At 71.7% G+C, this 56949-nt stretch carries 50 protein-coding genes and 1 pseudogene (1 of these 51 only partly in view); 27 read left to right on the top strand and 24 right to left on the bottom strand.

Going from position 1 to position 56949, the window contains the following annotated elements:
- Together ACWCPY_RS31960 and ACWCPY_RS31955 are read right to left on the bottom strand one after the other, a co-directional pair.
- On the bottom strand, window positions 1-385 hold the 5' portion of the coding sequence (locus tag ACWCPY_RS31960; RefSeq protein WP_451270854.1) for an acyl-CoA synthetase. Its footprint begins 1166 nt before the window's first position; only the first 385 of its 1551 coding nucleotides appear in the window; it begins with the start codon at window positions 383-385; its stop codon lies beyond the left edge, outside the window.
- Window positions 382-1491: an NAD(P)H-dependent flavin oxidoreductase gene (locus ACWCPY_RS31955; RefSeq protein ID WP_451270852.1), complete on the bottom strand. Its 1110-nt coding sequence runs from the start codon at window positions 1489-1491 to the stop codon at window positions 382-384. The genes ACWCPY_RS31960 and ACWCPY_RS31955 overlap by 4 nt, the downstream gene beginning before the upstream one ends.
- Window positions 1492-1673: 182 nt before the next feature.
- Here ACWCPY_RS31955 and ACWCPY_RS31950 point away from each other — a divergent pair, with 182 nt between their 5' ends.
- Genes ACWCPY_RS31950 through ACWCPY_RS31935 form a run of 4 tightly spaced genes read left to right on the top strand, consistent with a single transcriptional unit; the run spans window position 1674 to window position 6201 of the window.
- On the top strand, window positions 1674-3524 hold the full coding sequence (locus ACWCPY_RS31950; protein WP_451270850.1) for a serine hydrolase: 1851 nt from the start codon (window positions 1674-1676) through the stop codon (window positions 3522-3524).
- A gap of 26 nt (window positions 3525-3550) precedes the next feature.
- Window positions 3551-4426, top strand: a complete 876-nt coding sequence (locus ACWCPY_RS31945; protein WP_451270848.1) for a phosphotransferase — start codon at window positions 3551-3553, stop codon at window positions 4424-4426.
- Window positions 4427-4459: 33 nt separating this feature from the next.
- Window positions 4460-4984: a diadenosine tetraphosphate hydrolase gene (locus ACWCPY_RS31940; protein WP_451270846.1), complete on the top strand. Its 525-nt coding sequence runs from the start codon at window positions 4460-4462 to the stop codon at window positions 4982-4984.
- Entirely contained in the window at window positions 4981-6201 is a 1221-nt protein-coding gene (locus tag ACWCPY_RS31935) for an MFS transporter (RefSeq protein WP_451270844.1), read from the top strand. The genes ACWCPY_RS31940 and ACWCPY_RS31935 overlap by 4 nt, the downstream gene beginning before the upstream one ends.
- A 41-nt stretch (window positions 6202-6242) precedes the next feature.
- On the opposite strand, the gene ACWCPY_RS31930 is transcribed toward ACWCPY_RS31935, so the two are convergent.
- From ACWCPY_RS31930 to ACWCPY_RS31905, 6 genes are all read right to left on the bottom strand, one after another.
- Window positions 6243-7142, bottom strand: coding sequence for a MurR/RpiR family transcriptional regulator (locus ACWCPY_RS31930; protein WP_451270842.1), 900 nt, complete (start codon window positions 7140-7142; stop codon window positions 6243-6245).
- Window positions 7143-7170: 28 nt separating this feature from the next.
- The gene (locus ACWCPY_RS31925; RefSeq protein WP_451270840.1) at window positions 7171-8421 is read right to left on the bottom strand and encodes a M20/M25/M40 family metallo-hydrolase; all 1251 of its coding nucleotides are present in this window, start codon (window positions 8419-8421) and stop codon (window positions 7171-7173) included.
- Window positions 8421-9191, bottom strand: a complete 771-nt coding sequence (locus ACWCPY_RS31920; protein WP_451270838.1) for an amino acid ABC transporter ATP-binding protein — start codon at window positions 9189-9191, stop codon at window positions 8421-8423. Before ACWCPY_RS31920 ends, ACWCPY_RS31925 begins: the two co-directional genes overlap by 1 nt.
- Window positions 9188-10174 carry an amino acid ABC transporter permease gene (locus ACWCPY_RS31915; protein WP_451270836.1) on the bottom strand — a complete coding sequence of 329 codons (987 nt, stop codon included), beginning with the start codon at window positions 10172-10174 and terminating at the stop codon, window positions 9188-9190. The genes ACWCPY_RS31920 and ACWCPY_RS31915 overlap by 4 nt, the downstream gene beginning before the upstream one ends.
- 1 nt (window position 10175) lies before the next feature.
- Window positions 10176-11072 carry an ABC transporter substrate-binding protein gene (locus tag ACWCPY_RS31910; protein ID WP_451270834.1) on the bottom strand — a complete coding sequence of 299 codons (897 nt, stop codon included), beginning with the start codon at window positions 11070-11072 and terminating at the stop codon, window positions 10176-10178.
- A 735-nt stretch (window positions 11073-11807) separates the two neighbouring features.
- Window positions 11808-12899 (bottom strand): LacI family DNA-binding transcriptional regulator, encoded by a 1092-nt coding sequence (locus ACWCPY_RS31905; RefSeq protein ID WP_451270832.1) that lies wholly within the window; start codon window positions 12897-12899, stop codon window positions 11808-11810.
- Between the two features lie 225 nt (window positions 12900-13124).
- Between ACWCPY_RS31905 and ACWCPY_RS31900 the strand changes: the two genes are divergently transcribed.
- The 11 genes from ACWCPY_RS31900 to ACWCPY_RS31850 are packed head-to-tail and all read left to right on the top strand — an operon-like array spanning window position 13125 to window position 27114.
- Window positions 13125-14393: an ABC transporter substrate-binding protein gene (locus ACWCPY_RS31900; RefSeq protein WP_451270830.1), complete on the top strand. Its 1269-nt coding sequence runs from the start codon at window positions 13125-13127 to the stop codon at window positions 14391-14393.
- A gap of 12 nt (window positions 14394-14405) precedes the next feature.
- Window positions 14406-15374, top strand: coding sequence for a carbohydrate ABC transporter permease (locus ACWCPY_RS31895; protein ID WP_451270828.1), 969 nt, complete (start codon window positions 14406-14408; stop codon window positions 15372-15374).
- The gene (locus tag ACWCPY_RS31890) at window positions 15361-16284 is read left to right on the top strand and encodes a carbohydrate ABC transporter permease (RefSeq protein WP_451270826.1); all 924 of its coding nucleotides are present in this window, start codon (window positions 15361-15363) and stop codon (window positions 16282-16284) included. Before ACWCPY_RS31895 ends, ACWCPY_RS31890 begins: the two co-directional genes overlap by 14 nt.
- Window positions 16285-16328: 44 nt before the next feature.
- Window positions 16329-17093: an SDR family NAD(P)-dependent oxidoreductase gene (locus ACWCPY_RS31885; RefSeq protein ID WP_451270824.1), complete on the top strand. Its 765-nt coding sequence runs from the start codon at window positions 16329-16331 to the stop codon at window positions 17091-17093.
- The gene (locus ACWCPY_RS31880; protein ID WP_451270822.1) at window positions 17081-18871 is read left to right on the top strand and encodes a heparinase II/III domain-containing protein; all 1791 of its coding nucleotides are present in this window, start codon (window positions 17081-17083) and stop codon (window positions 18869-18871) included. The genes ACWCPY_RS31885 and ACWCPY_RS31880 overlap by 13 nt, the downstream gene beginning before the upstream one ends.
- A 3-nt stretch (window positions 18872-18874) precedes the next feature.
- Window positions 18875-20860, top strand: coding sequence for a hypothetical protein (locus ACWCPY_RS31875; protein WP_451270820.1), 1986 nt, complete (start codon window positions 18875-18877; stop codon window positions 20858-20860).
- A gap of 5 nt (window positions 20861-20865) precedes the next feature.
- Window positions 20866-21468 (top strand): DUF624 domain-containing protein, encoded by a 603-nt coding sequence (locus ACWCPY_RS31870; RefSeq protein WP_451270818.1) that lies wholly within the window; start codon window positions 20866-20868, stop codon window positions 21466-21468.
- Complete coding sequence (locus ACWCPY_RS31865; RefSeq protein ID WP_451270816.1) at window positions 21465-22544, top strand: DUF1565 domain-containing protein; 1080 nt, start codon at window positions 21465-21467, stop codon at window positions 22542-22544. The genes ACWCPY_RS31870 and ACWCPY_RS31865 overlap by 4 nt, the downstream gene beginning before the upstream one ends.
- Complete coding sequence (locus tag ACWCPY_RS31860; RefSeq protein WP_451270814.1) at window positions 22541-23692, top strand: SGNH/GDSL hydrolase family protein; 1152 nt, start codon at window positions 22541-22543, stop codon at window positions 23690-23692. Before ACWCPY_RS31865 ends, ACWCPY_RS31860 begins: the two co-directional genes overlap by 4 nt.
- Before the next feature lie 7 nt (window positions 23693-23699).
- On the top strand, window positions 23700-26135 hold the full coding sequence (locus ACWCPY_RS31855) for a polysaccharide lyase 8 family protein (RefSeq protein ID WP_451270812.1): 2436 nt from the start codon (window positions 23700-23702) through the stop codon (window positions 26133-26135).
- A gap of 4 nt (window positions 26136-26139) precedes the next feature.
- Window positions 26140-27114, top strand: a complete 975-nt coding sequence (locus ACWCPY_RS31850; RefSeq protein WP_451270810.1) for an acetylxylan esterase — start codon at window positions 26140-26142, stop codon at window positions 27112-27114.
- Window positions 27115-27124: 10 nt separating this feature from the next.
- On the opposite strand, the gene ACWCPY_RS31845 is transcribed toward ACWCPY_RS31850, so the two are convergent.
- The 4 genes and pseudogenes from ACWCPY_RS31845 to ACWCPY_RS31830 form a co-directional block, all read right to left on the bottom strand.
- The gene (locus ACWCPY_RS31845; RefSeq protein WP_451270808.1) at window positions 27125-28669 is read right to left on the bottom strand and encodes a phytoene desaturase family protein; all 1545 of its coding nucleotides are present in this window, start codon (window positions 28667-28669) and stop codon (window positions 27125-27127) included.
- A 52-nt stretch (window positions 28670-28721) separates the two neighbouring features.
- Entirely contained in the window at window positions 28722-30968 is a 2247-nt protein-coding gene (locus ACWCPY_RS31840) for a tetratricopeptide repeat protein (protein ID WP_451270806.1), read from the bottom strand.
- Window positions 30969-31373: 405 nt separating this feature from the next.
- Window positions 31374-32249, bottom strand: coding sequence for a universal stress protein (locus tag ACWCPY_RS31835; protein WP_451270804.1), 876 nt, complete (start codon window positions 32247-32249; stop codon window positions 31374-31376).
- A 161-nt stretch (window positions 32250-32410) separates the two neighbouring features.
- Window positions 32411-32638, bottom strand: a pseudogene (locus ACWCPY_RS31830) (CBS domain-containing protein); the annotation flags it as partial.
- A 255-nt stretch (window positions 32639-32893) separates the two neighbouring features.
- On the opposite strand from ACWCPY_RS31830, the gene ppk2 reads away from it, so the two are divergent.
- Window positions 32894-33715: a polyphosphate kinase 2 gene (ppk2, locus tag ACWCPY_RS31825; protein WP_451270802.1), complete on the top strand. Its 822-nt coding sequence runs from the start codon at window positions 32894-32896 to the stop codon at window positions 33713-33715.
- A gap of 17 nt (window positions 33716-33732) precedes the next feature.
- On the opposite strand, the gene ACWCPY_RS31820 is transcribed toward ppk2, so the two are convergent.
- Window positions 33733-34596: a universal stress protein gene (locus ACWCPY_RS31820; protein WP_451270800.1), complete on the bottom strand. Its 864-nt coding sequence runs from the start codon at window positions 34594-34596 to the stop codon at window positions 33733-33735.
- A gap of 102 nt (window positions 34597-34698) precedes the next feature.
- Between ACWCPY_RS31820 and ACWCPY_RS31815 the strand changes: the two genes are divergently transcribed.
- The 3 genes from ACWCPY_RS31815 to ACWCPY_RS31805 all read left to right on the top strand — a co-directional run bounded on the left by ACWCPY_RS31815 (window position 34699) and on the right by ACWCPY_RS31805 (window position 36603).
- Window positions 34699-35160, top strand: a complete 462-nt coding sequence (locus ACWCPY_RS31815; RefSeq protein ID WP_451270798.1) for a cyclic nucleotide-binding domain-containing protein — start codon at window positions 34699-34701, stop codon at window positions 35158-35160.
- 47 nt (window positions 35161-35207) lie between these two features.
- Window positions 35208-35831: a CBS domain-containing protein gene (locus ACWCPY_RS31810; RefSeq protein WP_451270796.1), complete on the top strand. Its 624-nt coding sequence runs from the start codon at window positions 35208-35210 to the stop codon at window positions 35829-35831.
- 169 nt (window positions 35832-36000) lie between these two features.
- The gene (locus ACWCPY_RS31805) at window positions 36001-36603 is read left to right on the top strand and encodes a CBS domain-containing protein (RefSeq protein WP_451270794.1); all 603 of its coding nucleotides are present in this window, start codon (window positions 36001-36003) and stop codon (window positions 36601-36603) included.
- Window positions 36604-36795: 192 nt separating this feature from the next.
- Here ACWCPY_RS31805 and ACWCPY_RS31800 read toward each other — a convergent pair whose 3' ends face one another.
- The 3 genes from ACWCPY_RS31800 to ACWCPY_RS31790 all read right to left on the bottom strand — a co-directional run bounded on the left by ACWCPY_RS31800 (window position 36796) and on the right by ACWCPY_RS31790 (window position 40795).
- Entirely contained in the window at window positions 36796-37824 is a 1029-nt protein-coding gene (locus ACWCPY_RS31800) for a zinc-binding alcohol dehydrogenase family protein (protein ID WP_451270792.1), read from the bottom strand.
- Window positions 37825-38255: 431 nt separating this feature from the next.
- Window positions 38256-40658: a glycoside hydrolase family 65 protein gene (locus ACWCPY_RS31795; protein ID WP_451270790.1), complete on the bottom strand. Its 2403-nt coding sequence runs from the start codon at window positions 40656-40658 to the stop codon at window positions 38256-38258.
- Window positions 40655-40795 (bottom strand): hypothetical protein, encoded by a 141-nt coding sequence (locus tag ACWCPY_RS31790; RefSeq protein WP_451270788.1) that lies wholly within the window; start codon window positions 40793-40795, stop codon window positions 40655-40657. Before ACWCPY_RS31790 ends, ACWCPY_RS31795 begins: the two co-directional genes overlap by 4 nt.
- A gap of 508 nt (window positions 40796-41303) precedes the next feature.
- On the opposite strand from ACWCPY_RS31790, the gene ACWCPY_RS31785 reads away from it, so the two are divergent.
- From ACWCPY_RS31785 to ACWCPY_RS31775, 3 genes are all read left to right on the top strand, one after another.
- Window positions 41304-41957: a CBS domain-containing protein gene (locus ACWCPY_RS31785; protein WP_451270786.1), complete on the top strand. Its 654-nt coding sequence runs from the start codon at window positions 41304-41306 to the stop codon at window positions 41955-41957.
- Window positions 41958-42123: 166 nt separating this feature from the next.
- On the top strand, window positions 42124-43101 hold the full coding sequence (locus tag ACWCPY_RS31780) for an Acg family FMN-binding oxidoreductase (protein ID WP_451270784.1): 978 nt from the start codon (window positions 42124-42126) through the stop codon (window positions 43099-43101).
- Window positions 43077-43436 (top strand): universal stress protein, encoded by a 360-nt coding sequence (locus ACWCPY_RS31775; RefSeq protein WP_451270782.1) that lies wholly within the window; start codon window positions 43077-43079, stop codon window positions 43434-43436. The genes ACWCPY_RS31780 and ACWCPY_RS31775 overlap by 25 nt, the downstream gene beginning before the upstream one ends.
- A gap of 15 nt (window positions 43437-43451) precedes the next feature.
- Here the strand turns inward: ACWCPY_RS31775 and ACWCPY_RS31770 are convergent, their stop codons facing one another.
- The gene (locus ACWCPY_RS31770; RefSeq protein WP_451270780.1) at window positions 43452-44333 is read right to left on the bottom strand and encodes a universal stress protein; all 882 of its coding nucleotides are present in this window, start codon (window positions 44331-44333) and stop codon (window positions 43452-43454) included.
- 252 nt (window positions 44334-44585) lie between these two features.
- Here ACWCPY_RS31770 and ACWCPY_RS31765 point away from each other — a divergent pair, with 252 nt between their 5' ends.
- Both ACWCPY_RS31765 and ACWCPY_RS31760 read left to right on the top strand, forming a co-directional pair.
- Window positions 44586-45047, top strand: a complete 462-nt coding sequence (locus ACWCPY_RS31765) for a Crp/Fnr family transcriptional regulator (RefSeq protein WP_451270778.1) — start codon at window positions 44586-44588, stop codon at window positions 45045-45047.
- Between the two features lie 56 nt (window positions 45048-45103).
- A complete protein-coding gene (locus ACWCPY_RS31760; protein ID WP_451270776.1) occupies window positions 45104-45814 on the top strand; it encodes a response regulator in 711 nt (236 codons plus the stop codon).
- Window positions 45815-45846: 32 nt separating this feature from the next.
- On the opposite strand, the gene ACWCPY_RS31755 is transcribed toward ACWCPY_RS31760, so the two are convergent.
- Both ACWCPY_RS31755 and ACWCPY_RS31750 read right to left on the bottom strand, forming a co-directional pair.
- Window positions 45847-47472: a GAF domain-containing protein gene (locus ACWCPY_RS31755; RefSeq protein WP_451270881.1), complete on the bottom strand. Its 1626-nt coding sequence runs from the start codon at window positions 47470-47472 to the stop codon at window positions 45847-45849.
- Window positions 47473-48002: 530 nt separating this feature from the next.
- Window positions 48003-48425: an Hsp20/alpha crystallin family protein gene (locus ACWCPY_RS31750; RefSeq protein WP_451270774.1), complete on the bottom strand. Its 423-nt coding sequence runs from the start codon at window positions 48423-48425 to the stop codon at window positions 48003-48005.
- A 264-nt stretch (window positions 48426-48689) separates the two neighbouring features.
- On the opposite strand from ACWCPY_RS31750, the gene ACWCPY_RS31745 reads away from it, so the two are divergent.
- On the top strand, window positions 48690-49610 hold the full coding sequence (locus ACWCPY_RS31745; protein WP_451270772.1) for a pyridoxamine 5'-phosphate oxidase family protein: 921 nt from the start codon (window positions 48690-48692) through the stop codon (window positions 49608-49610).
- 54 nt (window positions 49611-49664) lie between these two features.
- Here ACWCPY_RS31745 and ACWCPY_RS31740 read toward each other — a convergent pair whose 3' ends face one another.
- From ACWCPY_RS31740 to ACWCPY_RS31730, 3 genes are all read right to left on the bottom strand, one after another.
- A complete protein-coding gene (locus tag ACWCPY_RS31740) occupies window positions 49665-50855 on the bottom strand; it encodes an acyl-CoA dehydrogenase family protein (protein WP_451270770.1) in 1191 nt (396 codons plus the stop codon).
- A 163-nt stretch (window positions 50856-51018) separates the two neighbouring features.
- Window positions 51019-52176 (bottom strand): methyltransferase, encoded by a 1158-nt coding sequence (locus ACWCPY_RS31735; protein WP_451270768.1) that lies wholly within the window; start codon window positions 52174-52176, stop codon window positions 51019-51021.
- Between the two features lie 139 nt (window positions 52177-52315).
- Window positions 52316-52516, bottom strand: coding sequence for a hypothetical protein (locus tag ACWCPY_RS31730; RefSeq protein ID WP_329815526.1), 201 nt, complete (start codon window positions 52514-52516; stop codon window positions 52316-52318).
- A 250-nt stretch (window positions 52517-52766) separates the two neighbouring features.
- Here ACWCPY_RS31730 and ACWCPY_RS31725 point away from each other — a divergent pair, with 250 nt between their 5' ends.
- Window positions 52767-53591 carry an endonuclease I family protein gene (locus ACWCPY_RS31725; protein ID WP_451270766.1) on the top strand — a complete coding sequence of 275 codons (825 nt, stop codon included), beginning with the start codon at window positions 52767-52769 and terminating at the stop codon, window positions 53589-53591.
- A 35-nt stretch (window positions 53592-53626) separates the two neighbouring features.
- Here ACWCPY_RS31725 and glsA read toward each other — a convergent pair whose 3' ends face one another.
- Both glsA and ACWCPY_RS31715 read right to left on the bottom strand, forming a co-directional pair.
- Window positions 53627-54976, bottom strand: coding sequence for a glutaminase A (gene glsA, locus ACWCPY_RS31720; protein ID WP_451270764.1), 1350 nt, complete (start codon window positions 54974-54976; stop codon window positions 53627-53629).
- Between the two features lie 13 nt (window positions 54977-54989).
- A complete protein-coding gene (locus ACWCPY_RS31715; RefSeq protein WP_451270762.1) occupies window positions 54990-55556 on the bottom strand; it encodes a hypothetical protein in 567 nt (188 codons plus the stop codon).
- Between the two features lie 217 nt (window positions 55557-55773).
- Between ACWCPY_RS31715 and ACWCPY_RS31710 the strand changes: the two genes are divergently transcribed.
- The gene (locus ACWCPY_RS31710; protein WP_451270760.1) at window positions 55774-56889 is read left to right on the top strand and encodes a baeRF3 domain-containing protein; all 1116 of its coding nucleotides are present in this window, start codon (window positions 55774-55776) and stop codon (window positions 56887-56889) included.
- Window positions 56890-56949: the final 60 nt, after the last annotated feature.

The following is a 56949-nucleotide window of genomic DNA, read 5'->3' as shown; positions in this document are numbered from 1 at the left end:
AGCGCCGGACGGCCGGCAGCTCCGCTTCGTCGGCGGCCTCGGTCGCGGCCTGCGCGAACCGCTCGTGGGCGATGAGCACCTTGGCGCCGGAGTCGGAGACGATCCAGGCGATCTCGGGGCCGACGAAGTGGTGGTTGACGGGTACGAGGTACAGGCCGGCCTGGACGGCGGCGAGATAGGCGGTGAAGAACTCGGCGCCGTTGGGCAGCACGACGGCGAACGCGTCTCCCCTTCGCAGCCCGGCCGCGCGCAGTCCGTGGACGAGGCGGTTGGCCGCGGCGTGCAGCCGGCCCGCCGTCCAGCTCTCGCCGTCGGGTGCGGTCAGGACCGTGCGGTCGGGGTCGGCGGTGGCCTGGGCCCAGAAGCCGTTGGGCGGCCGGTTCATGAGGCGCTCCGTCCGGCGATGCGGTTGATCCGGTCCACGGCACGCTCGAAACCGCGGGTCAGGTCGTCGAAGACGGCCTGCACGCCGCGTTCGCTGTTCATCCGGCCGACGATCTGACCGACGGGGGTGCCGAGCAGCGCGCCGGTCTCGTACTTCTGGATACGGGAGACGGCCTCGGCCACCAGCAGTCCCTGGAGCGGCATGGGCAGTGTGCCGGGCCCGGCCGGGTCGTCCCAGGCGTCGGTCCATTCGGTACGGAGCTGGCGTGCGGGTTTACCGGTGAGGGCGCGGGAGCGGACGGTGTCGCCGGAGCCGGCGGCGAGGAGTTTGCGGGTCAGCGCGCGCGAGTGGAGGTCGGCCTCCTCGGTGGTCAGCCAGAGGGAGCCGAGCCAGACCCCCTGGGCGCCGAGGGCGAGTCCGGCGGCGATCTGCTCGCCGCTGCCGATCCCGCCGGCGGCGAGGACGGGCAGCGGCCCGACGGCGTCGACGACGTCCGGGACCAGGACCATGGATGCGATCTCGCCGGTGTGTCCGCCCGCCTCGTACCCCTGGGCGACGACGATGTCGATGCCCGCCTCGGCGTGGTGGCGGGCGTGCTTGGCGCTCCCGGCGAGTGCGGCGACGAGCACGCCGCGGTCGTGGGCGCGCCGGACGACGTCGGGGGGCGGTGACCCGAGGGCGTTGGCGAGAAGCCGGATGGGGTAGTCGAAGGCGACGTCGAGCTGGTTGCGGGCGACCTCCTCCATCCAGCCGGTGATGCGCCAGCCGGACGCCTCGCCCTCGGGGAGTTCGGGGACGCCGTGCTTGGCGAGGGTGTCCTGGACGAACTGGCGGTGTCCGGCCGGGATCATCGCCTCGACATCGGCCTCGGTCACCCCCTCCACCTTTCTCGCGGGCATGACGACGTCGAGGCCGTACGGCTTGCCGTCGGTGTGCTCCTGCATCCAGTCGAGGTCGCGCGCGAGGTCGTCGGGGGCGGTGTAGCGGACCGCGCCGAGTACGCCGAATCCGCCGGCCCGGGTGATGGCCGCGGCCACCGCGGGGAACGGCGTGAAGCCGAAGATGGCGTGCTCGACTCCCAGTTTCTTGCTCAGCTCCGTCTCCATGGGCCGCAGGATGCCGCAGCCGGTCCGCCGAGGGAAGAGATTTTCTGATGCAGTGTCAGATTCTTTGTGACGCAGGGGACCTCCGTGGCGGCGGGGGTGACAGTAATCTCTGCGGCGGCAGGAAGTTTCATTGTCGGACGAAATTTCGAAAGTTACTTTCGCGCAGCAGGAAGGGGTTCCGGATGACCGAGGACGCGGCGGGCAGAGGCATCAGCCGGCGGAGGCTGGGCGGTGGGATGCTGGCCCTGGGCGGGGCACTCGCCCTGGCGCCGATTCCGTTCGCGGAGCGGGCGTCGGCCATGGAGTCGGGGACGGGATCGTCGCAGATGCGTACAGGGGCGGCCGGGAGTACCGCGTCGGGGCCGGACCGGCCGACGCTGCGGCGTGGACCGGCCGCCCGTGCCGGGCTGCTCCAGGAGCCGCTGGACCAACTGGTCGCCGACGCGGAGAGGTTCCTCTCCGCCTCCCCCAAGCACCCCTGGTACGCGGGGGCGGTGCTGCTCGCCGGGCGCGGCGGCACGGTGGCCCTGCACCGGCCGATCGGCAAGGCCGTGCGCTATGCGGCGTACGACGAGAAGACCGACACCGGGGTGGAGTTCCCGGCCGACCAACAGATCGCCATGGCCGAGGACACCGTCTTCGACCTGGCCTCGGTCTCGAAGCTGTTCACCTCGATCCTGGCCGTGCAGCAGATCGAGCGCGGGACGCTGGAGCTGGAGGCGAAGGTCGCCTCGTACCTGCCCGATTTCGCCGGCGGCGGCAAGCAGGACATCACGATCCGTCAACTGCTCACGCACACCTCCGGCTTCCGCGCCTGGATCCCGCTGTACAAGGCGCCGACGCGGGAGGGGAAGCTGCAACTGCTGTGGAACGAGGTGCCGGCCAGCCCGCCCGGCACGGTGTACCTCTACTCCGACCTCAATCTGATCTCGCTCCAGCTGGTCCTGGAGAAGATCACCGGCCGCGCGCAGGACGTCCTGCTCCGTGAGGAGATCACCGCTCCGCTCGGGATGCACCGCACCCGGTACAACCCCCCGGCCTCCTGGAAGCCGAAGATCGCCGCGACCGAGGACGCCCGGCTGCCCTGGTCCGGGCTGGACCGCGGACTGGTCTGGGGCGAGGTGCACGACGAGAACGCGTACAGCCTGGACGGGGTGGCGGGCCATGCCGGCGTCTTCTCCTGCGCCTGGGACCTGGCGATCCTCGCCCGTACGCTGCTCAACGGCGGGGTGTACGGCCGCGCACGGATCCTCTCCGCGGAATCGGTCGATCTGCTGTTCACCGACTTCAACACCGCGTTCCCCGGCGATGCGCACGGCCTCGGCTTCGAGCTCTACCAGCACTGGTACATGGGCGCGATGGCCACACCGCGCACCGCCGGCCACACCGGTTTCACCGGCACCAGTCTCGTACTGGACCCGACGACCGACTCGTTCCTGATCGTGCTCGGCAACTCGGTCCACCCGGTCCGCAATTGGCGTTCCGGCAGCACGCCGCGCGTCGCCGCGGCCAACCGGATGGCGCGCGCCGTCGCGGTCCGCCCCGCACACGGCCGTACCGCGTGGTTCTCGGGCATGGCGAGCGCCGCATCGGCCACGCTCACCCTGCCCGCGCTGCGCCTGGCCTCCTCGCACGCCCGGCTGAGCTCGGCCCTGTGGTGGGACACCGAGCCCGGCTCCGACTTCCTCTTCCTGGAGGCGTCGGCGGACGCGGGGGCGACCTGGCAATCCGTACCGTTCACCACCGTACCGACGGCGCAGAAGCCCCGGACCGGGCCCGAGCCGCATCCCACCGGTGCGGTCTCCGGCTGGTCCGGCCGGGTGTGGCACCGCCTCGACGCGGACCTCGGCGCCTGGCGCGGCAAGGAGGTCCGGCTGCGGTGGCGGTACACGACGGACCAGCTGTACGTCGGCCGCGGGGTGTACGTGGACGCCGTCCGGGTCGAGGACGGCAACCGCACGGTCTTCGACGAGGGCCGGCCCGGAGACGCCGCGCGCATCGAGGCACTGGGCTGGACCGCCTCGACCGACTGAGCCGTGCCGTCCCGGAGAATGTCCCGATGACCACATCACCGCGGAACTGGATGCGCGTCGAGCGCCTGGACGCCGACCGGACGGCGGCCGCCGTGCACGCCCGGACCGGCGTACGGCTGGTGGTCGAGGGGCCCTGTCCGGGCGGTGAGGTCGGTGCCGCGTACGTGCGGTGGCCCGACGGCCGGCGGTCGGTCCTCAAATGGCGGCCGGACACCCGGATCGAGGAGCTGCGAGCGGGTCCGCTGGCGGTGTGCGAGGTGCTGGGCGCCCGTGGGTATCCCTGCCCCTCGACGGAGCTGGCGCTCCAGGTGGACGGTGCGGTGGTACTGGTCCAGGAACTTCTGCCGGGCACACCGGTGGAGTTCCTGGACCACCACGGGCTGGACCGGGCACTCGCCCTCAACGCGTCACAGGCGGAGCTGCTGACCGAGCACCCCCGGGTCCCGTCGATGCCCCTGTATCTGCTCGACGACGGCCCCGGCTACTGCCTCCACGAGCCGCTGCGTCGGCACAGCCGGCGCGGCGCCGCCCTGGAGCAGCGGATCAGGTCCGTGGGCGCCGGCCGTCCCGGCCGGCTCGCCGGACACGACGTCGTGCACCACGACTTCCACCACGGCAACCTGCTCGCCGTGGACGGCACGGTCACGGGGGTCATCGACTGGGACGGCGCCGGACGGGGAGACCGCCGGTTCGACCTGGTCACCCTGCGCTTCGGGCTGCACGCGACGGAGCAGGCGCCGGGTGTCGTGCGTCGTCTCGACGACATCCTGGACGCCCTGCCCGAGGAGATCCTGCGTCCCTGCTGGGCCCATATGAGTCTACGCATGACCGACTGGGCGATCCGGCACTTCGCCCCGGGCGAGGTCGAGCACTGGCTGGATCTGGCCGAACAGCGCCTGTGACGGATCCGGACGGGCGGGACGCGGTAGGTTCCGGTGGTGATCTCCGACTGGAAGAACGACCGAATAGGCAGTGCCCTGCGGGGCGGGAACCCGACCGTCATGCGCCGCCTGGACGCGGGGTTCGCCGTGATCGGGGATGTGCAGTTCCTGCCGGGGTACTCGGTGCTCCTGGTCGACGAGCCAGGGGTGGAGCGCCTGTCGGAACTCCCGAGGGCGAAACGGCTGGCCTTCCTGTCCGACATGGACCGGCTCGGCGAAGCGGTCGAACGGGCCTGCCGCCGCGCCGACTCGGCGTTCCGCCGGGTGAATCTGGAGATCCTCGGCAACACCGACGGGTTCCTGCACGCACATGTGTGGCCCCGCTACGAGTGGGAACCGGGCGAGCTGGTGGGCATGCCCGTCTGGCTGTACCCCCGTGACCGTTGGAGCGACGCACGCTTCGCACTCGGCCCGCGACACGACGCGCTGCGGGCGGCGATCACCGCGGAGCTGGACCGGTCCCCGGCGCAGGACCGGCAGCCCCTCGGCCCCGGCGCACCGGTCGTGGGAGAGGCGTGAAGACCACCGTCGAACCGTCCGCGCCGCGCCTGGCTCCCTTGCGGGTTCCCGCCTTCCGGCGGTTCGTGCTCGCCAACCTGGTCTCGGCGACCGGGTCCGCGATGGCCCCGGTCGCACTGGCCTACGCGGTGATCGGACAGGGCGGCGGCGCGGGCTCGCTCGGGGTCGTGCTGGCGACGAACTCGGTCCCGACGATCGTCTTCACCCTCGTGGGCGGCGTGCTCGCGGACCGGCTCTCGCGCAGCCGGATCCTGTTCCTGGGCAATCTCCTGGCCGCGACCGCCCAAGGTGTGCTCGCGGCGCTGGTGGCCACCCACCACGCGACGACCGCCTCGATCGCCGCGTGCGGTTTCGTGTCGGGGATCGCCGTGGCCTTCACCGCACCGGCTGCGGCGGGCGTCGTGGCCCAGGTCGTCGCGGCGGAGCACCGGCAGCAGGCCAACGCGCTGCTCCGGCTGCCGAGCAACGCCGTCAAGGTGCTCGGTCCCGTCGTCTCAGGAGTGATCGTCGCGATCGGCGGACCGGCGTGGGCGCTGTCGTGGGACGCGCTCAGCTTCCTGGCCGCGGCGCTCCTGCTGCTCGGCCTGCGGCTGAGCGCACCGGCCACGACGAGCAGCGCCCTGGCCGATCTGCGCGCCGGCTGGTCCGGCTTCAGGTCCCGCACCTGGCTGTGGACGTACACCGCCGCGGGCACGGTGGTGGTCGCCGGGTGGCTGGCCGGATTCCAGCTCCTCGGCCCCGTGGTCGCGGCCGAGCACTACTCGGGGGCCCGTTCCTGGGGGCTCGTCCAGGGCGCGTTCGCGTTCGGGCTGCTGGCGGGGACGGCGGTGTGCCTGCGCTGGAAGCCGTACCGGCTGCTGGCCGTCGCCGTGCTCACCGGCGCCGGGCTCTGTCTGCCCCTGGCGGCACTGGGCCTGGGTCTGGCCCTGCCCTGGGTACTGCTCGCCGCCGTGCTCGCGGGCATCGGGCTGGATGTCGCCATCGTGGCGTGGAACACCGCGCTCCAACTCCATGTGCCCCAGGAGGAACTGGGCCGGATGAGTTCGTTCAACGGTGTCGGGGAGCGGATGGCCATCCCGCTCGGCTACCTCGTCACCGCGCTCGCCGCACATGCCTGGGCCGACCGGACGGTGCTCCTGGTCTGTGCCGGTGCCGTCGTGGCCACCACGGTGCTCAACCTCTGTGTACGGGACGTGTACCGCGTCACTCGTGTCTGAGCGTGCGGGCGGGTACCCCACGACGCACCGGGTCCGCCGGCTCAGACCGGGCCGGAGTCGTCCGGCTGGATTCCGGCACGGCGGGACACGTCCTCGCTGTGTGCCAGGTGGCTGCGCCCCTGCTCGCCGAGGTGCCCGAGCACCCCGGCGAGCACCGTTTCGACGGTGGCCAGCGTCGGGACCATGCTGTCGTACGGCGAGGGCGCGGCGACATGGCTGGGCAGGACGACATCGGCGAGGCCGGTGACCGGCGAGAGCCAGGCGTCGGTGAACAGGACGACCTTGCTGCCGCACCGCGCCGCCATCTCGGCGATGACGATCTTGTCCGGTTCGTAGCGCCGGTAGTCGAAGACCACGAGGACGTCCTGTCGTCCGAGCCCCGCCAGGACGGCGGTCCGCTCCACGTCGCGGTCCGGCAGGATGACCACGTCGTCGCGCAGTTGCATCAGGTGCAGTCCGAGGTACTGCGCCAGCAGATGCGTGAACCGGCCGCCGGTCAGAATGATGCGACGCTTGGGGTGGCAGAGCAGGGCGATCGCCGCCTGCACGTCGTGGGGCGGCAGTTCCCGCAGCGTACGTGCGACCTCGGAGCTGAACACGTCCTGCCCGCCCCCGGTGTGCGCGGTGCCCTGCCCCTCCTCGTCCGGCACACCGGGCGCCGCGGCACCGTATCCCCGTGTGCTGTAGAGCTGCAGGGGTGAGGCGCTGCGCTCCTCCAGCTCGCCCCGCAGCGCGGCCTGGAAGTCGGGGAACCCCTTGTAGCCGAGCCGGTTGACGAAGCGGATCACCGTGGGGGCGCTCACCGCGGCGCGTTCGGCGAGCGTGGCCACCGTCTCGAAACCGGCCGACGGATAGCCGGCGAGCAGCACCCGGGCCACCTTGCGTTCGGCGGGGCTGAGGTCACCGAACCGTTGCCGGATCTCTTCGGCGAGTGAGGACATGGGCCGGGCGCCACCTTTCTGAAGGGGTTCAGATTACGCGGGCCGGCCTGCTCCGGGCATCCGGGCCGGCTGCCGCCCGGGTGCCGAGATCCGTGATCAGCGCGGCGAGCAGGGCGACCCGGTGCGGGACCGTCGTCACGTCCAGCCACTCCTGCGGGCCGTGGTCGCCGCCGCCGACCGGTCCCAGGCCGTCGAGCGTCGGCACCCCGGCTCCGGCAATGGTGTTGGCGTCGCCGACGCCGCCGGTGGCGGCGGCTCCCACGTCGAGGCCGAGCTGCGCCCCGGCCTCCCGGGCACGGGCGAAGACGGCGCGGGCCGCCGGGGTGTCCTCCATGGCCGGGCATGCTTCCGTCTGCCGCACGGTGGCCGTGGTGCCCGGTACGGACAGCTGGGCGGCGGCCACGGCGATGGCCTGCCTGGCGGACCGGATGCCCGATCCGGTCGAGGAACGCACCTCCACGTGCAAGTCGGCCTCGGGGCAGACGATGTTGATACGGCTGCCGGCCCGGACCATCCCCACATTGACCGTGACGTCGCCCCACCGTCCGTTCATCTCCTGGCAGGCGATGAGCAGATGGGCAGCGGCCAGAGCGGCGTTCGCCCCGCGCTCCGGTTCGATGCCGGCGTGGGCGGCCCGTCCCGTGACGGTGATCAGGAAGTCCGCCACCCCCTTGCGGGCGATGACGAGGTCACCGTTCTCCCGGGCGCACTCCAGGCCCAGCCCGTAGTCGACGGACGCGGCGAGTTCGGCGGTCACCCGGCGGCTGGCCGGGGAACCGATCTCCTCGTCGGGGGTGGCCAGGAAGACGATCTCCGCGAAGTCCGTCAGCCCGCGGCGCAGCAGGACCTCCACGGCGGTGAGACCGGCCAGCAGCCCGCCCTTGTCGTCGCTGACTCCGGGGCCGTGGGCGAACCTGCCACTGCGGGTGAAGGGACGCCGCGCCGCCGTCCCGTCGTCGAAGACGGTGTCCAGGTGACCGGCGAGCAGGATGCGCCGTCCGCCCCGGTCGGCGGGGATCCGGCCGCGCAGCCGCCCCACCACCACGTCGCCGAAACGCGTGTCCCGGCCCGGGACCGTGACGGGCATCCGTTCCACCTCGAAGCCCAGTCCGGTCAGGCGCCGCGCGGTCCACGCCCCGACGCGGTCGACTCCTTCGGGGCTGTACGAGCCGGAGTCGACGGACACCAGATGTTCGAGGTCCGCCAGGTAGCGGGGCTGGAGGGCGAGGGCGTCGGAGAGCAGCAGGGCCGCCGTGCCCCGCTGCCGTACCTCGGGCATCACAGGACCTTCGACAGGAAGGTGCGGGTGCGCTCCTGCCGGGGGTCGCCGAGCACCTGCCGCGGGTCGCCGGCCTCGACCACGACACCGCCGTCCATGAAGACGGCCGTGTCCGCGACCTCCCGGGCGAATCCGATCTCGTGTGTGACGACGACCATCGTCATCCCTTCCGCGGCCAGCTGCCGCATCACGTCGAGCACTTCTCCGACCAGCTCCGGGTCCAGGGCCGATGTCGGCTCGTCGAAGAGCATCAGCTCGGGTTTCATCGCGAGGGCTCTGGCGATCGCGACGCGTTGCTGCTGGCCGCCGGAGAGCTGGGCCGGATAGCGCGCGGCACGGTCGGCGAGGCCGACCCGTTCCAGCAGCCGCAGTGCGTCGGCACGCGCCTCGGCCCTGCCGACGCCCGCGACCTTCACGGGCGCCTCCATGACGTTCTCCAGCGCCGTCATGTGCGGGAACAGATTGAAGCGCTGGAACACCATCCCGATGTCGCGGCGGGCGCGGGCGATCTCGCGTTCCTTCAGCTCGTACAGCCGGTCGCCCTGCCGCCGGTAGCCCACCGGGGCGCCGTCGACGGAAAGGCTGCCTCCGTCGATCTTCTCCAGATGGTTGATGCAGCGCAGGAACGTGGACTTGCCCGAGCCGGAGGGGCCCAGCAGACAGCAGACGCGACCGCGTTCGACGGTCAGGTCGATCCCCCGGAGCACGGAGACCTTCCCGAAGTGTTTGCGCACGCCCTCGGCGTGCACCATCGGCGTTTCCACTCTCATTCCTTCGTGTCGGTCGGTACGGCGCGCCCGGTCCGGGGAATCCGGAGGGCGGCGCCCGTGACGAGGCGTCGCAGCGGCCCGGCGGCGGGAGTGGCGGGTGCCGCGCCGCGGCCGTAGCGGCGCTCCAGCCAGGACTGCGGCGGACCGAGAGCCGTGACGAGGATCAGGTACCAGATCCCGGCGACCACGAGCATGGGGATGACCTGGTAGTTCTGGGCGTACACGTCCTGGATGTTGGACATCAGGTCGTGGGCGGAGATCACCGAGACCAGTGCGGTCATCTTGAGCATGTTGATCGTCTCGTTGCCCAGCGGAGGGATGACGACCCGCATGGCCTGGGGCAGCACGATGCGCCGGGTGGTCAGGGCCGGTCGCATGCCGAGCGACTGCGCGGCCTCGGTCTGTCCCGCGTCGACGGACTGGATGCCCGCGCGCACGATCTCGCTCGTGTAGGCCGCCTCGTTCAGTCCCAGTGCCAGGAGCGCGGCGACCGCGGGGGTGAGCACCGTGTTGGTGTCCATGTCCAGGAAGGTGATGTGGGTGAACGGGATCCCGATGAGGATGTGTTTGTAGAGGGCGCCCGCGTATCCCCAGAAGATGATCTGGATCAGCAGCGGGGTGCCGCGGAAGACCTGGACGAACGCGCCGGCCAGGGTGCGGAGCACGGGGTTGGACGACAGGCGCATCACGGCCATGAGCACGCCCAGCCCGAGGCCGAGGGCCATGGCCGCGGCGGTGAGCCACAGGGTGGTGGCCAGGCCGTCGAGGACGAGGTCGGCGAAGACGTAGTGGCCGACGATGTCCCAGTGCAGGTTCTTGTTCCCGGCGAGGGAGCCGGTCAGGCCGACGAGGGCGGCGAGGGCGGCCGCGGCGGCCAGCCACCGGCCCCAGTGGCGGACCGGTACGACGGTGAGGCTCCCCTCGGCGGATACCACGGGGGCCTGGGTGCCGCGTACGGACCCGGCGGGGGTGAGAGCGGCCATGTCAGGACACCGCCGCGTTCTTGGTGGCGTTCTGCACGGCGATGGAGGAGGCGCCGTACCTGTCGCAGATCTTGTGGAGCGTGCCGTCGTCGATGAGTGCCTGCAGGGCCTTCTGGATCGCTTCGGTCAAGGCGGGAAGCTGTTTGCTGACGCCGATCCCGTTGGGGGTCGCCTCGTAGCCGCCGCCCGCGGCGGGGTCCTCGACGACCTCGAAGGCACGGCCTCCGTCGGCGGTCTTCGCCGTCCAGCCCGCGCCGGGCTTCGTCACCAGTTCGGCGGCCACCTTGCCCGAGCGCAGGGCGAGTTGGGCGTCCGAGTCCTTCGGGAACGTCTGGATGGAGACGGCGGCCCTGCCCGCCTCGGCACACGTGGACTGCTGCGCCTTCAGCACTTCCAGCTGGTGGGTGGCCGCCTGGGTGGCGACCTTCCTGCCGCAGAGATCGTCGAGCCGGGCGATCCGGTCCGGGTTCCCCTTGACCACGAGGATTCCGGAGCCCGATACGGAGTAGTCCACGAAGTCCAGGACACGCCTGCGTTCCTCGGTGTCGGTCATGGCCGACATGACCGCGTCGAACCTGCCTGCCTGGACGGCGGGCACGATGCCGTCGAACTTCTGTGCCGTGAAGGCGAATCGCACCCCCAGCTTGGCACCGAGCGCCTGGCCGAGGTCGTAGTCGAGCCCGGTGAGCTCGGGCCGCCCTTCGGTCCTGAACATGACGAACGGCGCATACGGTACGTCGGTGGCCACCCGGACCCTGCCGCTGGACCTGACCGCCGCGGGCAGGGAGGCGTGGAGTTCCGCGTCACGGGTGATGTGCACACCGGCGACGGCACCATCGCCCGCGGGAGCTGCGGCGCCGTCGCCGGCGCCGTCCTCTCCGCATGCGGAGAGTGTCATGGACGATGCGATCAACAGCGCGGTGGCCGCTACTGCGCGGCGGACTGGGCGGGTGTGCAACACGAACCCCTCTCGCGGAACTGCCGTGCGGTTGGTTCACCGCCGACCGGATGCCCGCACGTTACACGTCAGCGTCGTTTCGGCCATACTGTAACGCCTGTAACGTATCGATAACGACAGGCCGCAAGGGCAATCGAGGCTTTCACCTGCGGATCCACCTGCCACTACCAGAGGCATCGCGTCAGCACTCGCGGCGAGATGTCATTTCAGAACATCGCCCGATGCGGCGATGTGTAACGTGCTCGACGCGAAAGAGCGGCCTCGGCTCGTCACGTCGGGCGGCCATCGGAGACCGGCCGAAGTCGCCGTCGCCGGATACGGGGCCTTCCACGGGCGGGCGTCCACCGCGGCCCGGACCGGCCTGCGGCATCGGCACATCGGGCGGCATCATCTTCACGCCCGGCCAACGGCTTCGCCGTCCGGGCACCTGCCGAGTCCCGTCCGCGGGCACACACCCACGGCCACCGGACGGCCGTCGCCGCCCGCGCGGAACCGGCGTCGTCATCGCGGCGGCGATCGCCGCGCCCCTCTCCCGTGGGCGCGCTTCAGCCGTCCGCGGCTCCACGCCGGCGAGGCGACCCTCGCCGGACATCCCTCATCCCCCACCGACGCCGCCGCGCCCCGGCGAGCCGCGGGCGCGGGCGTCGTCCCGGCCGGGACCCCGGCGGCGCCGCCCTACGCCGGGCTCTGCGTCGCCGGTCCCGGGATCGCGACGCCCGCACCGGACGGCGCCGGGGCAGTCGACTCCCGGACGACCAGCCTCGGCCGGATGAGCAGTGACCGTCCGGCCGCGGGGGCCGAGTCGATCCGGGCCCGCAGCTGCTGGAAGGTCTCCGCGGCCATCTCCGGCAGTGGCTGGCGGACCGTGGTGAGCGGCGGTTCGAAGAGGTCGGCGAGGAGGATGTCGTCGAAGCCGACCACGGAGACGTCCTGGCCCGCGCTGCGCCCGGCGTCCTTTGCACCCCGGCAGATCCCGATCGCGCACATGTCGTTGATGGCGACGAACGCGGTGGGCGGGCGCGGGCCGCCGAGGAGCTCCCTGGCGGCGTTGCGCCCCAGCTCGGCCGCGTCCTTGTCACCGAACTCGGTGGCGTCCGCGCCGGGCCAGACGATCGCATCGGCCGGGTCGAGACCCGCCGACTCCAGGGCGGCCCGGAAGCCGCGCAGCCGCTCGCGGCGGTTGACGCTGTTGACCGAACCGGAGACGAAGGCCAGCCGACGGTGGCCGAGTTCGATCAGGTGGCGGGTGGCGAGTTCGGCACCCATCGCGTTGTCGACACTGATGGAGGCCAGCGAAGGCGGGTCGCCCGCCTGGGCGGTGCGGTCGAAGGCGACCATTTTCAGCCCACGGCTCAGCAGCGGTGTCACATGGTCGAGCGAGGGCAGCGAGGAGCACAGCACCACTCCGCTCACCCCGTCCGCGAGGAGCTCCTCGCCGTACTTGAGCTCGCGGGCGGCGTCGCGCTCGCTGTTGCAGAGCAGTACGTGGTACCCCTCGGCGAGCGCGATGGCCTCCAGCTCGCGGGCGAGCGCCCCCCAGAAGGGGTTGGCGACCGACGGCACGATGAGGCCGATGACCTTGATGCGGCCGGTGCGCAACATCCGGGCGGCTCGGTTGGGCCGGTAGCTGAGCTGCTCGATCACCTGCTCCACGCGGGCCAGCGTGGCCGCCTGCATACGGTCCGTCCGTCCGTTGAGGACGTTGGAGACCGTGCTCGCGGAGACCCCCGCGGCCTCCGCGACCTGATGGATCGTTACCCCGCTCATGCCACCTCCGGTTCGGAACTCGTCTGACCCTACCAGTGTATCGATTTACTGAACTTCGTTTACCGGTACACCCGTTAACACCCCCGAAAATTCATGTGCATCAGCTGTTGACGTCGCTCTCAAGGCGTTCCTAGCATCAGTGCATCGATTTACCAGCACTTCCCAGCCATGGCCGGGACCCCTCGCTGGATCGATCCACAGCCTCCACCTCAAAAGGGGTGTCCCATGCAACTCAACCGACGGTCGCTGCTTGCCGCCATCGGCGCCGGAACCGCTGTCGCCGCGCTGGGCGGGTGCGGCACCGGCACTTCGACGGCCGGCTCCGCCGAAGGCCCCGCCGAGGGTGAGATCACTCTGCTCACCCCGATCTATGAAGGGGCCGACGGCAAGACGCTGTTGGAGAAGGAGATACTCGGCGGCTTCCGGAAGAAGTACCCGGACGTCAAGGTGAACGTGGACTACACCACGTACGCCCAGCTCAACGAGAAGATCACCACCGGTCTCGCGGGTGGTCTGCTCCCCGACGTACTGATGATGGGCGTCGGCTGGATCCCGCCGTTCGCGGCCAAGAACGCGATCGCCGAGCTGCCGGAGAAGTTCGCCTCCGCGCACGACTACGAGAAGCGGGTACTGGAGCCCTCCCGGTACGACGGCAAGCTGTACGCGCTGCCGGTCGTCCTCGACACCCGCATCGTCGTCTACCGCAAGGACCACTTCGCCGAGGCGGGGATCAAGAAGACGCCGGCGAACTGGGCCGAGCTGCGCGCCGTGGCCAAGCAGCTCACCAAGGACGGCCGGATCGGGTTCGACCCGTTCTCCATCGACCTGCGCCAGTGCTGGGAGACCTTCCTCTTCGCCAACGGCGGCCAGCTGTTCAGCGCCGACGGCAAGAAGGTGCTGTTCACCGACGCCCGCGGGGTCGAGGCACTGCAGTTCTTCAAGGACCTCATCAAGGACGGCTCCGCCGACTACGCCAAGAAGACGGACGCCGGTGCCCCGTCGAACGTACAGACCGGCAAGGCGTCGATGATGATGACGACCAGCGCGCTGTGGCGGCAGGCGAGCGAGCAGACGCCGGACCTGATCAAGGACGACAAGCTCGGGGCGTTCATCCTCGCCAACCGCAAGCCCGCGATGCTTCAGGGCGGCACGCTCGTCACCCAGTCCGCCGGTTCCAAGCACCCCGCCGCGGCCCGCGCACTCGTCGAGTACCTCGCCACGCCCGAGTCGATCCTCGGCGCTGCCAAGCAGCGTGGTTCGGTGCCCGGTCTGAAGGACCTCAGCGACACCTCGTACGTGAAGGAGAACAAGTTCGTCGATCTCTCCCTGCAGAGCATGGGGGCCGCGTGCTCCGAGGGTGGCACCGCCGCCTGGATGGAGATCCGCGAGAAGATCAAGCCGACGCTGGAGCCCGCGATCGTGGGCAACCAGTCGGCGAAGGACGCCATCGCGGAACTCGGCCGGCTCGCCGAGGCCGCCATCGGCCGGATGTAAGGACCCGTCACTGTGGGAGCGACATCCGTATTGAAGGCGCGCCCCGCGCCGCCCTCCGCCCCGGCCGGACGCACGGTCGCGAAGAAGCGCACCGGCCGGGTCCCGACGGGACCGGGGCGCCGCAGGCAGCGCGCCGGCATGCTGATGGTGGCGCCCGCGCTGCTGCATGCCTCGCTCTGGATCGGCCTGCCGGTCGTCGCCTCGGTGGTCCTGGCCTTCACGAAGTACGACGTGCTGACGGCGCCGCAGTTCGTGGGACTGGACAACTTCAGCGAGATGATGGGCGACGCGGTCTTCCGCAAGTCCATCGTCAACACCGTCGTCTACACCTTCTTCACCGTGCCGTTCGGCATGGTGCTGGGGCTGCTCGTCGCCCTGGCGCTGCACACGGGTCTGAAGGCCCGGGGCATCTTCCGCACCGCGGTCTTCCTGCCGCAGGTGACGGCGACGGTCGCGATCGCGCTGGTCTGGCTGTGGATCTACAACCCGGGCAACGGGCTGCTGAACACACTCCTGTCCTTCCTCGGGATCGACGGACCGGCCTGGCTCTCGTCGACCTCGTGGGCGATGCCCTCGGTGATCCTGGTCGGCATCTGGCAGGGCATCGGCATGAAGATGCTCATCTACCTGGCCGCGCTGCAGTCCCTGCCGAAGGAGCTGTACGAGGCGGCCTCGGTGGACGGCGCCTCCAAGGTGCGGCAGTTCTTCTCGATCACGCTGCCGCTGCTGAAGCCCGCGACGTTCTTCGTGCTCATCACATCGATGATCAGCGCCTTCCAGTCCTTCGACCAGATCTACATCCTGACCGACGGCGGTCCCGCCAACAGCACCACGATGATGACGTACGAGATCTACAAGTCCGCCTTCCGGGAGTTCCGCGTCGGCTACGCCTGCGCGCAGTCACTGGTGCTGTTCGTGCTGCTGATGGGCTTCACCCTGGTCAACCGGCGGATCATGGGAGGCACCCGTGGCCACAACTGAGCTGCACGCGCCGGGGGCCGTGAAGAAGTCCCGGCCGGGGAAGAACGGCAGACCGCTCCCCGCCGGCCGGATCGCGCTCTACGCGACCCTCATCGTCGTCTCGCTGCTGATGGTGGTGCCGTTCGTCTGGATGGTGCTCACCTCGCTCAAGACGCCGGTCGAAATCGCCTCCCAGGACGCCGGACTGCTGCCGGAACACTGGGAGTTCGGGAACTACATCGACGCGCTGAAAGCTGCGCCGTTCGCGACGTACGCGCGCAACAGCTTCATCATCGCCTTCAGTCACACCCTCATCAACGTGGTCGTGGCGTCGATGGCCGGGTACTCGCTGGCCCGGATCAAGTTCCGGGGCAGCGAGGTCATCTTCTACCTCTTCATCGCCGCGCTGATGATCCCCACGTACACCAAGGTGCTGCCGGAGTTCCTGATCGTCCGCTTCATGCCGCTGGCCGGCGGGAACGACATCTTCGGCCAGGGCGGCAGCGGCTGGCTGGACTCCTGGTGGGCGCTGATCGTTCCCGGTGCCGTCACCCCGTTCGCGGTCTTCCTCTTCCGTCAGTTCTATCTGGACCTTCCGGTGGAGCTGGAGGAGGCGGCCAGGCTCGACGGCCTCGGCGAGTTCCGGATCTACGCCCGGATCATGACGCCGCAGGTCAAGCCCGCGCTCACCACTGTGGCGCTGCTGACCTTCGAGTCGTCGTGGAACAACTTCCTCTGGCCGCTGCTGGTGACCCGCTCGGACAGTCTTCGGGTGATCCAGGTGGGGCTCTCCGTCTTCAAGACGGAGAACGGCCCCCAGTGGCACTTCCTGATGGCCGGCACCACGCTGGCCACCCTTCCCATGGTCGTTCTCTTCCTCATCGGCCAGCGCTACTTCGTGCAGGGCTTCGCGACCGCCGGCCTCAAATAACCGATTCCGGCACGAACCACCGTTCCTCGAAAGGTACTCATTCCATGTCTGCTGATCTCAACGGCTCCCGCGCACTGGTGACAGGGGCGGGCCACGGCATCGGCCGCGCCATCGCCGTCGCGCTCGCCGAGGCCGGATCCGATGTCGCGGTCCACTACCACTCCTCCGCCGACGAGGCCGCGAAGACGGTCTCCGCGATCGAGGCGCTGGGCCGCCGGGCGAAGGCGTTCAAGGCCGATGTCACGGTGACCGGTGATGTGGACCGGCTCGTCGACGAGGCGACCGGCTTCCTCGGCGGGCTGGACGTCCTGGTCTGCAACGCGGGTCATCTGATCGGCCGGGCCACCATCGCCGAGATGTCCGACGAGCACTTCGATCAGGTCCTCTCCACCAATCTGACGTCCACGTTCCGCACCGTGCGCGCCGCGCTGCCGCATCTCAAGGAGTCCTCGGCCGGCCGCATCATCACGATGTCCTCGCTGGCCGCGCACAACGGTGGCGGCCCCGGCTCGGTCGCCTACGCGGCGGCGAAGGCCGGTGTGCGCGGCTTCACCAAGGGCCTGGCCAAGGAGCTCGGGGGGACGGGCATCACCGTCAACACCGTCGCGCCCGGCTTCATCAAGGGCACCGCCTTCCACGACACCTTCACCGCGCCCGAGGCACAGCAGGCGATGGAGGCCGGCATCCCGGTGGGCCGGGCCGGCACCCCCGAGGACGTCGCCGCCGCGGTGGTCCACCTGGCGTCGCCGTCGTCCGGCTTCCTCACCGCCACCACGGTGGACATCGACGGTGGCGTGTGGCCGCGTTGAGGCGGATCGCCCGGGAGCGGGGCGGCTGGTGGCACGCGTACGTCTGCCCGGCGCACGGCGTGGAGCTCGACCACGGCGACCTGCTCGCCGGGGTGTTCCCGGAGGGCGGTGCGCGTTGTGCGTACGGCTGCCGGGTGGACGACGAGGCGGTGCGCGGCGCCTGGCTGGTGCTCTCGCACCAGGCGTGGGCGCGGCACCTGCGGGTGCTCGCGCACCGCGAGGAGCGCGCGGAGTCGGTGGCGCGGCTCGTGGAGTACGCGGGGCTGTACGCGGAGCTGGCCACCGAGCGGCACGGCGAGGCACAGGGCTGGATGCTGCGCGGCCGGCTCTTCCACCAGGCGCTGACCGATGCCATCTGGGCGGTGAACGTCGGGCACGCCGTGATCACGCTCGCCGAGCACTCCGCGGAACACCTGGCGGCGCTGCTGCCGCTCCTGGACGACCTGGAGCGGGCGGCGCTCGATGCCCGGGACGTACTGACCGGTCAGGGCCATCTCGCCTCCAACTACACCGCGTGGCTCAACGCCGCCGGCGTGGCGACGAGTCGGGCCGCCGCCGCGGTCCGTGGCCGGGAGTGGGACGGCGGCAGGCGGTGGCTGGAGGGCGAGCACGGGCTGTACGCGCATCTGCGGGTCGCGGTCGCCGATGACGGCTGGGAGTGGGAGGGCAGCACCTACTACCACGGGTTCGTGCTGCGGGCCGCGCTGCTGGCGCTGCGGGGCACCGATCCCGCGTCCGTACCGTCCGACGTGGTGGACGTGCTGGCCGGGATGACGGATGTACTGGCGGCGATCGCCACGCCGGGCGGCATCCTTCCGGCGCTGCACGACGGCCCGTATCTGCGCGGTCCGCTCGCCCTGGAGTGGCTCGAACTCGTCTCGCTCGCACAGCAGTTGGTTCCGTCACCGGCACTGGACGCGGTGGCCGGGCGGGCCCGGTCCGAGCTGGGCGCGCGGGACGACGGGCTCGACCGGGAGCTGGGCGGCTGGTTCGCGGGGCCGCCGCTGCCCGCGCGCCCGGCGTCCGGCCCGGTGACCGTGTTCCCGACCGCCGGGTACGCGGTGCTGCACCACGCGGGCGTCCACGCGCTGCTGGACTTCGGTCCGCACGGCGGCTCGCACGGCCATCGCGACAAGTTGTCGCTGTATCTGTACGGCGACACCACGCCGTGGCAGCCCGATCCCGGTCAAGTGCCCTACGCACACGCCGAGTTCCGGGAACTGTACGCGTCGACGGAGGCCCATCCGGCCTTCCGCGTGAACGGCGGCGAACAGGCGGAGTGCACCGGGCGACTGCTCGGCTCGGACGGTTCGTCCGTGACCGCCGAGGTGACGACGGCGTACGAGGGAGTGCGTGCGGTGCGGCGGGTGGTGCTCGGTGACGGCTATCTGGTGGATCTGCTGACCGTCCGTGCCGAGGACGAGCGGTGCCTCACCGCGCAACTGCGCCCCGGTGTCGCGCTGGATGTCCAGCTCCAGGCCTCGGGCGAGGTCCGCACCACCTGGTACGGCGACGAGACCCTGCACGGCTGGCACACCCACACCCCCGGCGTGACCGTGCGTCCGGTCTCCCGGCCCGGCCCGGGTCCGGCCGACGATCCGCAGCGCGTGCGCACCCGGGTCGACTTCACCGCGCAGTCCGACCGGATCACCTTCGCCTCGGTGTACCAGGCGGCGTCGGCCGGGCCCGCCGTGGCCGATGTACGGCTGGACGGTGACGGGGTGCTGACGGTCTCACTGACGGACGGCGGCACCGCACGGTTCCGGACGGAGGACTGACTCTTGTTGCTCTCGGCGACCCCGCCGCCCGGCCCGCGCCCCGCGCAGCAGGTGCGGCTGTACGAGGAGGCCGCCCGCCACCGCGGGCTGACCCCGCCGCGTACGCACCCCCTGGCCAGCATCACCTGGCTCGGCCCCGCCGCCTCCAACCCGGCGCTGGCCTACCGGGTGAGCGGCGACCCGGCCCATCTGGCGGAGAGCCGGCGCTGGATCGAGGCCGCGGTGCGGCTGCCGCACTGGGGCAGGGCCCATATGCCGGACCACGATCTGGACGCCGGCTGGCTGCTGCACCATCTCTCGCTCGCCCACCGGTGGATCGGCGACGAACTCCCGGACGAGGTGCGGGCGCTGCTGCGGTACAAGCTGCTGCTCCAGGGGCGGCGGATGTACGAGTTCGCGGTGGCCGGCGAGGGCCGCTGGTGGTCGTCGTCGTACTGGCAGAACCACAACTGGATCTGTTACGCGGGTCTGGCGACGGCCGGTTATGTGCTGGGCAAGGAGGAGTGGACCGAGCGCGCCAGGGAGAACCTCGGTACGGTCCTCGACCTGATGCCGGACGACGGTTCGCACGCCGAGGGCGTCGTCTACTGGCGCTACGGCGTGCCCTTCCTCGCCGTCCACCTGGACCTCCTCCAGGAGGCGGAGGGCATCGACTGGTGGGATCGGGGCGGCTTCCTCACGAACACCTTCCGCTACCGGATGCACCAGCTGGCCCCGGGCTTCGCGTTCAACGTCGACCACGGCGACTGCCACGACCGGCGCAGCGGACACAGCGCCGGCCTGTACTACCGGCTCGCGGCGCAGTACGGGATTCCTCAGGCGCAGTGGCTGGGCGATCTCGCCTCGGGTGAACTGCTGTGGCAGGAGGCGGCGGAGAGCGGGGTGCGGCCGGGAATCCTGCCGGAGGCCTATCTCGAATACCTCTGGTGCGACCCGTCCGTGGCCGCCGCCCCGCCCACGGAGACACGGGCGTTCTTCCCGGACCTCGGGCTGCTCGCGGCCCGCACCGGGTGGGACGACGACGCCACGCTCGTCTCGTTCAAGGCGAGCCCCGGCGGTGGCCACAAGGCGTGGGAGACCTCCGCGAAGCACCGGGCGGAGCTGGGCTGGGAGACCCTCAACCAGGGGCACCACCACCCCGATTCGGGCTCGTTCGTGCTGGTCTCGCAGGGTGCGTTCCTCGCGGTCGACGAGGGGTACAGCAACCGCAAGCGGGCCGCGCACCACAATCTGCTGCTGGTGGACGGTCAGGGATACGCGGACGAGGACCGTTATCACGTCTACGAGGACATCCCGTACGAGCGGCAGGCCCGGCAGCGCGATGTGCTGGCCGGTCCCGACTGCGGGTGGGCGCACGCCACGGCGGAGATCGCCGCGATGTACGACCCCGCGCTCGGGGTGCGGCGGCTGGACCGGACGCTGGTGTTCACCCCGTCGGGACGGCTCGTACTGCTGGATCTCGCCGAGGCGGACGCGGAGCGGGAGTGGTCGTTCCTGCTCCAGACCGACCGGCCCACCGAACCCGGGCCGGACGGCGGCCGGCTGATCCGGTCCGGGGCCGCCTCCGCCCTGGTGCGGCGGTTCGCGCCGCTCGACGCCGACGTCGTCTCCGAAGTCACCGAGGTCGAGGCGAACCCGACGTCGAGCACGCCGGAGCTGCGTCTCACCCGCACACTGCACACGCTGCGCGCGACGTCCGCGCGCTCCACGGAGGCGCTCTTCCTCACCGCGATCGTCCCGGGCCCGGCGCCGGCCCCGGCCGAGCGGGTGGAGTGCGCGCAGGGCCAGGGCGTCACGTTCGGCGAGGAAAGCGTGCTCCTCTCCCCCGTCGCGCGCCGGATCCGTACCGCGACGGTGTCGGCCGACGCGGCCGCGGTCCTGCTCGGCGCCGAGGGATCTGCCCCCTACGTGGTGGCGGCCACCCGGCTGGTGCTGGACGGCCGCGTGCTGCTCGATGTCCCGGAGCCGTACACAGGAAAGGTCGGCTGATCATCATGCAGGCAACCCTCTCGTCCGGCTGGCCGACGCTGCTGCGGCGGCTGGAGTTCGTGGCCTACCCGGCGGCCGCCGGGGCCGCCTTCACCGTGCTGTCGCTCGGTGTCGTGACCTGGCTCCCCGCGCTCGCCGCGATGGGGCACGCCCTGCAGCGGTGGCGGGCGGAGGGTGACAGCCGCTGCTTCACCCACACCTTCGCCGCCTTCCCGCAGTACTGGCGGTCCCTGTGGCGCCACTGTCTGGCGTCCACCGCGGCGGGGATCGTCCTGGCCGCCAACATCGTCCATCTGCTGGGCCGTCCGGAGCCGTGGACGTTCGTGCTGCTCGCAGCGCAGGTGGGCATCGCTGCCGCGCTCGCCATCCACCACGTGGCGCTCGCGGCCGAGGCGGCCCGGTCCCCGCACGGGACGGTCCGCACCTGGTCGCGCGGTGCGCTGGCCCTCGGCTTCGGCTCGGCGGCCCGTGGCACCGCACTGCTCGGCGCGGTGGTCTCCGCCGCGCTGCTCTCGCTCGTCGTACCGCTGGGCCCCCTGCTCCTCGGCCCCAGCATCCCCGTACTGCTCGCACTGTCCTTCGCAGACCCCAGGAGGCACACCCCATGAGCCGTGTACTGCGCACCGCCCTCGTCGCCGCGCTCGCCGCCGGCGCACCGCTCGCCTTCCCCCCGCCGTCGGTGGCCGTCGAGGCCGCCACCGCGTATTACGTGTCGCCGTCCGGCAGCGACTCCAACGCCGGTACGTCGGCGAGCGCCCCGCTCGCCACGATCCAGAAGGCGGTCGACCTGGCGCCGACGGGCGCGGTGGTCAACCTCGCCGCCGGTACGTACAAGCAGGACGTCGTGACCAAGCGCTCCGGTGTCACCATCACCGGTCCGGCGAACGCCGTGGTGAAGGGGGCCGGCGACGCCCGGATCATCCAGGTGCAGCACGACTCGACGACGCTCAGCGGATTCACCGTGGACGGGCTGCACGGGTCGTCCACCGATGTGTCGGGGTACCGCCTCAAGCTCATCTATGTCATGAGCACGACTCCCGGCAATGGTGTGGGCGGGTTGCGGATCACCGGGATGACGCTGAAGAACGCCGCCGACGAATGCCTGCGGGTGCGCTATCTGGTGACCGGCGCCGACATCTCCGAGAACACGATCACCAACTGCGGCGTCAACGACTTCGAGTTCGGCGGCGGCGGGAAGAACGGCGAGGGCATCTACCTCGGCACCGCTCCCGAGCAGCAGGGGGCGAACGGTGCCCCGGACGCGGCCCCCGACATCAGCAGGAACAACCGTATCCATCACAACACCATCGCCACCCAGGGCAACGAGTGCGTCGATGTGAAGGAGAACTCGACCAACAACTACGTCGAGTACAACGACTGCAGCGGCCAGAAGGACCCCGGCTCCGGCGGCCTGGACGCACGCGGCAGCGGCAACATCTTCCGCTACAACACCATTCACGACAATGTCGGCGCAGGCATCCGGCTCGGCGGCGACACCGCGACCGACGGCATCGACACCAGCATCTACGGCAACACCATCACCGGTAACGCGGGCGGCGGCATCAAGTTCATGCGCACCCCGCAGGGTCCGGTGTGCACCAACACGATGAGCGGGAACACCGGCGGCGACGCGGTCGGCACCTACGGCAGCGAGTACGACCCGACTGGTGCGTGCCCCCAGTGACCGGGCAGGGACCCGCCAGACGCGGGGTACTGACGGCGGCGGCCGGTCTGGCGGCGGTCGCGGCCACGGCGTCGGGGGCGCAGGCGGCCCAGCGCTCGGGCAGCGGAGCGAGCCGGTCGCGCTGGACGACGTCCTGGGCGACCGCGCAGACCGCGCCCACCGCCACGGACACGGTGGCGAGCGCCGGCCTGACCGACGGCACTTGCGTCGCCAACGTACGGCTCTCCGCCGGCGGAACCGTCCGGCTGCGTTACGGGCATGCCTTCGGTACGGCCCCGGTTCTCGTCGGCCCGGCGACGGCGGGCGGCCTGCCGGTGACGTTCGGCGGGCAGCGGCAGGCGTGGCTCGCCGCGGGCGCCTCGCTGACCAGCGACGCGGTCTCCGGACTGCGTGTCACCGAGGCCGCGCGGCTGACCGTGGAGACCCGGCTCCCCGGCCCCACCGGGCCGCTGTCCTTCCACCGCAACACCCATGCCTCGCACTCCGTCGACGGCGAGCGCACCACCTCGGTGTTCCTGCTGACCGGCGTCGAGGTGACGGGCGCGCACGGGCCGGTGGTCGCGGTGCTGGGCGACTCCATCACGGAGGGCGTAGGCACCCCCGACGACGCCGATCTGCGCTGGCCCGACCAGCTGGCCCGGCGGCTTCCCGGCTCGGCCGTCGCCAATCTCGGCATCAGCGGCAACCGGCTGCTGCTGGACGACGCCCGGTTCGGGCCGGGCGGACAGGCGCGCTTCGACCGCAATGTGCTGTCGCTGCCCGGACTGCGCACCGTACTCGTCCATCTCGGCGTCAACGACCTCCAGCAGCCGCCGAGCCAGACCGATCCGGCGCTCGTGCTGGCCGGGTACCGGCAGCTGGTGCTGCGCGCCCGCGACGCCGGGCTGCGGACGGTCGGCGCGACCATCGCCCCGTTCGGCGGCTGGACCCGCTGGACGCCGGAGCTCGAAGCGGTGCGCCAGCGGATCAACGCGGCGGTGCGCACCGGCCGGGTCTTCGACGCCGTCGCCGACTTCGACGCGGCCCTGCGCGACCCGGACCGGCCGTCCCTGCTGCTGCCCGCGTACGACAGCGGCGACGGGCTCCACCCCAACCCTTCCGGTCATGCCGCGCTGGCAGCGGCCGTCGACCGCCGACACCTTCTGTGAGGGCCGCATGACGAACCCAGGCACCACCCCGGGCACCACCCGGCGCAATGTTCTCGCCGGCGCCGCGGCCCTCGGCGCGGCCGCCGCGCTGCCGCTCGCGTTCACCGCCGCGGCTGCGGGCACCGCGCACGCGGCGGACGGCTCCGCCGTCATCGACGACGCCACCGCCCTGCGCACCCGCTGGCACACCCTGCTCACCGGTGGCCCCGGCCTCGACCTGACGGACCCGCAGATCGCCGCTGCCGTGGCCAGGACCGGCAAGGCCGCGACCACCTCGGTCAAGGGTCTCGACCCGGCCCGGACCGACGGGCTGTTCCCCGATCTGACCAGCACCACTCTCTCCAACCACGTGACGACGTCGTTCAAACGGCTCGCCACGGCCGCGACCGCGTGGGCCGTCCCCGGCACCCCGCAGTACGGCGACACCGCGCTGCGCGATCTGCTGCTGGCCGGCCTCGACTGGATGCTGACCAACCGCTACGGCCCCGGCCACACCCGGTTCGACAACGACTGGGACTGGGAGATCGGCTCCGCGCTCGCCCTCAACGACGCGGCCGTGCTGCTGTACGACGCGCTGGGGACGGAGCGGCTGGGCCGGATCACCGCGGCCGTGCGGCACTACACACCCGACCCGAACCTCTGGCGGGCCGACCGGCAGATCGCCACCGGTGCCAACCGGGTGTGGATCTCCACCGTGGTCGCCGTCAACGCGGTGCTCACCGGCGCGGGCGACGACCTGGCCCGGGTCCGTGACGCTCTTTCGGACGTCGAGGGTTCGGGCGCCAACAGCGTCCTCGCCTTCAACGACGCGAGCGCCGCGGCGGAGGGCACCGGCGAGGGCTTCTACTCCGACGGTTCGTTCCTCCAGCACTACAAGCATCCCTACAACGGCGGGTACGGCAAGGAGCTGCTGAACAACCTCTCCCGGCTGCTGAACCTCCTCGCCGGCACGGCGTGGACGGTCACCGACCCCGATCTCGACAACATCCGCGGCTGGGTCGACGACGGCTTCGACCCGCTGCTGGTACGCGGCGACGTGATGGCGTCGGTGTGCGGGCGCGAGATCGCCCGCCCCAGCAAGCAGGGCCATGTGTCGGCGCAGACGGTCATCGAGGCGGTGGTGCGCCTGATCCCGAGCTTCCCGGGCGAGACCGCCGACCGGTTCACCGCCCTGGTCAAGCAGTGGATCGCCGAGGACACCTACCGGGACTTCCTGGCCGTCACCGACCTGGCCTCGCTGGTCGCCGCCCGGCAGGTCATGGCCTCCCCGGTGCCGGCCCGGGGGCCGCTGGTCGCGCACAAGCAGCACCCGCGGATGGACAAGGCGGCCCACCGCCGGCCGTCCTTCTCGCTCGGCATCTCCGCCTACTCCTCCCGGATCTACAACTACGAGTCGATCCAGAACGAGAACCTGCACGCCTGGCACCTCTCCGACGGAATGGTCCTGCTCTACACCGACGACCTCGGGCACTACAGCGAGGACTACTGGCCGACCGTCGACCCGGCCCGGCTGCCCGGCACCACCGTCATCGCCGGGCGCCCGGCGGACGCGGCCGGTCAGCGCACCACCAGCACGGCCGACTGGGCGGGCGGCACCGCGCTGCCGGGCACCACGCTCGGCGCGTACGGCATGGAGCTGCGCGCGTACGGCAGTTCGCTGCACGGGCTGAAGAGCTGGTTCTGCCTGGACGACGTGATCGCCTGCGTCGGCTCGGGCATCGGCGCGGACGCGGGCACGGCCGAGACGGTGGTGGAGAACCGGAAGCTGCGCGACCCCGGGGCGGCCCTGCTCGTCAACGGCACGGCGGCGCCGACGGACGCCGGCTGGTCGGCCCGGCTCGACCAGGTCCGGTGGCTGCATGTGGCCGGAACCGGCGGCTACATCTTCCCCGAGCCCGTCACGCTGAACGGCCTGCGCGAGGAACGCACCGCGACCTGGCGCGAGATCAACCTCAAGTACGGCACGGACACCTCGGTCACCCGCCCGTATCTGACGCTCTGGCAGGACCACGGCGCCGCGCCGAGCGGGGCGGGGTACTACTGGCTCCAGGCCCCGGCGGCCTCGGCCGAGCGGACGCAGCAGTGGTCGTCCGCGCCGCCGGTGAAACCGATCGCCCGCTCCACCGCCGTGCACGCGGTACGCCGTTGCTCGGACGGGCTGGTCGCCGCGAACTTCTGGACCGCGGGCACCGCGCAGGACCTGTCCTCGGACGGTCCGGCCTCGGTGCTGGTGCGGCCGGACGGGAAGACGGTCGAGGTGTCGCTGTCCGACCCGACGCAGCTGCGGTCCTCGGTCGTCCTGGACCTGGCGCAGCGCGGTCTGAGCGTCGTCTCCGCCGATCCGGGCGTCAGCGCCGCACCCGCCGGCAACGGCATCCGGATCACCGCCGACACCGCCGGACGCCACGGTGCGACCCTCAACCTCACCCTGAAGAGGAGCTAGACCCTTGCTGTTCGACATGCCCCTGGACCGGCTGCGCGACTACCGGCCGGAACCGGAGGAGCCGGCCGACTTCGACGCCTTCTGGGAGAAGACGCTCACCGAGACGGCCCGCCACGACCTGGACGCCGCGTTCGTCCCGTACGACGCCGGATTCGCGACCGTCGACGTGTTCGACGTGACGTTCCGGGGCTGGGGCGGGCAGCCGGTGAAGGCCTGGCTGCTGCTGCCGAAGACCCGTTCGGGCCCCCTGCCCGCCGTGGTGCAGTACATCGGCTACAACGGCGGCAGGGGCATTCCGTACTCCTGGCTGACCTGGAGCGCGCTCGGGTACGCGCATCTGGTGATGGACAACCGGGGCCAGGGCGGCGGCGGCAAGAACACCGCGGACACCCCGGACATCGGCCCGGACGGGCACGGCTCCTCCTCGCCCGGTTTCCTGACCCGGGGCATCGAGGACCCCTACCGCCACTACTACCGGCGGCTGATCACGGACGCGGTGCGGGCGGTGGACGCGGCGAAGGCCCATGAGGCGGTGGACGCCTCGCGGGTGGCGGTGCTCGGCGGCAGCCAGGGCGGCGGGCTCGCGCTGGCCGTAGCCGGGCTGCGGGACGACATCGTGGCGGCCGTCGCCGATGTGCCGTTCCTCTGCCACTACCGGCGTGCCTCACAGATCACGGACGCCGGGCCGTACGCGGAGATCGCCCGCTGGCTGTCCGGGCACCGCTTCCGGATCGACGAGGCGATGGAGACCCTGTCCTACTTCGACGGGGTCAACTTCGCGGCACGGGCGACCGCCCCGGCGTGGTTCTCGGTCGGCCTGATGGACAAGATCTGCCCCTCGTCGACGGTGTTCGCCGCGTACCACCGCTACGCGGGTCCGGCGCGGATCGAGGTGTTCACGTACAACGGGCACGAGGGCGGCGCCGAGTACGACCTGCCGCGCAAGCTCGGCGCGCTGCGGGGCGTGTTCGGCCGGTAGCGGCCCCTGGTCACCGGCCCAGCGCCGCCATCGCGGCGTTGTGGCCGGGGACCCCGCTGACCCCGCCGCCGCGCACCGCGCCGGCCCCGCACAGCAGCACATTGGCGTGTGCCGTCTCCACACCCCAACGGCCGGTGGACTCCGTGGCGTGGGGGAAGGCGAGGTCCCGGTGGAAGATGTGGCCGCCGGGCAGCCGCAGATCCCGCTCCAGGTCGAGCGGGGTCTTCGCCTCGATGCACGGCTCGCCGTTCTCGTCGCGGGCCAGGCAGCCGGTGAGCGGCTCGTCCAGGTGCGCGTCGAGCTCGGCGAGGGTCGCCGCCAGCAGCTCGGCCCGGGTCGCCGCGTTGTCGGCGGTGAAGAGCCGGGCGGGGGTGTGCAGGCCGAAGAGGGTGAGGGTCTGGTAGCCGCGGGCGGCGAGGTCCGGTGCGAGGATCGACGGGTCGGTCAGTGAGTGGCAGTAGATCTCGGACGGCGGGGCGGCGGGCAGCCGCCCCGCCGCGGCGTCCCGGTAGGCGTCGGCGAGCTGTCCGTAGCCCTCGGCGATGTGGAACGTCCCGGCGAAGGCCTCACGCGGATCGACGGAGCGGTCGCGCAGCCGGGGCAGCCGGGTCAGCAGCATGTTCACCTTCAGCTGCGCGCCCTCGGCCGGGGCGGGCGGTTCGTCCCCGAGGAGAGCGGCGAGCGCCTGAGGCGAGGCGTTGACGAGTACCTTGCGGGCCGCGACGACCTGTTCCGCATCGGGTGAGCGGACGGTGACCTCGGCCCGTGTTCCGTCGGTCTCGATCCGGATCGCCTCGTGCCGGACACGGATCTGTGCCCCGGCCGCGCGGGCGGACCGGGCGAGGGCGTCGGTGAGCGCGCCCATGCCTCCGACGGGGACGTCCCAGTCGCCGGTGGAGCCTCCGATGACGTGGTACAGGAAGCAGCGGTTCTGGCGCAGCGTCGGGTCGTGCGCGTCGGCGAAGGTGCCGATCAGCGCGTCGGTGAGGACGACTCCGCGTACCAGGTCGTCGGTGAAGTTCTTCTCGACGGCGACGCCGATGGGCTCCTCGAAGAGCGCCCGCCAGGCCTCCGGGTGACCGATCCGCTCGCGCAGGACCTCGCGGCCGGGCAGCGGCTCGGTGAGGGTCGGGAAGACCCGTTCGGCGACGTGCCGCGTCATGCCGTAGAACCGCTGCCACGCCTCGTACTCCCGGTCGGATCCGGTGAGGGCGGCGAAGGAGTCGCGGGTGCGCTCACCGCCGACGAGCAGGCCGGTGGCGCGGCCGCCGCGCACGGTCGGGGTGTACGAGGAGACGGTCCGCTTCCGTACGGCGAAGTCCAGTCCGAGATCACTGACGATCTTCTGCGGGAGCAGGGACACCAGGTACGAGTAGCGCGACAGGTGGGCGTCGACCCCGTCGAAGGGGCGGGTCGAGACGGCCGCTCCCCCGGTGGTGGCCAGGCGCTCCAGGACCAGGACGGACTGTCCGGCGCGGGCGAGGTAGGCGGCGGCGACCAGGCCGTTGTGGCCGCCGCCCACGATCACTGCGTCATAGCTGTCGGGTGCGGGCATGGCTCTTCGTAGCACGGCACGATCGCCCCTGACCAGAGGCCGTGGCTCCCGCTCAGCGCGGCGACGCCCGCTGCCCGCCGCGCACCGCGGCGACCTGCCGGTACAGCTCGGCGGCCTCCGGCCCGCGGCCGAGCTGCTCCAGGCAGTGCGCCTCGTCGTTGCGGGCGGCGAGGGCGTCGGGGTGGCCGGGGCCCAGGAGCCGTTCGCGGGCCGCGGCGACCGTGCGGTAGACGGTGAGGGCGTCGGCCCAGCGGCCGAGCCAGCCGAGGCCGACGGCGACCTCGCGGCGGCTGACGAGGGTGTCGGGGTGGTCGGGGCCCAGGACCCGTTCGCGGATCGCGCACACGTCGCGGGCCTCGGTGAGGGCCTCCTCCCAGCGGGCGAGGCGCCCCAGGTTGACGCCGAGGCCGTGGCGGGCGCGGAGCGTCTCGGGGTCGGCGGGGCCGCCCACCCTGGTCCGGTCCTCCACCAGGGCGCGGTACAGCTCCAGGGCCTCCGTGCTGCGGCCCAGGCGGCCGAGGCTGATACCGACCTCGTAGCGGGCGGCGAGTGTGTCGGGGTGGTCGGCGCCGAGCGACCTCGACCGGGCCCGGGCGACCTCCCGGTAGGCCTGCAGGGCCTCCGTCCAGCGCCCCAGCCTGCCCAGTGTGTACGCCACCTCGTAGAGCGTGACCAGGGTGTCGGGGTGGTCGGCGCCGAGCAGCTGGCTGCGGGCCGACGCCACGTCCCTGGCCATCCGGTACGAGTCCTCCAGGCGGCCGAGCCTGCTGAGGTTGAAGGCGAGGTTGTGGCGGCAGCGCAGGGTGTCGGGGTGGTCGGGCCCCATCGAGCGCTCCCGGGAGGCGAGCACCTCCGCGTACACCTGGTGGGCCTCGAAGTGCCGGCCCAGCCGGCCCAGCACGTACGCCGCCTCCTGGCGGGCGGCCAGGGTGTCCGGGTGGTCGGGTCCCAGGCTGCGCTCGCGGCCCCGGGCGACCCGGTCGAACTCCCGCAGGGCGTCCGAGACGCGTCCGGTGCGGCTGAGGGTGAAACCGATCTCGTACCGGCTGGCGAGGGTGTCGGGGTGGTCGGGGCCGAGTGCGTGCTCGCGTTCGGCGGCGACCGCGCGGTGCACCTCGCCGGCCTCCTCCCAGTGTCCGAGCCGGCCCAGGTTGAGGCCCGCGCTGTGCCGGCCGGCGAGGACGGACAGCAGTTCCGGCGACGGGGTCGGACGCTCGGCCGCGACCGGTGGCAGTTCGCCGGTGAGGCCGCGCCGGTCGGTGCCGGTGGTCCACTCGCCGGTGAGGCCGGCGGAGTGGTCGGGCGGGGCGAGCCCGGGGCGGGCGCCGGTCGCCCTGTGTCCGGTGGTCATCCCGTGGGTCCAGGCCGGCAACTGCTGCCCGGGAAGCAGGACGGGAACGGGCGGGGCGAGCCGCACCTGCCCGGTGGGCGGCAGGTGCGGCTGCTCACCGGTGCGGCCGACGATGATCCGCCGGCGCAGGTCGCCCGCGTCGACGGGCCGCTCCTCGGGGGTCTTGGCCAGCAGTTCCAGGACGACGCGCTCGAAGAAGCCAGGGAGTTCGGCCCGGTGGGTGCGCAGCGGCCGGGGCTGGGTGTCGCGGTGCCCGACGAGGACGGCCCAGGCGTCGTCGAGGTCGAACGGCGGTGCTCCGGTGGCGATCTCGTACAGCACGCAGCCCAGGGAGTAGAGGTCGCTGCGGTGGTCGACCTGGCCGCCGCTGATCTGCTCGGGCGACATGTAGTGCGGGGTGCCCATGGCGATGCCGGTACCGGTGAGGCGGGAGGTGAAGCCGATGTCGTGGCCCAGCCGGGCGATGCCGAAGTCGCAGATCTTCACCGTGCCGTCGGAGAGCCGCATGATGTTGGCGGGCTTGAGGTCCCGGTGCACGATGCCCTGCTGGTGGGTGTAGCCGAGGGCGTCGGCGACCTGTTCGGCGATGTCGACGACATCGGGCACCGGCAGCGGATGCTGTTTGTTGTCCTCCAGGAGCTGGCTGAGGTTGCGGCCGTCGAGGAGCTCCATGACCAGGTAGAGGACGCCCTCGTGCTCGCCGAAGTCATGGACGACGGTGACGCCGCGGTGCTGGAGCGAGGCGGCGACCCGGGCCTCGCGACGGAAGCGTTCGCGCAGGACGCGGGTGAAGGACTGGTCCTGCTGCGGCCCCATCGGCTTGAGACACTTGACGGCGACATGACGACCGAGCGACTCGTCATGGGCGCGCCACACCTCTCCCATTCCTCCGCGCCCGATCAGATCGAGCAGCCGGTACCGGCTCTGGATCAGCCTGGTGTCCGCCATCGCCTGCTGTCGCCCCCGTCGTTACGCCTGTTCCCGCGCCCTCCCCGGCCCGTCCAGTATGGCGGCCCCGCTGCGCGGTTTGTACGGGGCGCGGCGGCTGCCCGGGCCGAGCCGGGCCATGGCGTTCGGAATGCGACGGGGCCGGAGCCGCCGGCGAAGCCGGGCGGGAATGCGGCGCAGCACGGTCCCCGTGGTGCGCGGGTGGACGGGCCGGCGGGTCTGCCGTAGAGCTCACGGGCGTACGGGGCAGTGACTGGTGGGGGAGTGCCGCGACGCGCCGCCGCAGCAGTGCACGCGCCGGTACGAGCAGCGGGTGGACGGGGGCCGGCGCAGGAAGTCGCGACGCCCTGGTGACGCGGACCGCGGCCGTCCGGCTGCGCCGACCCCGTGCCGTCGCCCGGTCGGTCAGGTGTGGGGGACGACGGCGACGGGGCAGCGGGCGTGATGAATGGCTGCCTGGGCGACGGAACCCAGGTGCGGGGCCGGGGCGGGACGGTGCTTGCGCCGGCCGACGACCAGCAGCCCGGCGCCGTGGGCGGCGCCCACGACGGCCTTGGCGGGGCTTTCGAGGACGATGCCGTCGTCCACCTCCACATGCGGGAACCTGTCCCGCCAGGGGCCCAGGATCCGATCGAGCTTCTTCCGCGCGTCCTGGGCGATTTCATCCGTCACGTCGTGGTCCACCCCCCAGGGTGTGTAGGCGGCCACGGGCAGGCTCCGGCCGTGGACGACCCGGAGCGGCACGCCTCGCGCCGCGGCACTGGTGAAGGCGAAGGAGAGAAGACGGTCGCCGGGTCCGCGCAGTTTCAGTGCCACCACGACGCCGCCCTCCGCGGTCGGTGCGGGCTGCGGTCCCGGTCCGCCGGCTCCGGCGCGTACCAGCACCACCGGCCCGTCGGCCCGCGCCACGACGGGCATGCTGATGTCTCCGAGGAAATAGCTCTCGACGGGCAGGAGCCCGCGCGATCCGAGCACGGTCATCTCGGACTCCGAGGCCGCTTGCAGCAGCGCGTGCTCGGCGTCATCGGCGATCAGGCTGCCGACGACGGTGAGGCCCGGGTGGCGCTTCTGGAGCTCCGCCCGCGTCTTGTGCACGATCCGCCGCGCCCAGTAGTTCTGGTCCATCTCCGCCGGGACATGGGCCGGCTCCGGCACCAGCAGCGGCCACGCGTGCAGCAGACGCAGCGTGAGCCTGCGCCGCTCGGCTTCGTCGGCGGCCCAGCGGGCGGCGGCAAGGCTCTCGGGCGAGCCGTCGAGGCCCACCGTGACGACTGGCTCCATGACGACTGTCTCCGTCTCGTAAGTCTCGAACAGCCTCGTGAACGCCGGAACGAGGGCGAGCGGGTCCGCCTGCCCGGCTTCTCCTCATTCGAGGAGTACCGCAATTCTCCTGATGCCGCACGCCGGCCCCGGCGCGACAGGACTCGCAGGCATCGGTGTCCCGTCACCTCCGAGGGAGCCGGCCCCATCGTCCGCTGAAGTACGTCCCGGTCGATTTCTTCGTGGATGGCGTCGTCACGGCGCAGGAAGACCCGCAGCAGGTCGCCGCGGCCGACGATGCCCGGCAGTCTGTCGGTCTCGTCCACGACCCGCAGCCGTTTGACGGTCTGCGCCTCCATGAGGCGGGCTGCCCCGACCACGGTCCGCTCCGGACGCTCGCACCGACCAGGAACCGGACGTCCTCGGTTGTCCCGGCCGGGCCCGTCTTCGGGGCCTGTGGACCCTGAGAACGGCCCACTCGGCCCCACGGCGTCCTGCTTGCCCCCTCATACGGCGGCACGGTGTGCGTGGCGGTCCGAGGGGATGGGACCGGCCCATCCCGGCCGCCCCGGCTCAATCGAACGCGTCGTAGCGGATCTGCGCGGCGGAGCCCGTCCGGCGCTGACGCTTGACTTCGGGCATGGTCTCCTCCGTAACGTCGACCCATGTCGGACGAGAAGAGCCCGGGCACACCCGGAAAACTGCCGCGCTCGCTGTACGAACGCGAGCTGTACCGGCTCCAGACCGAGCTGGTGAAGCTCCAGGAATGGGTACGCGCCGAAGGCGCGCGGCTCGTCGTGGTGTTCGAGGGTCGCGACGCGGCGGGCAAGGGCAGCACGATCAAACGCGTCACCGAGCATCTCAACCCCCGCGTGGCACGTATCGTCGCCCTGCCGCGGCCCACTGAGCGCGAGCGCGGCCAGTGGTACTTCCAGCGCTATGTCGAGCACCTTCCGGCCGCGGGGGAAGTGGTCCTGCTCGACCGGAGCTGGTACAACCGCGCCGGCGTCGAGCGCGTCATGGGCTTCTGCACCATGGAGGAGCATCAGCGGTTCCTCCGCCAGTGCCCGATCTTCGAGCGGATGCTGGTGGAGGACGGCATCCTGTTGCGCAAGTACTGGTTCTCGGTCAGTGACGCGGTACAGGAGGAGCGGTTCCGGCGCAGGCTGCAGGATCCCACCCGCCGGTGGAAACTCTCTCCGATGGACCTGGAGTCGATCACCCGGTGGGAGGCCTATTCGCGGGCGAAGGACGAGATGTTCGTCCACACCGACATCTCGGAGGCTCCGTGGTACGTCGTCGAGAGCGACGACAAGCGCAGGGCCCGGCTGAACATGATCTCCCACCTCCTGTCGACCGTGCCGTACGAGACGGTCGACCCGCCGGTGATCGAACTGCCCCCGCGGCCACCGGCCACCGGGTACCAGCGACCGCCGAGAGACCTTCAGACGTACGTCCCCGACCACGCGTCGCGGCTCGGGAAGTGAGGCGAGGACTCACACGTTCAGGCCGCGCGAGGTACGACGGCCACCGGACAGTCGGCATGGTGGAGCAGGGCATGGGCAACCCGGCCGAGTCGGAGTCCGGGACGGCCCCGTCGACGATGCGCTCCGACGACGATCAGGTCCGCGGCGGCCGAGCGCCGCACCAGTATCCTCGCGGCCGGTCCCTCGACCGCCGCCGGGTGCGGCCGGACCGTCGGGTCCTCGTGCACGGTCCACGCCATCGCCTCGTCGATCAGGGTCGCCGCACGTTCCCTGTGGTACAGGTGCTCACTGGCGGTACGCCGGGGGTCGGCACGGGTGTGCCCGGGACAGCGCCAGGCACGTACGGCGTCCAGTTCACAGCTTCTCGCCGCGGCCTCACGGCACGCGAAGCGAACCGCCGCCGACGCCTCCCCCGGTTCCCCGACGCCCACGAGGATCCGTCCGTGCATCCCCTCGATCCCGGCCCGGTCACCACGCACGACGATGACGGGACACGGGGCGCGCGCGGCCACGGCCGGACCGACCGAGCCGAGCAGAAGTCCGGTGAGCCCGCCACGGCCTCGCTGCCCGGTGATCAGCGCCTCGGCACCGCGCCCCTCGTGCAACAGAGCGATCACCGCGTCCTCGGGCCGCACCTCGGCCGAGACGTCGACATCCGGACGGCGGAGGCGGACCCGCTCGGCGGCGGTTTCGACGATGCTGCCCGATGGGCACCCCGGGCCGAGTGCGAGCGCGACGCCCTCGTACCGCTCCCACCCGGACGCGTACGCCCTGGTCCGGCCGGACCGCGTGCGCGACGTGCCTTCGGCACGGAGCGACGGGGGTGGATGTGCGTGCCGCCGCCCCGGCGTCCGGTTGGCCCGCGGTGCGTGGAAGGCCATAGTGGAGGGACCGGGCGGGCCTGTGGCAGGGGCCGGACGGCTCATGCCCTTGATCCGGCTGCCCGGCGATGCTGACACCGGGGACTACAGAGGAGGCCACCGATGAGCGGTTCTCCGACTCGCATCACCGCGGCCCTGCCCGCCCAGTACCGTGCCCGTCTGATGGGGATCGGGTGCGAGGCCAATTTCTCCCAGGGTGCCCGTCTCTTCCGGGAAGGGGACCACGCGGACCACTTCTGGATCCTGCGTTCGGGCACCGTCACACTCGACATCCGCGTACCGGGCAGTGCCCCGGTGGTCATAGAGAGTCTCGGGCCCGGCGAACTCGTCGGCTGGGCCTGGCTGTTCAAGCCCTACATCTGGCATCTCGGGGCGGAGGCGATGACACCCGTCCGGACCCATGAGTTCGACGCGGAGACCGTGCTCATGGCGATGGACGCGGATCCCGCCTTCGGTTCGGCTGTCGGTCACTGGGTCGGACAGGTCCTCGCCGACCGACTGCAGGCCACCCGGATCCGTCTGCTCGATCTCTACGCCCCTCATGGCAGCGGCGGGACCATGTGAGTACAGCGTCGTGCCACTGCCTGTCAGTCACGCCGGAGGAGCGCCTCATGGCTGCGTCCCCGTACACCGTCAGCGACGTCATGACCCACACGGCCGTGGCCATCGGCCGCGAGGCCTCGTACAAGGAGATCGTCGAGCTGATGCACCGATGGCGGATCAGCGCGGTGCCGGTCCTGGAGGGCGAGGGCCGCGTCGTCGGGGTCGTTTCCGAGGCGGACCTGCTGCCGAAGGAGGCGTTCCGGCAGGACGAACCGGAGCTGCCCGGCCGGTCGGAGGAGGCGTCGAAAGCCGACGCGGTGCTGGCCGAGGAGCTGATGTCGAGTCCGGCCGTCACCGTCCACCCCGATGCCACGCTCGCCGAGGCCGCCCGCATCATGGCGCGCAAGCGCGTGAAACGACTGCCCGTCGTGAACGATCTCGGCATCCTGGAAGGCGTGGTGAGCCGCAGCGACCTCTTGAAGGTGTTTCTGCGCCCGGACGAGGAGATCGACGAGGAGATCCGATCCGTCGTGGTCGCCGGACTCTCTCCCCCGGACCGGGTGGACTTCACCGTGCTGGACGGTGTCGTCACCGTTCGAGGGCCGCTCCGGGACCGTTCTCTGGTGCCCCTCCTGGCCCGGGCCATTCGCGCGGTCGAAGGTGTGGTGGACGTACGCATGGAACTTGTCTGAGCTCTGTCGGAAAGCCGGGTCGACGACGGTTCCCGACGCCGACAGCACCTGAGCGTTCACGCCGGGGCGACAGGGCCGAGCAGTGCCCGCGGACCCCGTGTGGTCCTACCGGCGGACGCCGGCGGCGGCGACGCTCGGAGATACGGAGCCTCATGTCCCCGGAGGAACGATGAAACGTCTGCGTACCGTCGACGACGTGATGACGCACGCCGTCGTCACGGTCGACCGCGGAACGCCGTTCAAGGACATCGTGAAGGCCATGCGGCAATGGCGGATCAACGCGTTGCCCGTCGTGTCCGACGAGGAACGGGTCGTCGGCGTGGTCTCCGAAGCGGACCTTCTGCTCGAGGCACAGGGCCAGGACGAGTCCCGCGACGTCACCGCCGGTCAGCTGATGACCGTCCCCGCCGTCACGGTGCCCCACAACACGGGTATGGCGGGGGCCGCCCGTCTGATGGCCCGCGGTCACCTCAAACGGCTGCCGGTCGTCGACGACGACGGACGTCTCGTGGGCGTGGTCAGCAGGGGGGATCTGCTCAAGGTCCACCTCCGTACGGACGAGGACATCGCCCAGGAACTGCGCGAGCTGATCACGACTCAGCTGATCCCCGCGGGCTCCGCGACCGTGCAGGTCGGTGTGGCCGACGGCGTCGTCCGTCTGAGCGGCGCCGTCCCCGACCCGTCACTCGCTGACGTGCTGGTGCGCGTCGCGCGCACGGTGCCGGGAGTCGTGGATGTCTCGGCCCGGTTCGAATCCGGGGTTCCCGCGTGAGCGGAGCGAGACAGTCGCCCCAGGGGGGCGTCGCCGCAGTGCCGAGGGGACCAGTGGCTGGGCCCGGTGGGCCGTACCGAAGAGGCACCGATCGGCCCATGACCTCGGCCGGGCCGGACCCCTCTGCCCCTGCGGACCCGGGCCGCGCGGCACTGCCGGACGGAGGCGGTGGCCGCCCGGCCGGAACGAGGCTCAGCCCGGGACCAGGACGGCGGCGCCGCTGACCCGGTCGGCGGCCAGGTCCGTCAGGGCCCGGTCGGCACGGCTCAGCGGATACGGACTGACGGTGACCCGGATACCGATCCGCGCGGCCGTGTCCAGGAAGTCGCGGCCGTCCTGCCGGGTGTTCGAGGTGACGCTGCGCAGATCGCGTTCCTCGAAGAGGTGGCGCCGGTAATTGAGCACGGGTATGTCGGTGAGATGGATGCCCGCGACGGCGAGCGTTCCCGAACGGTCCAGTGCCTCCAGTGCCACGGGCACCAGATCACCGACCGGTGCGAACAGGATCGCCGCGTCCAGTGGTTCGGGTGGGCGCTCGTAAGCGCCGCCGGCGGAGGAGGCACCCAGGTCGAGGGCGAGCTCACGGGCCCGTGCCGAACGGGTCAGCACGTGCACGGTCGCCCCTTCGGCCAGGGCGACCTGCGCCGCCAGATGGGCCGAGGCCCCGAAGCCGTAGATGCCGAGCCGGCCGCCCGGTGGCAGGGCGCTACGGCGCAGCGCCCGGTAGCCGATGATCCCCGCACACAGCAGCGGCGCCAGCGCCGCGGCGTCCCGGTCGTCCGGAAGCCGGTAGGCGTAGTCGGCCGGTACGAGGGTGGTGTCGGCGAATCCGCCGTCGGCGTCCCAGCCGGTGTAGAGGGAGGCCGGGCAGAGGTTCTCACGGTCGGCCCGGCAGTAGCGGCAGTGGCCGCAGGTGCTGCGCAGCCACGCCCCACCGGCCCGGTCACCGACCCGGAAGCCCGCGACGGACTCGCCGACGGCGGCCACCCGGCCGACGATCTCATGGCCGGGTACGGTCGACGCCCGGTGCGGGCGCAGGTCGCCCTCGGCAAGGTGCAGGTCCGTGCGGCACACACCGCACGCCTCCACCGTGAGCAACAGTTCACCGGGCCCGGGCGAGGGCGTCGCTCGCCGCACACGCACCAGCGGGCCGTCCCCCATCGGACCAGGTCTCCCTACGGCCCACCCGGTCAGCGTCTCCGAAGCCGGCGCACGCACCATGCGTCCAGCCTCGCGCCGGCCGGCAGGTCCGGCAAACGCTCACCGCGGATCGCGGGGCCGCGGCGCACGCTGCTCCGTCCGGCAACGGCCCAGCCGTTCGGGCAAGTGGCAAAGCACGCCCCTGCGGCCGGCGCGCCCTCGGCCGGCAGCCGTGATGCCATGGAGAGGGCTCCCTGAGGAAGGGATCCGTCATGAGCACCACACCGCCCCTGGCAGCCTGCCTGCGCACACGGCGGGCCGTGATCTTCGACACCGACGGCGTGGTCATCGATTCCGCACGGATCCATGCCGCGGCCTGGCAGGGTGCGTTCGACGCCTGCCTCTCGGCCGCGGGCGTGCAGCGCCCGTTCGATCCGGTGGACGAGTATCTTCGCCATGTCGACGGCCGGTCACGGCTGGACGGGGCCGCGGCGCGCCGGGCCCGCGAGCGGTCAGCGCACGGGCAGACGGAACCAGTGCTCCTCCCCCGCGGCCACGGACACCAGCCGCTCGCCGGGCAGGCACAAGGTCAGCGGGGCAGCCGGCCGCGAGCGGGGCACGCGAATCCCCAGTCGGCCCGGCAGCAGCCGGGCACGGATGCCCCTGTGCCCGCGACAGCAGAACGTGAACGTGCAGCGCGGCAGCTCCCTGAGCGGAACGGGATCGACACGGAGCCCGTCCGGACCTGCCTCCAGCCCCACGACGCCCCGTTCGACGAGATCGAGGGTGCCGGCCATGGCACCGAGGTGGATGCCTTCGCCGGTGGTGCCGCCCTGGACATCTGCCACATCGCTGAGCAGGGCTTCCTCGCAGTACCGCCAGGCGTCCGGGCCTCTCTCCCGCGCGAGCACCCAGCCGTGCACCAGGCTGCTGAGGGTCGAACCATGGCTGGTGCGACCCAGGTAGTACCCGGCTGTCGCACGCCACGTCTCGTCATCGAGCCGGTATCCGAGACGGTCGAACAAGGACCGCAGCTCCACCGGGCGGAAGAGATAGCCGAGCATGAGTGTGTCGGCCTGCTTGGACGCCTGATAGCGATTGACCGTGTCCCCCTCGGACTCCAGGATCCGGTCGAGCCGACGGATGTCGCAGTAACGGGAGCGGTAGGCGTCCCAGTCCAGTTCGGCCAGCTCGCCGTAGCCCTCGAACTGGCTGATGACACCGCTGTGGAACGGCACGTACAGCCGACGGGAGATGTCCTCCCAGAGGCTCAGTGTCCCGTCGTCCAGGCCGAGTCGCTCGGCCAGCTCCCGTCGGCGGGCCTCGGGAAGCCCGCCGAACACCTCCAGCGCGCGTGCCAGCACCCAGGCCGCGGTCACATTGGTGTACGCGTTGTCGTCGATCCCGGGAGCAGCGGCCCCGGGGTAGGCGTCGTGATACTCGTCCGGGCCCACCACACCGCGGATGCGGTAGCGCTCGCGATCGGCGTCGTAGACGGCTGCGGCACCCCAGTAGCCGGCGATGTCGAGCAGCAGCTCCGCCCCCGGTCCTTGGGCGAATCCGGCGTCGCCGGTGCTCTGGCCGTAGCGCCACACGTTCCAGGCGATGGCCGATCCGACGTGGCGCTGCAACTGCGAGTGGTCGGGAAGCCAGCGGCCCGAGCGGGGGTTGAGATGCAGTGCCTGCGTCTCCTCGGCGCCCGAACTTCCGCTCTGCCAGGGGAACATCGCTCCTCGCAGACCCGCCCGACGGGCCGCTTCACGGGCCGCGGGCAGGCGGCGGTGCCGGTACATGAGAAGGCCCCGCGCCACCTCCGGGAAGTGCAGGGTGATAGAGGGCAGTACGAACAACTCGTCCCAGAAGACATGTCCCCGGTACCCCTCGCCGTGCAGTCCCCTGGCGGGTACCCCGACGTCCAGCTCGGCCGTGTGCGGCGACAGTGTCTGCAGGACGTGGAAGAGGTGGAGCCGGAGGATACGCCCCGCTTCGCCGGGTGCCTTCAATTCGCCCTGGCTCCACAGGCTTTCCCAGGCCGCACGGTGGGAGGCCAGCAGCGCCTCGAACGGCACCATGTGCGACGCGTGCTCGACAGCGAGCGGCAGGGGGTCGCCCGAGGGCCGGTCCAGCGATGTGTACAACGCGGCGCACTTCACGACGGCGGCGGAACGCCCGCGGGAGACCGGCAGCCTGAGCCTCTGGACCGCTCCGGTCCCGGTGCAGCTCGATCCCACCGCCGCGAGGGGCCGCGACGACGTTCGCACGGCGACGGCGATCCGGATCCGGGATGAACGGGTCCGGCAGGACAGCCAGGCCACACCGTCCGCTCCGGCTCCGGCGCGGTGGCCGGTGAGATGGTGCCCCTCCAGCCCGCGGTACCGCTCGACACCGGCGTTGGTGACATCACCGTCGAGGACGGACTCGACCTCGACGGCCCCGCTCCAGCCGTACCCGTGAAAGGTCGTTCTCTGGGCGGCGAGATACGGGTCTCCCATGTGGACGAGTCTGGTGTGGGTGACGCCGAGCCGACGCCCGTGGCCGTCCTGGAAGAACAGGCGACGGGTGAGAACGCCGCCTCGCAGATCGAGCGAGACCTTGTGACGCCGCAGACTCGGGTCATCGGTGGTGAGCCAGTCCCCCGCCGGCCCGTCGTCCGGCAGGCAGCGATAGCGCAGGCGCGTCCAGTCCGGCAGGTTGACCATGTCCTCGTTGCCGACCCGCTCTCCCCCGACCTCCGAGAAGAGCCGGTCGTAGCAGCCGGCCGCGTAGGTGCCGGGATAGTGGACCGCGTCAGCGGGCGACTCGGGCGCGGCGCCCCTGGTGGCGAATCTGCCGTTGCCGAGCGTGCACAGGGCTTCGACCGTCCGCTCCGACTTGGGATCGTAGCCGTTGAAGTCCCAGGTGGACGCTGTGCTCATGGCCGAGCCGGGTGCAGGCCGGTCCTGCGGAAAGTGGCGTCGCTGCGGATCACCGCGTCGTCGGCGTCCTTGATCACGGGGTCCGGAACGTCCTGCCATGCGATCCGTCCCGGGCCCTGGAGAACGAGTGCCTTCACGGTGCCGCCCCTCTCCCTGCTGTCTCCCGGTGAGGTTCTCCCTCAGGCTGACCCGGCGCGGGCCCGCTCCACATGGGCCGGTCGGTCCCCGCCGGGACCTTTCGGGCCCCTCCCACCCCGGTTCCGGGGATGTGAGGGTGAAGACGCTGCCACCCATCGAGGAGGGGATCGGCGATGCCCGAGGCAGAACCAGACCCGGCCACGCCCGGAACGAGACCCGCACCGCTGCCTCTTCCAGGGTTTCGCGGACCCGCGCCGCCGCAACCGGGCGCGCAGGCACCGGCCCGCCGAACCGCTCCACGACGAGTCCGATGCCGACACCACCGTCAGCTTCTTCGACCCCGTGGAGACCGGCAGCGGGATCGAGATCATGTTGCCGGTCTCCACGGGGTCGGCGTACGGTCCTCGCCCGTCGCAGATCCGATGCCACGGCCCCATCGGACTGTCCATCCCGGTTCGCCGAACGGCGGCGGTCGGCCGCTCGCCCGCGCCCACTGAGGAACCTGCCATGACCTCCACCCGGTACAGCGTCAACGACGTCATGACGGAGACCGTCGTCACCGTCACACCCGACACGGACTTCAAGGAGATCGCCGACACCATGGAGCGGTGGAAGGTCACGGCCGTGCCGGTCGTCGAGGACGGGGACGTCGTTGTCGGCGTCGTGTCCGAAGCCGACCTGCTCCCGAAGGAGGAGTATCACGACCGCCCGCCCGGCATGATCGACCACATGCGCCGCCTGGGCGACACGGCCAGGGCCGGCTCGGTCCGGGCCGGGGAGCTGATGACCGGCCCCGCCATCACGATCCAGCCCGACGCGTCCCTGCCGCAGGCCGCCCGGCTCATGGCCGCCCGGCGTGTCAAGCGGCTCCCGGTCGTCGACGCCGACGGCAGGCTGAGAGGCATCGTCAGTCGCGCCGATCTCCTCAAGGTCTTCCTGCGCCCCGACGACGACCTCGCCGAAGAAATACGCCGCGAGGTCGTCAACCGCCTGTTTCCCGACGCGCACCGGGACGTGAAGGTCGGCGTCACCCGGGGTACGGCCACGCTCACCGGTCACGTCCCCGACGCCGCCCTCATTCCCGTCGCCGCCCGCCTCGCCCAATCCGTGGAGGGCGTCGTCGGCGTGGACTGCCGGCTCGAAGGCCCGGCACCGGCGTAGGGTCCGTCCGGCCTCGATCCGTCGGACACGGCCTGTCCAGGGAAAGAAGGTCTCCCTGCCCAGGAGCCGTCCGGCCCGCGTGAGGGACGAACGGCCCCTACGCGCCGGGCGGCGATCCGCTCCATGCTGAAGCCATCGCCCCTTCCCGAGCTCCGGGAGACCCACGATGCTCAACGAAGCACTCGAAGACACCGCACTGACCGACCTCGTCTGCGATGCCACCGCCGCCCCGTCCATGCACAACGCCCAGCCCTGGCAGTTCCGCCACGGACGCCGCAGCCGCACGCTCACGCTCCGGGCGGACTTCGAGCGCGCGATGCCGGAGGCCGACCCCTCCGCCCGCGCCCTTCACATCGGCTGCGGCGCGGCCCTGTTCAACCTGCGGGTGTCCACCGCACACCACGGCCTGGACGCCGCCACCGTACTGCTGCCCGTGCCGTCGGACCCCGCCGTTCTGGCCACCGTCCGTCTCGGCACCCACCGCGACGCGCCGCGGGAACCCGCCGATGAGGCCCTCGCCGTTCTCCACCCGGCGATCAAGGACCGGCACACGAGTCGCTACCCGTTCGACGAACGGCCGGTCCCCGACGCCGTCCGGGCGCGCCTCGCCGACGCTGCCGGTGCCGAGGGTGCGCACTTCGCGTTCCTGACCCCGATCCACCTGGAGACCGTGCTCGACCTGATCCGGGACGCCGAGGGGTACGACCGCGGGGACCCGGCGCGGGAGGCGGAGCAGCAGCACTGGACCCGGAACACGAGGAGCGAGGCTCCGGTGGATGGAATACCCGACTACGCCTTCGGCCCCCGCGACGCCTCCGAACGAGCCACGACCCGTGACTTCGCCGCAACCCGGGGCGTCCCGGGCCGGGCTCGTGTCCTGTTCGAGAACCGGCCCCAACTGGCCCTGCTGAGCACGGCGGGCGACCGTGCCGCGGACTGGCTGCGTGCCGGCCAGGACTGGACTGGGCCGCGGAGGAAGCGGCGCGCTCACGGCTTCCGCTGCGCGTCGTCCATGCGTCGTTGTGGGAGCACTACGAAGGCATGCGTCCCACCTTCGACACCGGGCGTCCGGCCGAGCAGGTCCTCGCCGAGCACCTCGTCGCGTCCGCGCAGGAACGCGTGCAACGCCTCCACGGCGAGCTGATCGCCGTACGTGCCTGGCGCTGTCCCGCCCACGAGACCGCGGATCATCCGCTCCTCGCGGGCTCCCCGGCCTCCGCACACCGTCAGCGGGCCGAGGAACACCTCGAAGACGTCCTGGCCGTACTGGAACGGACCGGGTCCGAAGCCGTCGTCCACCGCTCCGTGGTGCAGGGCCCCGTGCACCGGGTGCTCGTCGAGGAGGCCGAAGGAGCGGAGCTCCTCGTCGTCGGCGCGCGCCGTTCCGGTGGACACCGTGGTCCGCGCCTGGGTCCGGTGGACCACTCGGTGCTGCACTACGCGTCCTGCCCCGTCGCCGTCGTCCCGGACACCCGCTGACCGCGACCGCGGTGATCAGGCGTGGGGCACGAGGACGACCGGGCAGCGCGCGTGGTGCAGGACGGCGTGCGTCACTCGGCCGAGCGGAGAGCCGACGGGGTGGGAACGCCGACGGGATCCGATGACGATCATGTCGGCGTCGGCGGTCGCCGCGACCAGCGCCTCGGAGACGGACCCGGTCCGAACGGTGTGCTCGGTCACGTCGAGGTCCGGGAAGTCCTTGCGCACGGGCGCGACGAGCCGGGCGGTCCCGGTCGCCCGGTCCGCGGCGAGCCGGTCCACACCGTCGAGCATCGTCACCATGCTGCCGACGTTCTCGAGGAAGACCCATGCGTTGAGCACCCGCAGCGTGACACCTTCGCGGGCGGCCAGAGCGGCGGCGACGCGCAGTGTTTCCCCGTCGCGCTCGTCCCGTACCGCGGCCAGTACGGTACCGGCCGGTTCGCGGTCGTCACCGCTCGGCACGACGACGACCGGGACGGGAGACCGTGCGGCCACCTGGAGCGAGTCCGAGCCGACCAGCAAGGAGGCGAACCCTCCGCGTCCACGGGAGCCCACGACGATCGTGGCGTCGGGACCGGCTTCGCCGAGCAGGCACGGCGTCGTCTCGTCCTCGCACAGAGCCGTCGTCACGGGGACGGCGGGAGCGAGTCGGCCTGCGAGTGCGGCGGCCTTTTCCAGCACGCCCTGCGCGAAGTCGTCGATCTGTTTGATGTCCTCCGGGGAGAGGTACAGACCGCCGTGGCCGGTCCCGGTCGCATACACGATCCGCAGGGGCCGGCCGCGGGCAGCCGCCTCGCCGACGGCCCACCGCACGGCCCGCGTCGCATGGTCGGAACCGTCGGTGCCGACCACGACCGGTCCTGTCACGGTCACGCTCGGTCGGGTGTTGTCCATGGTCTCTCCTCGAAGTGAGGCAGCTCTTCCGTCATGATCCGGCCACGTCGCCCCACTGCGCAGCACGAAGCCCACGGGCAAGGGCCGAGCGGGTCACGGGGCCGGGCCGGTCGGCCCAAGCGCCGCGCGCGCCGTGCGGCACACGATGGAGTGGAGGGGAGGACGCACGACGGCCGAGCGACGCACCGGGGGCGCGCATATCGTTCAGAGCGGGCGTACGGGTACACACCGCCTGCGAGGAACGGAGGTTCCATGTCAACGGCCAGAAGTCTGCTCGACGTGATCCCGCCCGAGAGCCGGGCCCGGTTGCTCGGCAAGGCGTCCCGCGAAGTGCCGCTGGTCCTCGGAGCACGGCTCTTCGAGGAAGGCAGAAGGGCCGACCGCTTCTGGGTCATCCGCTCGGGGCAGGTCGAGGTCGACCTCCATGTGCCCGGCCGCCGTGCGGCGGTCGTCGAAACGCTGGGACGCGACGAGCTGCTGGGCTGGTCCTGGCTCTTCCCGCCGCACGTGTGGCACCTGGGTGCGCGGGTGATCCAGGCCGGGCAGGCCGTGGAGTTCGACGCCGCCGCCGTCCGCTCGCTGTGCGAGGCCGACGCGGCACTGGGCCGGGCGGTGTACAGGTTCGTCGCCGAGACGGTCGCGGAGCGCCTGTACGGAACACGGACACGGCTGCTGCAGTTGTACGGTCCCCGCGCCGAGGCGCCCGAGGCCTGAGCGGACCGGAGAACGGGGGCGGGGCTGCACAACCCTTGAAGCCGAGGAGGGCCACCATGAGCGACGACACGGGGTTCTCGGCGCAGAAGCCGATCCGCGTGTTCCTGCTGGACGACCACGAGGTGGTCAGGCGCGGCGTGCAGGATCTGCTCGACGCGGAACCCGACATCGAAGTCGTCGGCGACGCCGGCACGGCCGACCATGCACTGGCCCGCGGCCCGGCTCTCCGCCCCGACGTCGCGATTCTCGATGTGCGGCTGCCGGACGGCGACGGGATCACGGTCTGCCGTGAGCTGCGTTCACGGATGCCCGGACTGGCCTGCCTGATGCTCACCTCGTTCGACGACGACGAAGCACTGCTCGACGCCATCATGGCCGGGGCGGCCGGCTACGTACTGAAGGAGATCAAGGGCTCGGACCTCGTCACCGCCGTCCGCACACTGGCTTCCGGGCGCTCGACCCTCGACCCGTCGACGACGGCACGGCTGATGCACAGTCTGCGCGAGGAGGAGTCCGGTTCCGTCTCCGAGGAGGACGACGCGCTGTCGGGGCTGTCCCCGAGGGAGAAGGACGTTCTCGCGCTGATCGGTGAAGGGCTGACCAACAGCCAGATCGGCAAGCGCCTCTATCTGTCGGAGAAGACGGTCAAGAACCACATCTCCCGGCTGCTGGCGAAGCTCGGTGTCGAGCGCCGTATCCAGGCGGCGGTGATCGCCGCGCACGCCACGGAGGCCTCCCCGCCCGGTGCCGGGCACCACCGGATCTGACCTCACGGCTCCCGGAAGCACCCCGCGCGGCATCAGGAGAGTCGCAGCGGCACGCGCCAGCTCAGCCGGGTTCCGCCCTGTACGGACTCCCCCACACTCATCTCACCGCCGAGTTTCTCCGCGCGCCGTGCGAGATTGTCGAGCCCGCTCCGGGAACCGACGTGCACGGGCATGCCCACCCCGTTGTCGGACACGGTCAGGTTCACCTCGCCTCCTCCCACCACCAGCGAGATGTCCACCGCCGTCGCCCGTGCGTGGCGGGCGACGTTGCTCAGTGCCTCGCCGAGAACCGCGATCAGCTGCTCGGCGGTCTCGGCCGGAACATCCGTGTCGATCAGCCCTCCCATGCGCAGCGACGGCTGAAAGCCCAGGGTGCGGCCGGCCTGCTCGGCCGTGGCCGCCGTCCGGGCACGCAGTCCCTGGCCCGCCCGGCCCGGACCACTGGCGCGGAGCCCGAAGATGGTGGACCGGATGATCTTGATGGTCTCGTCCAGATCGTCCACCGCGCGCAGCAGCCGCTCGCTCGCCTGCGGCTGTTCCACGAGCCGCACCACGCTCTGCAGTGTCATCCCGGTGGCGAACAGCCGTTGAATGGCCAGGTCGTGCAGATCCCTGGCGATACGGTCACGTTCCTCCAGCAGGGCGATCTGCTCGGCGGACTCGCGTCGTTCGGTGAGCTCCATCGCCAGTGCCGCCTGTCCGGCGAACGCCAGCAGCGGCGCGGTCTCCGCATCGGTGAAGGAGGGACGCCCCCGCACCCGGGCCAGCAGCAGCACCCCACGGGTCCGCTCCCCCGTGACCATCGGAACCGCGACGGCGGGGCCGAGCCCCGTCCACCGCGGCGGGCCCTCGGTGATCCTCGGATCGTGTTCGACGTCGAGGCTGGTGATCGGCTCCCCCGCGTCGAGGGCGGCGCCGGCGAACGATCCCGCCCGCGGCAGGACCAGACCGCGATGTGTCCCGGCGTCCAGCCCGGACGCCTGCGCCACCCGGAGGCGGTTGTCCTCCGCGGGAAGCGCCAGCACACCGAGATCCGCGGCGAGGATGTGCGAGGAGTGATCAACGATCATCCGCAGGACGCGCGCCTCGTCCGCCCCGCTCAGCAGAGCCGCGACGATCTCGCTGTTGGCTTCCTGCCAGCGTTGCCGGTCGCGCGTCTCCGCGTACAGACGGGCGTTCTCGATCGCCACTCCGGCCGCCACCGCGAGCGCCGAGAGCACCGTTTCGTCCTCGGTGTCGAAGACCCGGCCGCCCCGCTTCTGTGTCAGGTACAGATTGCCGAACACCTTGTCACGAACCCGGACGGGAACTCCCAGGAACGAGTGCATCGGGGGATGATTCGGCGGAAACCCGTGGGACGACGGATGCTCGGAGAGTTCCACCAGCCGCAAGGGCTCGGGGTGTCGGATCAGCTCGCCGAGGATGCCGTGCCCCTCGGGCAGGGGGCCGATGGCCTCACGCTGCTCCGCCGTGACGCCCACCGGCAGGAACTCCGCGAGGCGGGTTCCCTCGCCGACCACTCCCAAGGCCCCGTACTCGGCATCCACCACGACCACCGCGGCCTCGACGATCCGGCGCAGCACCCGGGGCAGATCCAGCTCCCTGCCCACCGACATGACCGCGTCCAGGAGCAGGGCGGCCTCGACCGGTCCCCGCATCACGGCGTCGAGCCGTTCCTGGAGGTCCCCCGGCAACGTGCCCAGCCGACGGTGCGCCTCTCCGCAGTGGCCGGATCCCCTGTCGCCGTTCTCGCCCACGGTGCCTCCGTCATGACCCACGTGGCCCGGCGGGGTCACATCTTCACGGTAGTAGCCTCACGGCGAGAAGCATCCTGTGGACGGCGACCGGCGCGGTCAAGCGTCACGGGCGTCGCTCCGGACCTCGCCACCGCGCTGGTTCGCACACCGCGATCATCACCCCGGGCCCGGCGGTGCGAGGAGCGTCTGTACGGCCCTTGGCAGAGCCCGCTCCGCTCTCACCACACGGCTGCTCTCCGGCCGGGGGTCGCCGCACGGCGGGATCCCTCGCCGCAGCAGGCGCCGGCCTGACTCCCATCGGCGGACGAGCGTCCCGCCGGCCTGCTGTGGGGCCGGGCACCCTGCTCGCGAGGAGTCCGGGTGACAGCCGGCCGCCGAAGCGCGCCGGTGGCGGACCCGTGGCGGGGCCCGCCAGGCGCAGCCGACCGCCGTCAGCGGCCGTGCTTGATCTCGACGTGCTTGGCCGACGGCTTCGCGGCACCCATGCCCACGCTGACCGTGAGCATGCCATCGGTGTAGTCGGCCGTGACATCGTCCTCGTCCGCGCCCGACGGCAGCGTCACGCTGCGGCTCATCACGCCGTAGCGGATCTCGCTGTGGTTCTTGTCCACTTCCCTCTCGGTGCGTTCGGCCTGGACCGTCAGCACTCCGTCGCTGATGAAGACGTCGATGTTCTCGGGAGATGTGCCCGGGAGCTCCGCCCGCACCACATAGCGGCCGTCCTCCGTGTAGTCCTCGATACGCACGGTGTACAGCTCGCCCATGGTGGGCATCGCGAACCGGGCGGGCAGGTTCTCGAACCAGTCCGGGACCTCCGGGAGCGGGAACCTCTGCCCGCGCTTCAGGGTGCTCATCGTGCTACCTCCTCGGTGTTCGGTCGCCGGTACCGACACACCCAGTCCAACGCGGCCGGATCCCGATTGCTGAGGCCGATCGGCCCATGCGCGGGGTCCCTCCGGTCCCCTTCTCCCGGTGGCGGACCACCGGCCGCGGACGCTGCCATCGGGACCACGGGCCACGGACCGCCCGGCCCGCGTCCGCGCGGCTCTCGCCGATGCGGCGGTGAGTGCCGCGTGGCAGGTTGGATACAGCACCATTCCGAGGAGAGGGCGGCAATCATGCGAGCTCACCTCGGCGACCGACTCGTCATCGGGAGTCCGGCCGCCGGCGCCGCCGGACGCGACGGCGAGATCGTCGGCCTGCACCACGACGACGGCACACCTCCCTACGACGTGCGCTGGTCGGACACGGACGAGGTGACGCTGGTCTTCCCCGGACCCGACGCACGCATCCACCATCCGCAGCACGAACGGTCCGCGTCCTCGCGCGGGTCACAGCCGGTCGCGAGCGAGGCTGCGGCCACGCCCCCGGCTGCCCCACGGAGCGGCGCAGCCGACCCGGGCGACATCGGGCGGCGTGTGGCCGCCGAGCGCCGGAGGCTGGGGATCAGCCGGGAGGAGGCGGCCCGCCGAGCCCGGATGTCGGCCAACTACCTCGCCTACCTCGAGGAACGGCCTGCGGATCCGACCCTGTCGACTCTCATCAGGCTGGCCGACGCGCTGGGCACCACGGTCGCCGCTCTGCGCGGCGGTGGAATCGAACTCCCGCCCGGCCAGGGAGACGCCTTGCTGCACCCTCGGCTGCGGGACCTCCGCCCGGAAGAGTGCCGCACCCTGCTTTCCACGCACGGCGTCGGACGCGTCGCGGTAACGGCGCCCGACGGCCGCCCGGCGGTCGTCCCGGTCAACTACGAGGTCCTCGATGACGCCATCGTCTTCCGGACGGCGCCCGGCTCCGTGGCCGCGGCGGCCGCGGACAAGGAGGTCGCCTTCGAGGTCGACCACGTGGACGACGCCCTGAGCCAGGGCTGGAGCGTGCTCGCCGTCGGCCCTGCGAGCACCGTGACGGACCCCGACGCCGTGCGCGAGCTCGTTCGACACGCCCACAGCGCACCATGGGCGGGCGGAGAGCGGGCGATGTGGGTGTCGATCCGGCCCACAAGCCTCACGGGCCGCCGGATCACTCCGGCCGACCAGTAGGGCCCGCCGCATCTCGACACAGCCCCCGCCACGGCCACAGGCAGCCGAAGCCCTTCACCTCCGCACGCGCGGCATCCCCAGGCCGATCCAGGAGATGATCTCCCGCTGGATCTCGTTGTTGCCGCCGCCGAAGGTGAAGATCACGGCGGAGCGGTAGCCGCGTTCGAGTTCGCCGTGCAGCACGGCGCCGGCCGAGCCCTCCTTCAGCGGGCCGGCCGAGCCGACGACCTCCATCAGCCAGGCGTAGGCATCGCGGCGCGCCTCGGAGCCGTAGACCTTGACGGCCGAGGCGTCCTGCGGGGTGAGGGTCGCGTTCTGCACCGCGGACACCATCTGCCAGTTGAGGAGTTTCATGGCGTCGAGCCTGGTGTGGGTGCGGGCCAGCAGGGCGCGGACCCAGCCGAGGTCGATCACGCGGCGGCCGTCGGCTAGCGGGGTGTCCGCGGCCCAGCGCTGGACGTTGTGGAGGGCGCGGATGGCCATGGTGCCGTGGGCGGCGAGGGTGACGCGTTCGTGATTGAGCTGGTTGGTGATGAGCCGCCAGCCCTTGTTCTCCTCGCCGACGCGGCGGGAGACGGGGACGCGGATGTTCTCGTAGTAGCTGGCGGTGGTGTCGTGCGAGGCGAGGGTGTTGATCAGGGTGCAGGAGTAGCCCGGGTCCGCGGTCGGGACGAGCAGCATGGTGATGCCCTTGTGCGGGGGCGCGTCCGGGTCGGTGCGGACGGCGAGCCAGACCCAGTCGGCGGTGTCGCCGTTGGTCGTCCAGATCTTCTGCCCGTCGACCGTGTAGTGGCCGGTGGCCTCGTCGCCCTCGCGCACGGCCCGGGTCTTGAGGGCGGCGAGGTCGGTGCCCGCGTCGGGTTCGCTGTAACCGATCGCGAAGTCGATCTCGCCGGAGAGGATCTTCGGCAGGAAGTACGCCTTCTGTTCGCCGGTGCCGTAGCGCATGATCGTCGGGCCGACGGTGTTGAGGGCCATCAGCGGCAGCGGGACACCCGCCTGCGCGGCCTCGTCGAAGAAGATGAACTGTTCCATCGGGGAGAGGCCGCGCCCGCCGTACTCGGTGGGCCAGCCGACGCCGAGCCAGCCGTCGGTGCCCAGGCGGCGGATCGTCTCCCGGTAGAAGCTCTTCTGGGCCGCGGGGGCGGCGTAGCGCGTGTATGCGTCGTCGGGGACCAGTGCGGCGAAGTAGCTGCGCAGCTCGGCGCGCAACTGCTGCTGTTCAGGCGTGTATTCGAGGTGCACGGCCCCTCCGGGAGTCTCGCGGTCGCGTCGTCCGTGTGCGGCGGCGCACACAGTAGAACGTGTTGCAAGAATCCGGAAGGGCCGGGGCACGGTTCGGCGGGGGCGGGCTCCTGACGGTCCGGACCGACCGACGACGGCGCGGGCCGGCCCCTGACCGCGCGGGTCAGCGCTTGACGGCTCGGAGGACGACGAATTTCGGGTCGCCGGCGACCGTGACGCAGTTGCCGAAGATACGGCGGAGCCGGGTGTGGTAGCCGAGGTGCCGGTTGCCGACCACCCACAGCTCTCCGCCGGGCCGCAGTGCGGCGCGGGCACCGTGGAACATGGTGCGGGCCGTCGCGTCGGTGGTGGCCTGGTGGGAGTGGAACGGCGGGTTGTTGAGCACCAGGTCCACACTGGCGGGCGGCAGTTCCGCCAGCCCGTCGCCGACCAGGAACTCGGCCTGGGCGTCGGGGCCGGTGTTGGCCCGGAACGTCTCCTCGGCGGAGGCGACCGCCTGGAACGACTCGTCGATGAAGGTGACCGTCGCCTCGGGGTTGGCGAGCGCCGCGGACAGTCCGACGACGCCGTTCCCGCAGCCGAGGTCGACGACCCGGTCGGGGCCGCCGCGCTCGGGGAGGTGGCCGAGGAAGAACCGGGTTCCGATGTCGAGGCGCTCGGCGCAGAAGATCCCGGCGTGGTTGGTGACGGTGCGGCCGGAGACCGGGCCGAGCCCTTCGGGCAGCTCGTAGCGGTGCGGCCAGGGGCTGGGCGCACGGCCCGCCGCCGGGCTCGGGGTGGAGAAGATGAGCCGGGCCTTCTTGACGGCCAGGGAGGTGCGGGTGGGACCGATGATCCGCTCGAAGAGCTTGAGGGTGGAGGTGTGGATCTCCTTGACCATCCCGGTACCGATGACGACGGTGTCCGGGTGGACGGCCGGCGCGAGCCGGTGCAGCTGGTCCTCCAGGAGCGCGAGGCTCTTCGGGACACGTACCAGCAGGACGTCGACGCGGTCCGGCGGTGTGTCCCGGGCGGACAGCAGACGTACCGCGTCCGGGTCCGCGCCGTTGCGGCCGAGATTCGCCAGGGTCGCGCGCTGCGCCAGGTAGGAATCGGTGATCTGTACGGGGCGGTGCCCGGCGAGCACGGTGCTCAGCGCGCCCCAGCGGTCGCCCACCACGACCACGGCGCCCGACAGATCGACCGGATCCGTGCCGTCGGCCCCTTCCAGCCGGCGCAGCAGGTACTCGTCGGCAGCGTCCCAGGCGCGGAACGGGTCGCGCGGGTCCGCGGGGTAGCGGGCGAGGTCGAACCCGGCCCCTGACGTCGTCAAACGGTTCATTGTGCACCCAGGCTAGCCGAGCCGCGGGAAGCGCCCACACACTCCCCGCGGCCCGGGCCGCCGGCCTGCCGCGTGCCTGGGGCCTCTCGTCCGGATCATGCCGGGCTCGCGAGGTCCGGCGCGATCCGGACGAACGCCTCTAGGGCAGCGTCTTGTCGATCGCCGACCGGCCCTCCCGGGCGAGCCTGCGCTGCGCCCACTGGAGATTCTTCGGAGTCAGGTCCCGTCCGGAGGCGAGTACCAGGTCCTCTGCCGACGGATTGTCGCTGCCGCCGGTGTGCAAGAGGCTGTCGGGAGTCACTCCCCGAGAAACGGATACGGATTCGGGCTCGTCGCTCATGCCGCCTCCTCGTCCTTTCGGTCATTCTCGCCCCCTGCCCGGCGCGCCGCATCCGAGGCCCCGCGATCCGCTCCCGGGGCCACGATCAGGCCATCACTTGACCTGCACATGATAGGTACACGCTGTTCACACCATGGTCACGGTGCGTGTGGAAGGCTCCCGGCTACCACGTACCACACGATCGCCGCGGCGCCGCCCCCCACCTTGTGACGGTGTCGTGGCGCACGCATTTCCGGAGAGGACACCCCACATGTCCCGTCGTCACCTTCGTTACCGGCGCCCGTTGCTGGCGACCCTTGCCGCCTTCGCGGTGCTCGGCGGCACGGCCGCCGCCGCACCGGCCGCCACACCCGAGGCCACGTCCACCACCGCGACATCGCTGCGGGTACTCGACGACACGTACTACCAGGACGCGCTCGGCAAGACCGGCACGCAGCTGAAGAGCGCCCTGCACGACATCATCAGCGTCCAGACCAAGCTCTCGTACAGCCAGGTCTGGAACGCCCTCAAGGACACCGACGAGGACCCCGCCAACAGCTCGAACGTGATCCTCCTCTACACCGGCCGTTCCCAGTCCAAGAACTCCAACGGCGGCTCGGTGGGGGACTGGAACCGCGAGCACGTCTGGGCCAAGTCCCACGGGGACTTCGGCACCGCGACCGGCCCCGGCACGGACATCCACCACTTGCGCCCGGAGGATGTCACCGTCAACTCGATCCGCGGCAACAAGGACTTCGACAACGGCGGCAGCGCGGTCAGCGGCGCACCGGGCAACTACACCGACAGCGACTCCTTCGAGCCCCGCGACGCGGTCAAGGGCGACGTCGCCCGCATGCTGCTCTACATGGCGGTGCGTTACGAGGGCGACGACTCCTTCCCCGACCTGGAGCCCAACGACAAGGTCAACAACGGATCCGCCCCGAACATCGGCCGCCTCTCGGTCCTGAAGGCGTGGAGCCAGGAGGACCCGCCGGACGCCTTCGAGAAGCGGCGCAACGACGTCATATTCGACCAGTACCAGCACAACCGGAACCCGTTCATCGATCACCCCGAGTGGGTCACGGCCATCTGGTAGACCCGGCCCGGAAGTGATGGCGCGGGCCCCGGCGCTCAGCCGGGCCCGCCGCCCGTGCACCAGGCCACGGCCTGCGCGCGGGTCGCGAACCACCGCGGGGCCGTCGGCGTGTCCTGCTGTCCGGGGCCGGGCAGGGCGAGCCGGCGCGCCGGGTCGGCGACGGCGGTACGTGCCCCGTCCGCCGAGATCCGGCCGAGCCCGACGCGCAGCATCGCCCGGGCCACCCGGTCGACGCCGGTCACCTGCCGCAGGTCCAGCACGACGGGTTCCGTCGCCCGGGGGCGCGACTCGTCCAGTGCGTGCAGCACGCGCTCGGCCGCGGTGAAGTCGATGGCGCCCTGAGCGGCGACGACCGCCACCCGTTCGCGCGGGGCACGGTCCCCCGGAGCACCCCCGGTGGCCGGCAGTTCGTCGGCGGTGGCGACGAGTGTGACGGTGCTGGCGGCCAGCGCCGGATTGTGCATCAGATGCAGGCCCAGCCGCTCCGACAGCGCACCGAGCGCGGCGCGCCCGCGCACCGAGGTACCGGTCGGGTCCAGCCGCGGGCTGTAGGTGGCCAGGCCGAACCGCGCGGGTCCGGCGGCGATCAGCCCGCCGGACACACCGCTCTTCGCGGGCAGTCCGACGCGCAGCAGCCAGTCGCCGGAGGCGTCGTACATGCCGCAGGTCGCCATCACCGCCAGCACCTGCCCCGCGACCGGCTCCGGGACCACCGCGTCGCCGGTGAGCGGGTTCACGCCGCCGTGCGCGAGGGTGGCGGCCATCGCGGCCAGGTCCAGTGCGGTGACCCGTACCGCGCACTGCCTGAAGTACGTCTCGACCGCGGCGACCGGATCGACGGGCAGCGGCCCGGTGCTGCGGATCAGATAGGCGAGGGCGCGGTTGCGGTCGCCGGTGGCGGCCTCGGAGGCGTACACCTGCTCGTCCACGTCCAGCCGCCGGCCGGCGAAGCGGCTCAGGCAGTCGAGGATGCGGTCGAACCTCGGGGCGTCGGGGGTGTCCGGGATCAGCGCGGTGGTGATGATGGCACCCGCGTTGACCATGGCGTTGTCGGGCCGGCCGGTGCCCGGTTCCAGACTGATGGCGTTGTACGCCTCGCCGCTGGGCTCGGCGTTGACCCAGCGGCACACCTCGTCGAGCCCGAGGACGGACAGGGCGAGGGCGTAGACGAACGGTTTCGACACGGACTGCAGGGTGAACGGGGCATCGGCGTCGCCCGCGCTGTAGCGGTGGCCGTCCATGCTGATCAGGGCGAGCCCGAACGCGTCCGGGTCGGTCCGTGCCAACTGCGGGATGTAGTCGGCCGGCCGGCCGTCCCGCAGCCCGGTGAACCGCGTGTGCAGCTCGCGCAGGGCCTCGGTGACGGCGTCGGCGGCGGTACTCACCCGGCCCCGGCCGTCAGCTGCGCTCGGCCTGGGCGATCCGGGGGAACGTCTTGACTCCGGCCGCCTTCCGGCTGTTGGCGAGCTGGTTGACGGTCCGTCCGGGCGGGACGTCCGAGAAGCCGAGCACCACGGAGTCCAGCACCTTCCCCGACGCGTCGACGAACTCCACCTTGACGGAGTAGAAGGCCGCCTTGTCCGTGCGGTTGGTGACACGGACGAGGGCGCTGCGGAACTGCTCGGTCTTCGCGACCGGCTGCCCGGTCACCGAGACGTCCTTGACCGCGTTGCCCCGGCCCTGCACGCCTGCGAGCTGCTTCACCGCCTGCTGTCGGTTGCGCTCGGCGGCGGCGGAGACCGAGGCGGCGAACTCCTTCTGGGTGCGACCGGTGGGGCTCGCGGACCGGGTCAGGGCCGGTTCGGGTGAGACCGTCCGGGTGCTCCTGGCAGTGCCGGTCGAGTTGGTGCCGGAGCCGCCGCAGGCGGCGGTACCGGCGATGACCGACGCGGCCAGCACGACCGGGGTCAGGCTGCGGACTGCGCGGCCGCCGAGGGCGTGCCGCAGGGGACTGATCGGGTTCACGGACGCTCCGTCTGTTCGGAAGGGCGTAAGGATCGGAAGGGCGTAAGGAAAGGAGGGAGGACAGGCAGAGGCACGGTGGGCGTCGACATCGCGTGCACCTGCCGGGAACAACAATGGAGAACTCGCCCATATTAGGATCAAAAGGTATGAATTGACTCGTCGAATTCACCCGCTTCGCTCGGGAGCGGATTCCGGCCGAAACCCCTGGGAGAGAACGATGGATACGGATGCCCTGACCGCCGGCCTGCTGCAGAAACTGCGGGCGGTCAAGCCCTATCCGGCCCTGTCCCTGACCATGCCGACACACCGCCGCGCTCCGGACAACGCCCAGGACGCCGTTCGGCTGCGCAATCTGGTGGCCGAGGCCGCCGGGCGGCTGGAAGCGGACCCCGCGGTCACCCGCGAGGCGCGGACCGCGCTCAAGGAACAACTCGACCGGGCGGTCACCGAGGTGGACCCCCGACGGGCCCTGGACGCCCTGGTCCTCCTCGTATCCGCCGACGAGCACCAGATCTGGCAGCTTCCGCGCACCACGCCCGAACGGGTGGTGCTCAGCGACACCTATCTCACCCGCAACCTGGTCGCCGCGAAGGCACAGGCCCAGCCCTTCTGGGCGCTCACCGTCTCGGCCGACCGGGCCGTCCTGTGGAGCGGCACCGCGGACACCCTGCGCGAGGAGCGGACCGGCGGGTTCCCGCTGACGGCTCCGCAGGAGCCGTCCGACCCGCAGCGCGAGGAGCGGATCGGCGACACCCCGAGCACGTTCAGCGACGAGGAGACGCGCAACTTCCTGCGCACGGTCGACGAGAAGCTGCGCGCGGTGCTCGCCGAGGATCCGCGTCCGCTCCATCTGATGGGCCTCGCCCCCGCGCTCGCCCTGCTGGACGAGGTCGGGGAGAGCGCCAGGTCGGCCGTCGGCCGGGTCACCAAGGGTGCGCCCGCCGATATGTCACCGAGTGAGCTGCTCAAGGAGTTGCGGCCGGCGCTCGACGAACGGCAGCGGCGATTCGCGGCGGAGATCGACGGCAAGCTGGACGAGGCCCGCGGCCGTCGCGCCTTCGCCGGCGGTCTCGACGAGGTGTGGGCCGCCGTACGGGAGGGCCGTGCCGGACTGGTCGCGGTGGAGGAGCACTTCCAGCAGACGGTCCGGGTGACGGACGAGCACCTGGAGCCGGTGAGCGGCGGGGCCGCGGACCTCGCGGACGGCACGGTCCGTGAGGACATCGTGGACGAGCTCGTCGAGGCGGCTCTGGACAGCGGCGCCGATGTGGTGTTCCTCCCTGACGGCTCGCTCGCGGAGCACGGACGGATCGCGGCGGCCCTGCGCTACTGAACCTGACCGGCGCGACGCCATTACCCCTCCCCCGGGCCCGCATGCCTCAGGCATGCGGGC

Source organism: Streptomyces sp. NPDC002403, assembly GCF_053593015.1.
This window is presented reverse-complemented; position numbering and strand designations above follow the sequence as displayed.

Coding starts and splice junctions, on each gene's coding strand:
- ACWCPY_RS31955 (WP_451270852.1), bottom strand. CDS start 1,491: ATGGAGACGGAGCTGAGCAAGAAACTGGGAGTCGAGCACGCCATCTTC.
- ACWCPY_RS31950 (WP_451270850.1), top strand. CDS start 1,674: ATGACCGAGGACGCGGCGGGCAGAGGCATCAGCCGGCGGAGGCTGGGC.
- ACWCPY_RS31945 (WP_451270848.1), top strand. CDS start 3,551: ATGACCACATCACCGCGGAACTGGATGCGCGTCGAGCGCCTGGACGCC.
- ACWCPY_RS31930 (WP_451270842.1), bottom strand. CDS start 7,142: ATGTCCTCACTCGCCGAAGAGATCCGGCAACGGTTCGGTGACCTCAGC.
- ACWCPY_RS31925 (WP_451270840.1), bottom strand. CDS start 8,421: ATGCCCGAGGTACGGCAGCGGGGCACGGCGGCCCTGCTGCTCTCCGAC.
- ACWCPY_RS31920 (WP_451270838.1), bottom strand. CDS start 9,191: ATGAGAGTGGAAACGCCGATGGTGCACGCCGAGGGCGTGCGCAAACAC.
- ACWCPY_RS31915 (WP_451270836.1), bottom strand. CDS start 10,174: ATGGCCGCTCTCACCCCCGCCGGGTCCGTACGCGGCACCCAGGCCCCC.
- ACWCPY_RS31910 (WP_451270834.1), bottom strand. CDS start 11,072: ATGACACTCTCCGCATGCGGAGAGGACGGCGCCGGCGACGGCGCCGCA.
- ACWCPY_RS31905 (WP_451270832.1), bottom strand. CDS start 12,899: ATGAGCGGGGTAACGATCCATCAGGTCGCGGAGGCCGCGGGGGTCTCC.
- ACWCPY_RS31900 (WP_451270830.1), top strand. CDS start 13,125: ATGCAACTCAACCGACGGTCGCTGCTTGCCGCCATCGGCGCCGGAACC.
- ACWCPY_RS31885 (WP_451270824.1), top strand. CDS start 16,329: ATGTCTGCTGATCTCAACGGCTCCCGCGCACTGGTGACAGGGGCGGGC.
- ACWCPY_RS31870 (WP_451270818.1), top strand. CDS start 20,866: ATGCAGGCAACCCTCTCGTCCGGCTGGCCGACGCTGCTGCGGCGGCTG.
- ACWCPY_RS31865 (WP_451270816.1), top strand. CDS start 21,465: ATGAGCCGTGTACTGCGCACCGCCCTCGTCGCCGCGCTCGCCGCCGGC.
- ACWCPY_RS31855 (WP_451270812.1), top strand. CDS start 23,700: ATGACGAACCCAGGCACCACCCCGGGCACCACCCGGCGCAATGTTCTC.
- ACWCPY_RS31845 (WP_451270808.1), bottom strand. CDS start 28,669: ATGCCCGCACCCGACAGCTATGACGCAGTGATCGTGGGCGGCGGCCAC.
- ACWCPY_RS31840 (WP_451270806.1), bottom strand. CDS start 30,968: ATGGCGGACACCAGGCTGATCCAGAGCCGGTACCGGCTGCTCGATCTG.
- ACWCPY_RS31835 (WP_451270804.1), bottom strand. CDS start 32,249: ATGGAGCCAGTCGTCACGGTGGGCCTCGACGGCTCGCCCGAGAGCCTT.
- ppk2 (WP_451270802.1), top strand. CDS start 32,894: ATGTCGGACGAGAAGAGCCCGGGCACACCCGGAAAACTGCCGCGCTCG.
- ACWCPY_RS31820 (WP_451270800.1), bottom strand. CDS start 34,596: ATGGCCTTCCACGCACCGCGGGCCAACCGGACGCCGGGGCGGCGGCAC.
- ACWCPY_RS31815 (WP_451270798.1), top strand. CDS start 34,699: ATGAGCGGTTCTCCGACTCGCATCACCGCGGCCCTGCCCGCCCAGTAC.
- ACWCPY_RS31810 (WP_451270796.1), top strand. CDS start 35,208: ATGGCTGCGTCCCCGTACACCGTCAGCGACGTCATGACCCACACGGCC.
- ACWCPY_RS31805 (WP_451270794.1), top strand. CDS start 36,001: ATGAAACGTCTGCGTACCGTCGACGACGTGATGACGCACGCCGTCGTC.
- ACWCPY_RS31800 (WP_451270792.1), bottom strand. CDS start 37,824: ATGGTGCGTGCGCCGGCTTCGGAGACGCTGACCGGGTGGGCCGTAGGG.
- ACWCPY_RS31795 (WP_451270790.1), bottom strand. CDS start 40,658: ATGAGCACAGCGTCCACCTGGGACTTCAACGGCTACGATCCCAAGTCG.
- ACWCPY_RS31785 (WP_451270786.1), top strand. CDS start 41,304: ATGACCTCCACCCGGTACAGCGTCAACGACGTCATGACGGAGACCGTC.
- ACWCPY_RS31780 (WP_451270784.1), top strand. CDS start 42,124: ATGCTCAACGAAGCACTCGAAGACACCGCACTGACCGACCTCGTCTGC.
- ACWCPY_RS31770 (WP_451270780.1), bottom strand. CDS start 44,333: ATGGACAACACCCGACCGAGCGTGACCGTGACAGGACCGGTCGTGGTC.
- ACWCPY_RS31765 (WP_451270778.1), top strand. CDS start 44,586: ATGTCAACGGCCAGAAGTCTGCTCGACGTGATCCCGCCCGAGAGCCGG.
- ACWCPY_RS31760 (WP_451270776.1), top strand. CDS start 45,104: ATGAGCGACGACACGGGGTTCTCGGCGCAGAAGCCGATCCGCGTGTTC.
- ACWCPY_RS31755 (WP_451270881.1), bottom strand. CDS start 47,472: ATGCGGGGACCGGTCGAGGCCGCCCTGCTCCTGGACGCGGTCATGTCG.
- ACWCPY_RS31750 (WP_451270774.1), bottom strand. CDS start 48,425: ATGAGCACCCTGAAGCGCGGGCAGAGGTTCCCGCTCCCGGAGGTCCCG.
- ACWCPY_RS31745 (WP_451270772.1), top strand. CDS start 48,690: ATGCGAGCTCACCTCGGCGACCGACTCGTCATCGGGAGTCCGGCCGCC.
- ACWCPY_RS31735 (WP_451270768.1), bottom strand. CDS start 52,176: ATGAACCGTTTGACGACGTCAGGGGCCGGGTTCGACCTCGCCCGCTAC.
- ACWCPY_RS31730 (WP_329815526.1), bottom strand. CDS start 52,516: ATGAGCGACGAGCCCGAATCCGTATCCGTTTCTCGGGGAGTGACTCCC.
- ACWCPY_RS31725 (WP_451270766.1), top strand. CDS start 52,767: ATGTCCCGTCGTCACCTTCGTTACCGGCGCCCGTTGCTGGCGACCCTT.
- ACWCPY_RS31710 (WP_451270760.1), top strand. CDS start 55,774: ATGGATACGGATGCCCTGACCGCCGGCCTGCTGCAGAAACTGCGGGCG.